Origin of the sequence: Aeromicrobium endophyticum (genome assembly GCF_003586285.1) — a bacterium.
Taxonomy (GTDB): Bacteria; Actinomycetota; Actinomycetes; order Propionibacteriales; family Nocardioidaceae; genus Aeromicrobium; species Aeromicrobium endophyticum.
Genome location: NZ_QUBR01000001.1, coordinates 1,244,541 through 1,301,110, shown reverse-complemented (window position 1 = coordinate 1,301,110; position 56,570 = coordinate 1,244,541). Strand labels below are relative to the sequence as shown.

The following is a 56,570-nucleotide window of genomic DNA, read 5'->3' as shown; positions in this document are numbered from 1 at the left end:
GCCGACCCCGGCACCGATCCGCGCACGCGCCTCGACGTCGTGCCGGCGATCGAGAACCGCAGCCGGCTCAGCATCTTCTTCCGCCTCTTCCTGCTGATCCCGCACGCGATCGTGTTCTACGTGCTGCTGATCGCGGTCTACGTCGTGATGTTCATCGGCTGGTTCGCCGTGATCATCCTCGGACGCTGGCCCGCCGGTCTCGAGTCGTTCATGGTCGGGTTCATCCGCTGGAGCACACGGTTCAATGCGTATGGCTACCTGCTGACCGACGACTTCCCGCCGTTCGGCTTCGAGTAGACCCGCACACCACGAGGCCCCCGTACCGCTGCTGCGGTGCGGGGGCCTCGTCGTGCGACGTCAGCTGAGCTGGCGCAGGCGCACCGTCTCGGGCAGGGCCGCGAGCTCCGTGAGCACGTCAGCGCCGATCTCGTCGGCGACGTCGGTCAGCACGTAGCCGAGCGCGCCGCGGGTCGACAGCGACTGCGCCTCGATGTTGACGGCGTGGTCGCCGAGCAGGCCGTTGATCGTGGCCAGCACGCCCGGGGCGTTGCGGTGCACGAGCGCCAGGCGGTGCTTGCTGGTGTCGGCCGGCAGGTTGATCCCGGGCATGTTGACGCTCAGCGACGTGCCGCCGAACGCGGCGTACGAGCGCAGCTTGGAGGCCACGAAGCGTCCGATGTCCTGCTGCGCCTCCTCGGTCGACCCACCCACGTGCGGGGTCAGGATGACGTTCTTGAGCCCGCGCAGGTCGGACTCGAAGGCATCGCCCTGCCGCTTGGGCTCGATCGGGAAGACGTCGACCGCGGCACCGGCGATGTGGCCCGACTCGAGGTGCTTGCGCAGGGCGGCGGTGTCGACGGCGATGCCGCGCGACAGGTTGAGCAGCAGCGAGCGCGGCTTCATCTGGCTCATCTCGTCGTCGCCGAACAGGCCGGCATTGCCCGGACGTCCGTCGACGTGCAGCGTCACGACGTCGGAGATCGCGAGCAGCTCCTCGAGCGTCGAGCAGCGCTTGGCGTTGCCGAGCGCGAGCTTGTCGTCGATATCGTAGAAGACGACCGACAGGCCCAGCGCCTCGGCGATGACCGACAGCTGGCTGCCGATGTTGCCGTAGCCGATGATGCCGAGCGTGCGGCCGCGGATCTCGTGGCTGCCGGCGGCCGACTTGTTCCAGACGCCGGCGTGCATGTCGGTCGACTTCTCGTGCAGGCGGCGCGCCAGCGAGATGATCTCGGCGATCGCGAGCTCGACGACGCTGCGGGTGTTGGAGTAGGGCGCGTTGAACACCGCGACGCCGCGCTGGGTCGCGGCGGCCAGGTCGATCTGGTTGGTGCCGATGCAGAACGCGCCGATCGCCAGCAGGTTGGGCGCGGCGTCGAGGACCTTCTCGGTGATGTAGGTCGTCGAGCGGATGCCCAGCAGGTGCACGCCCTGGATGGCCTCGATCAGCTCGTCCTCGCCGAGCGCACCGTCGCGCGTCTCGACCTGGTAGCCCTTGCCGCGCAAGAACTCGGCCCCGTCGGTGTGGATGTTCTCGAGCAGCAGGACGCGGACGTCGCCGTCGTCGAGCAGCTCGGTCGGACTCGATCCTTCAGGAAGGTGATCAGTCGTGGTCATGGTCATCATCATCTCTGGTGCCTCCAGTCAGCGGAACTCGGCTGACGTGGGGCCCAGGCGAACGGTCCCGATGTCGATGGATCGCAGCGCTCCCCGGTGGTACCCACCTCAACGCCAGTTGCGGCTGCTTGGCCTCAGTCTAGCGGCAGCCTCAGGGCTGCTTGTCCTTCCTCGCGAAAGCGGCCCACGCCTCGGGCGGGAGCTCACGGTCGAGGTTGGCCAGCCGTACCTGGCCCTGGGCCATCAGCCGCCCGTCCTGGTCGACGGAGTCGAGGTGCCACAGCTGCTGGCTGCGTCCCCGGTGGATGGGCGTCGCCGTGACGGTGATGACGTCGCCGACCTTGCCCTGCCGGAGGAAGTCGGTGGAGTTGTTGGTGCCGACCACGACGCCCTGGCCCGTCTCGTTGAGCCAGATCATGCCGCCCGTGCTCGCCGTCGACTCGTGCACCGCGCAGTAGACGCCGCCGTGCGGGATGCCGAAGGGCTGCAAGTGCGCCTCGCCGATGGTGAACCTGACGACGACCTTGTCGGGACCTGCCTCGAGGTGCTCGACGCCGAGCACGCCGTCGAGTCCGGGAATCTCGCTCATGAACACAGACTAGGCGGCGGCGCCCCATCCGAGATGAACCGCATACCCCCTAGGGGTATGCTGGGCGACATGAACAGGATCATGGCGATGCTGGCCGCCCTTCCGCTCGTGCTTGCAGCGGCCTGTAGCTCGTCCGGCGCCGACCACAACGACGCCGACGTCGCCTTCGCGCAGCAGATGGTGCCTCACCACCAGCAGGCCGTCGAAATGGCGGACCTTGCCAAGGGTGCCGACGCCTCGGCCGACGTCACGGCGCTCGCCGCGCAGATCCGAACGGCACAGGCCCCGGAGATCGCGATCATGAAGGAGTGGCTCGACGACTGGGACGCGTCTACCTCCCACGGCGGTCACGACATGGGCGACGGGATGATGAGCGATGCCGACATGACCGAGCTCGGCACACTCGCGGGAACGGCCTTCGACCGGGCCTGGCTGACCATGATGATCGCCCACCACGAGGGTGCGGTCACGATGGCCCGCACCGAGCTGGCAAACGGCAAGGACGCCGACGCCAAGAAGCTCGCCCAAGCGATCGTCGACTCGCAGGAGAAGGAGATCGCGACCATGAAAGGCCTCCTCGGATGACCGACCACCACACCACCCCCGGCTACAGCGACGACAAGACCGCCGTGCTCAAGAGACTCAAGCGCGTCGAGGGGCAGGTGCGCGGGCTGACCCGGATGGTCGAGGACGACACCTACTGCATCGACGTGCTGACCCAGGTCTCGGCGACGACCAAGGCGCTGGAGGCCGTCGCGCTCAAGCTGCTCGACGAGCACCTGAGCCACTGCGTCGTCGACGCCGCCCGCGCCGGTGGTGCCGAGTCCGACCAGAAGATCAAGGAAGCGTCCGACGCCATCGCGCGCCTGGTCCGTTCGTGAAGGAGACCGACATGACCACCCACACCTACCGCGTCACCGGCATGACCTGCGAGCACTGCGTGAAGGCCGTGACCGAAGAGCTCACCACCCTCGACGGGGTCACCGGGGTCACGATCGACCTGGCGGCCGGCGGCACGTCAGACGTGACGGTCGAGAGCCGCGATCCGCTGCCGCTCGACGACGTCACGCGGGCCGTCGACGAGGCGGGGTACGAGCTCGCATGAGCACCGTCCGGCTCGACATCGCCGGGATGACCTGCACGTCGTGCGCCGCCCGGGTCGAGAAGAAGCTCAACCGTCTCGACGGCGTCGAGGCGACGGTCAACTACGCCACCGAGAAGGCCACGGTGCAGCTCGGCGACGACGTCGAGGTGCAGTCGGTCATCGACGCGGTGGCGGCGACGGGCTACTCGGCGACTGTCCCTTCGACAGGCTCAGGGGGCACAGTCGGCTCTGAGGGCGAGCACGAGCAGGGTGGCCTGCACGGCGCGGCGGCGATGCTGCGGCGGCTGCGGGTGTCGGCCGCGCTGGCGCTGCCGGTCGTGCTGCTGTCGATGGTGCCGGCGTGGCAGTTCGATCACTGGCAGTGGCTCGCGCTGGCCCTCGCGACGCCGGTCGTCGTGTGGGGCGCCTACCCGTTCCACCGAGCCGCCTGGGTCAACATCCGCCACGGCGCGGTCACGATGGACACCCTCGTCAGCGTCGGCGTGGGCGCGGCCTGGCTCTGGTCGCTGTGGGCGCTGTTCTTCGGCGACGCGGGCATGACCGGCATGACGATGCACTTCTCGCTGCTGCCCACCGACACCGGGCACGACGAGATCTACCTCGAGGTCGCGGCCGCCGTCACGGTGTTCATCCTGGCCGGCCACTACCTCGAGGCCAGCGCCAAGACGCGCTCGAGCGCGGCCCTGCGCGCCCTCATGGATCTCGGCGTCCGCGACGTGACGGTGCTGCGCGACGGGCACGAGCACACGGTCGCCCTCGAGCAGATGCACGAGGGCGACCGGTTCGTGGTGCGTCCGGGCGAGAAGATCGCGACCGACGGCGTCGTCGACGACGGCACGTCGTCCGTCGACGAGTCGATGCTGACGGGCGAGTCCGTGCCGGTCGACGTCGGCCCGGGCACCGTCGTCACGGGGGCCACGGTCAACCACGACGGACGCTTGGTGGTGCGCGCGACCGCCGTCGGGTCCGAGACCCGCCTGGCCCAGATGGCGCGACTGGTCGAGCAGGCCCAGGAGGGCAAGGCCGAGGTGCAGCGCCTGGCCGACCGGGTGTCGTCGGTCTTCGTGCCCGCCGTCATCGGCCTCTCGCTGGTCACGCTCGCGGCGTGGGTCGTCACCGGCGCCACGTGGACGCAGGCGTTCACGGCCGCCGTCGCGGTGCTGATCATCGCCTGCCCGTGCGCGCTCGGCCTGGCCACGCCCACGGCGCTGATGGTCGGCACGGGCCGTGGCGCCCAGCTCGGCATCCTGATCAAGGGACCGCAGGTGCTGGAGTCGACGCGGGCGATCGACACCGTGCTGCTCGACAAGACCGGCACCGTCACCACGGGCGAGATGAGCGTCTCGTCGGTCGACCCCGTCCCCGGCGTCCACGACGACGAGCTGCGGCTGGTCGCGGCATCGCTCGAGCACGCGTCGGAGCACCCCGTCGCCCGCGCCGTCGCCCGTCTCGCCGATCCCGCTCCCGTGGAGTCGTTCGCCAACCACGCCGGCCTCGGGGTGAGCGGCGTCGTGGGCGGCCGCGACGCGATGATCGGCCGTCCGTCGTGGTTGCGCGACCGCGGCATCGCGGTGCCGGACGCAGCAGCACCGTCTGCGACCACCGTCGCCGTCGCCTGGGACGGCGAGCACCGCGGCACCGTCACGGTCGCCGACACCGTCAAGCCCACGTCGCGGCAGGCGGTGGCCGACCTGCGCTCGCTGGGCCTCGAGCCGATCCTGCTGACGGGTGACGCCCGCGCGGTGGCGGAGGCCGTCGCCGCGGACGTCGGCATCGACCGCGTCGTCGCCGACGTGACGCCCGCCGACAAGCTGCGCGTCGTCCACGACCTGCAGGCCGAGGGACGCGCCGTCGCGATGGTCGGCGACGGCGTCAACGACGCGGCTGCCCTCGCCGCGGCCGACCTCGGCATCGCGATGGGTACCGGCACCGACGTGGCCATCGAGGCGTCCGACCTGACGCTCGTCAAGGGCGACCTGGCCACCGCGGTCGACGCCGTCCGCCTGTCGCGGGCGACGCTGCGCACCATCAAGGGCAACCTGTTCTGGGCATTCGCCTACAACGTCGCGGCGATCCCGCTGGCTGCCTTCGGACTGCTCAACCCCCTGATCGCGGGGCTCGCCATGGCGTTCAGCAGCGTCTTCGTGGTCACCAACAGCCTGCGCCTGCGGCGGTTCAAGGCCTGAGGTCTGCCAGCAGCGCGAGCTCGTCCTCACGGCTCAGGCCGGCCCGGCGCGGTCGGTCGAGACCGCGCTGGCGCTCGTCGGCGAGGACGTCCGCCAGCGTCTCGGCGAGCGGACGCCGGCGCAGGCCGAGCTCGAGCGCGCGCGTGTCGTCCATCAGGCCCATGCCGTGGTGGGTCGGCGGCAGCCACAGCGGCAGCGACCGCGGCCCCATCCACTGCTGGACGTCGTGGTCGAGCAGCCAGCCCGGCGACGCCGGCGCCCGACGGCCCGTCGAGCCCGCGACAGCGGCCGACGCGTCGATGATCGCGCCGACGGTGGTCGGCTCGCCGGCGCCGTGGACGACACCGGTGGCTCGCTCCTCGGCCGCCCGCACGACCCACGCCGCGAGGTCACGCACGTCGACGACCTGCATGGGCTGCCTCGCGACGTCCGGCACCAGCACGTCGTCCGTGCCGGCGAGCGCGAGGCGGGAGACGTAGTAGCCGAGGCGGTCGGAGCGGTCACCGGGGCCGCCGATAAGCCCGGCCCGCACGATCAGGTGGTGGCGCAGCCGTGCGACCGCCCGCTCGCACGCCACCTTGGCCTCGCCGTACTTCTCGGGCGGAGCCTCGTCGCCCTCGAAGGCGTCGAGCGGCGGCGACGACTCGGTCAGCGGGACGCTCTGGTCGGCGTAGACCGACCCGGTCGAGACGAACGTCCAGTGCGAGGCGACACCGCCCAGGGCGTCGACCGCCGATCGCACGTGCCCAGGCTCGCGCGACAGGTCGACGACCAGGTCCCACCGGCGGTCGAGGACGTCGTCGTACGCACCGGGCTGCGACCGGTCGCTGCGGACGAAGGTGGCCCCCGCGGGCGCCTGCCCGGACTCACCGCGCGCCAGGCACGTGACGTCGTGGCCGCGGACCACCCCTTCGTGGGCGATGCGGCCGCCGAGCCACGAGGTTCCGCCGAGCACGAGCATCCGATACATGTCCCTCAGCCAAGCACTGCCCGGCCGTCGCCGACAGGGATGTTCGCTCCGCGCGGAATGTCCGGCGATGCCCCCGGGTTGCACGGGTCATGACGATCATCGCCCTGACCGGTTCGACCGGAGCCGTCGGCGGCACGGCCGCGCACCTGCTCGCCGACGCCGGCACGTCCGTGCGGCTGCTCGTGCGCGACCCCGCCCGCGCCCCCCATCTGGCGGGCGCCGACGTCCGCACCGCCTCGTACGGCGACGACGGCTGCGTCGATGCGCTCGAAGGGGTCGACACCGTCTTCATGGTGTCGGGCCACGAGGCCGCCGACCGTCTCGACCAGCACCGCTCCTTCGTCGATGCCGCGGTACGGGCCGGCGTGCGGCAGATCGTCTACCTGTCGTTCGTCGGTGCCTCCGCCACGTCAGGCTTCACGCTGGGCCGTGACCACGGCGCCACCGAGGACCACATCCGCGCGTCCGGCCTCGACTGGACGTTCGTCCGCGACAACTTCTACGCCGAGATCCTGCCCCAGTTCGCCGACGCCGACGGCGTCATCCGCGGCCCCGCCGGCCAGGGCAGGGTCGCGGCGGTGTCGCAGCGCGACGTCGGAGCCGTCGTCGCGCACGTGCTGCAGGACCCCCGCGACCACGTCGGCCGCACGTACGACCTGACCGGTCCCGAGGCGCTGACCTTCGACGACGTCGCGCAGATCACGAGCCGCATCACCGGACGTCCGTTCAGCTTCGTCGACGAGACCCTCGACGAGGCCCGGGCGAGCCGCGCCCACTACGGAGCGCCCGACTGGCAGGTCGACGCGTGGGTCAGCACGTACACCGCGATCCGCGACGGCGAGCTCGAGCACGTCAGCGGCGACGTCGAGCGCCTGCTCGGACGCCCCGCGACCTCGTACGACGAAGCCGTCGCCGAGGCGAACGTCTAGCGCACGCTCAGTCGTCCGAGCGGTGGTACAGCCGCCCCTCTTGCGCCTTGACCGTGGCGACGAGCACGAAGCTCATCGTCACGAGCAGCGCCCAGGCCCCGATCTTGGAGGCGTGCACCGACTGCCAGACGTCGATCTGGTCGGGATACCGCCACGCCCCGAGGTAGGTCGCCAGGTTCTCGGCGATCCACAGGAACAGCCCGATCAGGACGAACGACAGCGCGAGCGGCATGCGCAGGCGGGCACCGCCGACCGAGAAGTGCACGACGCTGCGGCGCAGCACGACGAGGCCGACGACGGCCAGCGGCACGCGCAGGTCGACGATCCAGTGGTGCGTGAAGAAGTTGGCGTAGATGGCCACCGCGACCAGCGTCGTCGGCACCGCCGGATAGCGGGTGACGCGCAGGTCGAAGCGGCGCCAGGCCTGGCAGATGTACGAGCCGACGGCGGCGTACATGAAGCCCGAGTACAGCGGGACGCCCGCGACCTTGGTCAGGCCGTCGCCCGGGTACGACCACGAGCCCACGCTGACCTTGAACAGCTCGAGCCCGAGCCCCAACAGGTGGAAGGCGACGATCACCGCGACCTCGCGCCACGTCTCGAGCCCCAGTGCCTTGAACGCCAGGGTCACCGCGACGCACCACAGCAGCATCGCGTCGTAGGCCGCGATCGGCAGCGGCACGACGTGCGTGACCAGCAGCCCGGCGAACACCGCGATCGCGAACATGCACGACTGGAGCTCGAGCCATGCGAACTGCACAAGACGTCTCACGGCCACGGGCATAGCCTGTCACCATGGCATCCGAGCTCCTGACCGTCACCGGCACCGTCGACATCCGCGAGAGCGTCTCGCTCCCGCCCGGCGCGATCGCCACGATCAAGCTCGTCGACGGAGAGGGCGAGGTGCTCGCGGGCACGGCGATCGAGTCGGACGCCCTGCCGACCGCGTTCACGCTCGTCGCCGACCCGGCCTTCGCGCCCGACCCCGACTCGCTGTTCCTGTGGGCGGCCCTGCGCGGCGAGGCCGGCGTGTGGGGCACGACCGACCTCGTCCCCGTCACCGACGACGCTCCTGCGGTGCTGCTGACCAAGATCGAGGACTGACCGCGTGGCGCGAGGCGACAGCGGGCCTACCGTCACGCACCTGAGCCAGAGCGAGGTCGAGGCCGGCGGCCCGCCGATCCTGGGCCGTATCGCCGCGATGCTGCGCCCGTACCGCACCAAGATGGCGTTCGTGGCCGTCGCCGTCGTCACCGCGGCGGCCCTGACCTCGATCGTCCCGTTCCTGACCAAGGCGATCTTCGACAAGGCGCTGTTCCCGCCGGACGGTGACGTCCGCACGCACCTGCTGGCCTGGCTCGTGGCCGGCATGTGCGTCATCCCGATCGTCACGGCGCTGATCGGCATCGGCCAGAACTGGCTGACGTCCACGATCGGCAACTCCGCGATGGCCGACCTGCGCAGCGACCTGTTCGCCCACCTGCAGAAGATGGAGCTGGCGTTCTTCACCGCCACCAAGACCGGCGCCATCCAGTCGCGCCTGGCCAACGACGTCGCCGGCGTCCGCACCGTGCTGACCGACACCGCCACGTCGATCCTGCAGAACAGCGTCACGGTCGTCGCGGCGTTCGTGTCGATGGTCATCCTGTCGTGGCAGCTGACCGTGCTGACGCTCGTGCTGATGCCGCTGTTCGTCTACATCCAGCTGCAGGTCGGCAAGCGTCGCCAGCGGCTGGCCCGCCGCACGCAGGAGTCGCTGTCGGAGATGACCGCGATCACCGAGGAGGCGCTCAGCGTCTCGGGCATCCTGCTGTCGAAGGTGTTCAACCGGGCCGACTCCGAGGTCGACCGCTACCGGCAGGCCAACCGCGAGCAGACCCGCCTGCAGGTCGACCAGGCCATGACGGGGCGCGCCTTCTTCGCGACGGTGCAGACGTTCTTCGCGATCACTCCCGCCCTGATCTACCTGGTCGCGGGCACGATGCTGCAGGGCAGCAGCGCCCTCACCGCAGGCACCCTGGTGGCGTTCACGACGTTGCAGGCCCGGCTGCAGATGCCACTGCTGCAGCTCATGCGCGTCTCGCTCGACGTGCAGACGTCGCTGGCGCTGTTCCGCCGGCTGTTCGAGTACCTCGACCTGGAGCCGGCGATCACCGAGCGGCCCGGCGCCGTGGCCCTCGACCCGAAGGACCTGCGCGGCGAGATCGAGTTCCGTGACGTCTTCTTCCGCTATCCCGAGCCGCGCAGCCTCAGCGGCACGGTCTCGCGCGACCGCTTCGGCGACACCGGCGTGCGCATCGACCGCACCGAGCCGGCCCCCGAGCAGGGCTGGGCGCTCGACGGCATCTCGCTGACGGTCGAGCCCGGCCAGCTCGCCGCGATCGTCGGGCCGTCCGGATCGGGCAAGACCACCATGACGTACCTCGTGCCGCGGTTCTACGACGTCGTCGAGGGCGCCGTGCTGATCGACGGCACCGACGTCCGTGACCTGACGATGGGCTCGGTCGCCGAGGCCGTCGGCATGGTGACGCAGGAGCCGTACCTCTTCCACGGCTCGATCCGCGACAACATCGCCTATGCCAAGCCCGACGCCAGCGCCGACGAGATCGAGCAGGCTGCCCGCGACGCCAACATCCACGACCGCATCCTGTCGTTCGCCGACGGTTACGAGACCATCACGGGCGAGCGCGGCTACCGGCTCAGCGGTGGCGAGAAGCAGCGCCTGGCGATCGCGCGGGTGCTCCTGATGGACCCGCGCATCCTGATCCTCGACGAGGCGACATCGGCCCTCGACACCGAGACCGAGCGGCTCGTGCAGGACGCGCTCGAGCGGGCGACCCACAACCGCACCACCATCGCGATCGCCCACCGCCTGTCGACCATCCACAACGCCGACGTCATCTTCGGCCTCGAGGACGGGCACCTCGTCGAGCAGGGCACCCACGACGAGCTGCTCGCGCTCGGCGGCCTCTACTCGCGGCTGTACGTCGAGCAGTTCGGCTCGGGGCAGATCGAGGCGCGCTTCACCGACGGCGTCCGCTACAGCGATGGCACGATGCACTGCGACCGTGCCGATCGCGACGGTCGCCGCGCCGACGTGTCGCTGTAGCGGCGGCTACTGCGCAGCGGCGTAGCGCTTCTGCGCCCGCTCGAGGATCGTGGTGACGGTCTTGTCGATCGCGGCTGTCTCCTTGAGGCCCGGGATCGAGTAGAGCACCGAGGTGAGCTCGCCGTCGTCGCAGCCCTGGGCCGAGATGCCCGACTCGGTCTCGGTGATCGGGATCGACGTGACGGTCGTCGTGGTGCCCTTCGGATCGCCGTCGAGCTCGGCCAGCGTCGTGAAGGCCTGGCACGCCTGCTCGTCGGTGAAGCTCGCCGCACCCGACAGCAGCTTCTTGGCCGTCTCGAGGTCCTTCTTGTCGGCCGGGGAGGCGCTCGCGCTCGACGACTCCAGGTTCTTGACCACGTCGGGCAGCGACTTGGCCCACTCCTTGGCCGGCAGGGTCGTCACCTGGATGACGGCGGCGTCGGCCTGCCACCGGCACTGGCTGCCGCCGTCGGTGCCCGAGGCGGCGACGACCTCGTCGACGGCCGTGCCGGCCAGGGCCGTGCGGTCGGACGCCGTGAGCATCGAGCACGCGACCTGCGAGGCGTCGACCGGCGGGACGCTGGGGGTGGCGCTGGCGGTGGGCGTGGCGCTTGGCTTCGTCGCGGGCTCTGAGTCGTCCGAGCCGCTGCAGCCCGACAGCAGGACGAGGGCCGCAGCCGCAGCGGGCACCAGGCGCCGGATCACCGAAGAAGTCACCCGGTCACTGTAGGTCGGGCCCCCACACGGGCGGACGGATCAGGCGGCGCGGCGACGCACGCGGATCTTGTAGACCACGAACCACGCGAGCAGCACCAGCACAGCAGCGACCAGCACGTACTTGAGCACGTTGCCGTACTTCTCGACCGACTCCCAGTTCTCGCCGAGCTGGTAGCCGGAGACGATCCAGATGACGTTCCAGATCAGGCTTCCGGCGGTGGTGTAGATCAAGAAACGCTTGATCGACATCCGCTCGACCCCCGCGGGGATGGAGATCAGGCTGCGGATGCCGGGCACCATGCGACCCCAGAACACCGCCATCGCGTCGTTGCGAGCGAACCACGCGACGCCCTTGTCGATGTCGTGCTCGGTGACGAACGGGACCTTCGACAGCACGGCGCGGGTGCGCTCGAGGCCGAACTTGAGCGAGATCCAGTAGAGCACCAAGGCACCGCCGACCGAGCCGACCGTCGCCGCGGCGATGACGGGCACCAGCCCGAAGTCGCCGCGATTGGCGCTGAAACCGGCCAGCGGGAGGGCGACCTCACTGGGCAGGAACGGCAGGATCGTCTCGACGGCGAGGATGAGACCGACGCCCAGCAGGCCCACCGATCCCATGACGTCGGCGACGAATCCAGCCAGACCCGTGTCGGGAACTCCCGAGGTGGACGCTGTGAGGGTGGTCAGTAGGGTCACGGGCATGAGCGTATCTTCCAGGCTCAATCGGGTGACCGTCGTCTGCTGCGCGGTGGCGGTAGGTCTCGTGGCCACCGCCCTGATCGTCGACCAGCAGCCCTTCGCCGGCTCGTCGCCGGCCGCCGAGGTGGTCGAGGCGTCCTCGGCGCAGGCCCGCGTGCCCGGCAAGGCGCTCGACGTGATCGCCCCGGCCTCGGGCGCCTCGACGTCCGTCGAGGTCTCCCGCCGGCTGTTCACGTCCTCACCGGTCGCGGTGCTCGCCGACCCCGCCGACGCCGAGGCCCAGCGCGTCGCCGTCGCCACGGCCACGGGTCTCGGGGCGCCGGTGCTGCTCGACGGACCGGACGCACCGGCCGAGCTGGCGCGGCTGAAGGCGTCGACCGTGCTGACCTTCGGCTCGACGCAGAAGGTGCTTCACGCGCGGGCCGTGCCCGTCGACGACACGCGGGCCGCGGCCGAGGTCACCCGGTTGCGCGGCGACGTCGACCCGTCGCCGGAGGATCTCGGCGTCATCGTGCTGAGCACCTCGGCGCAGGCCGACGCCGCAGCCGTCGCCACGGCCCGCTCCGCCGGCGCGCACGTGCTCGAGGCGGCCGGCGCCGATCCGCGCACCAGCCCGGAGGCCGCCGCCTACATCGCCGAGCATCCCGGCGACCCGGTCCTCGCCCTCGGAACGCCGTTCGCCGAGGTGTCGTACCCGCTCGAGGCCGTCCGCAAGGGCCTGAAGCAGCCCTCGGGCGGCTACCTCGCCCTCGGCGACCGGCTCTACACCGCGATGTACGGCCACCCCGGGGCGCCACAGCTCGGGGTGCTCGGCGAGCAGGGCGTGCGGGCGTCCGTCCGACGCGTCGAGCGGCTCGCGCGCAAGTACCGACGCGTCACCGACCGCACGGTCGTGCCGACCTTCGAGATCATCGCAACGGTCGCGTCCTCGTCGCCCGGCAAGGACAAGGACTACTCGACCGAGACGTCGATCGCGAAGCTCGAGCCGATGATCGACGCCGCCCAGAAGGCCGGCGTCTACGTCGTCCTCGACCTGCAGCCCGGGCGCACCGACTTCCTCACCCAGGCCAAGCGGTACCGCTCGCTGCTCGAGCGCCCTAACGTCGGCCTGGCGCTCGACCCGGAGTGGCGGCTCAAGCGCAAGCAGAAGCACCTGGCGCAGATCGGCTCCGTCTCGGTCGCCGAGGTCAATCGCACCAGCGCCTGGCTGGCCGACCTGACGCGCGAGAAGGCGCTGCCGCAGAAGCTGTTCGTGCTACACCAGTTCTCGCTCGCGATGATCAAGGACCGCAGCCGCCTCAACACGTCCCACCCCGAGCTGGCGACCGTCATCCACGTGGACGGGTCAGGGCCGCAAGGTGCCAAGCAGGGCACCTGGAAGACCCTGCGTCGCGGTGCCCCCGCCGACGTCGGGTGGGGTTGGAAGAACTTCATCGACGAGGACTCGCCGATGCTGAACGTGCCCCAGACGTGGCGGAAGGTGCGACCGCATCCCGACCTGGTGACGTATCAGTAGCCTGCGGGCTGCGCTGGCCGTGACGTGCCGTCGGCCAAGGTGACGGTGTAGGTCCACACCCCACCGGCACCCTGCTTGGCGCCGTTCGCCGGCCACCACGCGCTGAAACGACCCTGGCTGACGGTGGCTGTGACATCAGGACCCATCGGCGGGTGCAGCGAGATGCCAACGACATCCCCGCCCACGTACCCACTGACCCAGCTGAGCCATCCGTCCGTGGTGGTGAACGGAAGCCGACCCCGGAGGGGGATGGAGCCCTGCATGCTCTCGGTCTCCACGAAGCCGTCGGGGGGCGGCGTCGGCGCCGAAGGGGGATCCGCGTCGAAGGTCCCGAGGAATCCCCTCTTGCTGGCCGTGTCGCCGGGCGTGCCGACGAGGTCGTTGGACATCAGGCATGCACCTTCTCCGGTTGGGCCGCCGACGAGAACGTACGTCCATCCGCCTCGCTTCTCACCGATGACTGGTCGGGCATCTCGACCGCCGATGCCGAGAGCTGACTGGCACGTGGTGGCGGCCGCCGAGACATCCGAGCGTGACAGCGGCTGCGGGGTCGCGGTCCACGACGCGAAGGCCGTGGCCCCGCCGATGGCGGTCGGCACCGCGACAGCCGCGGTCGCGGCGGCGGCCACCGCAACGAGTGCACGGCGTCGACGGCGGACCTGACGATCGGGCGCGATCCGCACGTGCTCGGCACTGGGTGTCGAGAGGATCAGATCGCGCGTCGTCACAGCGCGTTCACGTTCGTCGTCGGTCAATACGCGCGGCGCCGGGTCCATGTCTCGCAGGACGCTCTCGAGCTGGGCAAAGGTGTGCTTGGTCATTGCGGACTCCTTGCGTAGGTGGTGCCACCCGGAATCGGGCCATCGCCGTTCCCCGACTCGATGAGCCTGGCCAGCGCTCTCCTGGCACGAGAGAGCCGGAGCCGGAAGGCTGTCGGTGAGATGTCCAGCGTGAGGGCGGCCTCGGGCGCGCTGAGTCCCTCGAAGACCCGAAGAGCGAGTGCCTCCTGGTGGATAGGACTCAGTGCTTCCCACGCTCTCGCGATGTCGACTTGCGTGGCGACCAGATCAGCCGATTGACCGCCGTGCGTCACCGGGGGAACGGCCTCGGCGAGACGAACCGGGAGCGCCTGCTCCTTGTGCTCGCGCCGTCCCGTGTTCAGGAGGATGTGACGTGCCACGCCGAACAACCAGGCGCGCGCCGAGGACAGCTCGATGGGCACGTCGTCCAGGCGCCGCCACGCCACGAGCATCGCCTCGCTGACGACGTCCTCGGCGTGCCGCGGATGGACTCGGCGGAGCACGAAGCGCAGCAGATCACCATGAACGTCGTCATACAACGTCCGGAAGCGCTGCTCCCGATGCTGCGCCGCAACGGTTGAGTCCATGTCTCCTCTTGTCGAGAGTCGCACGAGTGTGTCGCAAGGACCGGCAAGCTATCTGCTTCTTCGCTGTGCTGAGCTCAGCTGTCCCCAACACGATGACAGGCACATTCGGCGGGACTTGCGCGTCGAGCTCTGTCGCCTTCCCCGAGCTGTCGTATGCCGTCACCGTCTTCACGGTCGTGTCGTCCACACCTTGCGGCATGAAGGCGACCACAGGCGTGTACGTAGCGGGGTCCCACGCATCGAAGTTGGCAGGCACCGCGATCTGGAGGCGGGGGATGCTGCTCGCGAGGCGATCCACCGCCACCAGAGCATCGCGAGAAGACACGGACTTGCCCTTGCTGTAGCTGGCGCTCAGACCGCTTCGGACGCCCGGCTCGCTCGCCAGCGTCTTCCAAAGAACGTTCGTGTCGCCATCGAAGCGCTCGGCGACAGCGTCGTGGATGGACTCGCGCACCTCCAGGTCACTCACGGTGCTTGCGAAGGTCTTCGCCAGGGCGTCCAACGAACGATTGATCTCGGCGTCCGAGCTCTCTGCCGCCACCGAATCGGACTCGGCAAAGGCTGCAGTCCCTGGGACCGAGGCGCCCACGAGCGCGAGTGCTGCTGCACCAGCTCCCAATGTCAGTCTTCCTCGCTGACCGCGACGCCGCGCATTTCAACTGATGAACTTCATGGACCATTGGCTCACTGAGACCTCCGACGGATAGATGGACGTGGAAATTTCGCCACGTCAGGCGACGAATGTGCCAGCATGCACGTGACGACTTTCCGATGGGTGGCTGCAACCGTGGTCTGTCGCCGGTGGCCGTCGCGGTCAGCGGGAATACGAATCAGTTGGCGGGGTTCGTTCCTGGCGCCGGCATGCCCCTGACGCCAGTTCGCCATGCTGTACCGGGTCTTGGCTCGTCGAGCCTGCCTGCACGGACCCATGCCGGCTCGATCGCCATCCATCGTGAGTCTGTAGCTGAACCCGGCCATCGCGTGAGGTCCGGCTAACGTCTTGCAGGCAGTCTGCCTGGAATCAGGCCCCTACCGTCCGCTCGGCCGTCTCGCGACGCGATATTCATTTCCCGTCGCAGAAGAACCGCGAAGCAGGCAGAGCGGTCCTGATCTCAGCCGAAGAAGTCGCCGGCGGCGACGGCCGGCGGCTCGGCGTCGCGCGCCATGGGCGTGAACCGCGAGTAGTGGCCCTGGAAGCTGACGGCGATCTTGTTGGTCGGGCCCGAACGGTTCTTGGCGATGATGATGTCGGCCTCGCCCGGGCGGTCGGACTCGCCGGCGCCCTGGGCGTCGGGACGGTTGAGCAGCAGCACGATGTCGGCGTCCTGCTCGATCGAGCCCGACTCGCGCAGGTCGGAGATCTGCGGGGTCTTGTCGGTGCGCTGCTCGGAGCCACGGTTGAGCTGGCTGATGGCCACCACGGGGCACTCGAGCTCCTTGGCGAGCAGCTTGATGTTGCGCGAGAACTCCGAGACCTCGACCTGACGGTTCTCGACCCGCTTGCCCGACGTCATCAGCTGGAGGTAGTCGATGACGATGAAGCCGAGACCGTGCTGCTTCTTGATGCGGCGGGCCTTGGACCGGATCTCGGGCATCGTCATGTTGGGGCTGTCGTCGACAATGATCGGAGCGGAGTTGACCCGCGGCATGGCCTTGGTGATGGCGTCCCAGTCGCGCTGGTGCATGCCGCCACCGCGCATGTGCCCGATGCTGACCCGGGCTTCGGCCGAGAGCATGCGCATCGCGATCTCGGCGCCCGTCATCTCGAGCGAGAAGATGGCGCACGGGATCTGGTGGCGGATCGCCGCCGAGCGGACGAAGTCGAGGCCCAGCGTCGACTTGCCGACACCCGGACGGGCGGCCACGACGATCATCTGACCCGACCGGAAGCCGGTGGTGAACTTGTCGAGGTCGGGGAAGCCCGAGGGGACGCCGGTGAGCGTGCCGTCGCGGCCCTGGATCTCCTCGATCTCGTCGATCGTCAGGGGCATCAGCTCGGAGACCAGCCGGTAGTCCTCGGCCTGGCTCGTGCCGTCGACGTCGAGCACCTCGGCCTGCGCCCGGTCGACGATCTCGGAGAGCTCGCCCTCCTGCGCCTGACCCATCTGGGCGATGCGCTGACCGACCTGCACGAGGCGCCGGAGCACGGCCTTCTCGCGGACGATGTGGGCGTAGAAGTCGACGTTGGACGCGATCGGCACGGCCTGGACCAGGTCGTGGAGGTAGGGCGCGCCGCCGATGCGTCCGACCTCCCCGCGGCGCTGCAGCTCGGCGGCCACCGTGATGGCGTCGGCCGGCTCGCCGCGGTTGGCGAGGTCGACGATGATGTCGAAGATCAGCTCGTGCGCAGGACGGTAGAAGTCGCGTCCCTGCAGGATGTCGGCGGCCGGGTCGATCGCGTTCTTGCTGATGAGCATCGCGCCGAGGACGCTCTGCTCGGCGGCGATGTCTTGAGGAGGAACGCGTCCCGAGGAGGGATCTTCGCCGGGCCCCGGGCCCGCCTCGTAGAGGTCCGCCACACTCACCGCTGAGACCGCCTTTTCTTTCATCCCGACCGACGCCGACAACTCTCGCTGCCGCCACCGACAAACACCGACCCGTCACAGTAGGCCCGTCGCTCCCGGGCTCCAAGGCAGCGCCGCACAGCGGGTGTGCGTAACTACGCGCATGCTGTGGAAAACGCCGTGCGGCCATGTGCACAGCCGGTGGACGAACATGTGGACAACGAATGATTTTTTGATCCTCCACCCTCACTGACCTGCGAAGATGGAATTTGTGGTGTGTGGAGGCAAAATAGTTCGCGGCCGTCGGTCATCCACCGGTGCCTGTTCATAGACTTGTCGACAAACCCCGTCACTTTGGTCCCACGTCACCCGTTGGTCACCTTCGAGAGGCCCGCATGCACCTGCGCCGCGACGCCGATCGACAGATCGTCGCGATCGCCGTCCCGGCCTTCTTCGCGCTCGTCACCGAACCCCTGATGCTGCTCGCCGACACCGCGATCATCGGCCACCTCGGAACCCCCGAGCTGGGCGGGCTGGCAGCGGCCTCGGTCGTCCTCGGCACCGTCGTCGGCCTGTGCGTGTTCCTCGCCTACGGAAGCACCGCGAGCGTCGCCCGCCACCACGGCGCTGGCGACGAGCGGACGGCGTTCGGCCTGGCCGTCAGCTCGCTGTGGCTCGCCGCGGCCCTCGGGATCGTGCTCGGGACGCTGGTCGCCGTCAGCAGCGGCGTGCTGGCGGGCGCGATGTCCAGCTCGGTCGAGGTCGCGCTGCACGCCCGGCACTACCTGCTCGTGTCGGCGCTCGGCATCCCGGCCATGCTGCTGATCCTGGCGGCGACAGGTGCCCTGCGTGGGGTGCTCGACCTGCGGACACCGCTGCTGGCCACGATCGTGGCCAACCTCGTCAACGTCGGTCTGAACGTCACGTTCGTGTACGGCGTCGGGCTCGGCGTGCGCGGCGCCGCGGCCGGCACCGTCATCGCTCAATGGCTGGCAGCAGCCTGGCTCGTGACGGTCGTGGTGCGGCGCGCGCGGCCCGCCCGCGCCGCCATCCGTCCGCGGGTGCGCGAGATCCTCGACGCCGCGGCCCAGGGCGTGCCACTGGTCGTCCGGACGATGACCCTTCGCGTGGCCGTGGTGCTGGCGGCTCTCGTCGCCGCGGGCCTCGGCGACGTCCAGCTCGCAGCACACCAGGTCGCCGCGACCCTGGTCTCGCTGCTGGCCTTCGCGCTCGACGCCGTCGCCATCGCTGGCCAGACGCTGACCGGGCGCACCTTGGGCGCCGGCGACGCACCCGGCACCCGCGCCCTGACCCGCCGCATGATCGGCTGGGGCATCGGCACGGGTCTGATCGCGGCCGCGGCGCTGGCCGCACTGGCGCCCTGGCTGCCTCGGCTGTTCTCGTCAGACCCGCAGGTGCAGGACGCGCTCGTGCCGGCTCTGCTGGTCGTCGCCGCGATCCAGCCCCTCTCGGGGGTGGTGTTCGTGCTCGACGGCGTGCTGATCGGAGCAGGCGACGGCGTCTACCTCGCCCTGGCGGGCCTGGCGACCCTCGCGGTCTACACGCCGCTCGTGCTGCTCGTGGGCCTGACCGACGCCGGCTTCACGTGGTTGTGGGTCGCATACGGCGGCTTCATCGCGGCCCGCCTCGTCACGCTGTGGCTGCGCCAGCGCGGCGACACCTGGATGGTCCTCGGCGCGACTCGTTCGGCAGACTGAGTCGGTGACCGATCGCGAGCACGCCCCCGGGCGCAGGATGCTGGTGAGGGGAGCACCCGACCTCGGCATCGTGCTGCTGTGGCACGGCCGCGGCGTCGACAGTGCCGACTGGATGCTGCCGCTCGCCGAGCGGGTCGCCGCCGGAGGTGCCCTCGCCCTGGCACCCGACTGGAGCAGCGAGACGCCCGACGGCGGTCGCACCGATCTGCTGACATCGGTCCGGCACGCGCGCGACCGGGCCACGGACGCGGGTCTCGATCCCGATCGCATCGTCGTGGCGGGCTGGTCGCTGGGTGGCACGGCAGCGGCGAGCCTGGCCGTGCACGCCAAGCGGCTGGGCATCGGGCTGGGCCGTGCCGTGCTGATCGCGCCGGCCGACGGACCGGGTGTCGTCGACGGCATCTCGGGCGGCCCCCTGCCGCGCACCCTGCCTCCCGGCGACGGGCGCTGCGGCGTCGACGTCCTCTACGGCGAGCGCGACACCAGCACCCCGCCCGACCAGGTCAGCGGGCTCGAGCTGCGCCTGCGCGCTGCCGGCTGGTCGACCACCTTGCAGGCCGTCGATGCCGATCACGGCGAGATCGTCGGCTGCCGGTACGACGCCCGGCGGGAGGTCTACCGGCCGTCGACGCAGCCGCAGGCCCTGGCGGGTGCCGATGTCGTCGCCGGCGTGATCACCGAGGCGGTCAGTCGCGCTTCGACGTCTTCTTGACGAAGCCCACGCTCGTCCAGTCGGGCTGCTCGAACTGCGCCGCGCCGTAGTTGACGAGCCCCTTGCGGACCCCGAGGACGACAGGTGTCACGGCCAGCGGGACGACCGACGAGTCGTCGAAGAGCCACTCGTCGAGCTTGGCCACCCGCGTGAGGCGCAGGTCGTCGTCGAGCGTGCCCAGGACGGTGTCGAAGCCCGTGCCGAGACGCGGCGTCGCGAGCCCGGTGTAGTTCTGCGCCGAGTCGAGCGGGAAGAACTGGGGCTTGGCCGCGGTGAGCGGGAACGGCGAGGCGCGGCGCACGAAGGTGACCAGGTCGAAGTCGAGCGGGATGACGACGTCGTCGAAGAAGGTCGCCGCCGGCACGGGTCGCAGCGTCACCGCGATGCCGACGGCGCGCAGGTCGCCCGCGATGGCCGTGGCCCGAGCCTTGTTGGGCGGAGTGTCCTCCGGCACGGGCAGGGTCAGCTCGAGGGGCTTGCCGTCCTTGGCGACCATGCCGTCGGCGCCCTTGGCGTACCCCGCCTCGGCGAGCAGCTTCTCGGCCTGGTCGGGTGCATAGGCGATGGGGGCCGACGAGTCGCGGTAGCCCTTCTGGCCGGGCACCAGCAGCAGGCTGCCGAGAGGAGCTGCCGGGGCACCGAGGGCCTTGGCGGCCGTCGACGCGATGGGCCCGCGATCGATGGCGTGGGCGACAGCCTGCCGCACCTTCGGGTCGCGCAGCGGACCGCGTCCGCCGTTGAGCGTCACCTGCGACCACTCGACCCCCGCCGACCGCTGGATCGTGCCGGTGCCGCGGGCGGCACGGTACGTCGCAGCCTGCACGTCGACGGCGTCGAGCTCGTCATTGGCGTAGGCCTCGGCCTGCAGCTCGGGGTCGCCGAGGTTCCAGGTGATCTCGTCGAGCTTGGGCTTGGCGCCCCACCACCGCGGATTGGGTTTCTGGACGATCGTGCCGGCGTCGGCGTCGATCGAGGACACGATGAACGGGCCGTTGGACGAGATCGCCCGCGTGCTGAACGCCTCGTTGAACAGCTGGGGCGAGGCCGAGACGTTGGACGGCAGCCGCGGGTAGACGTAGGCGGGCCACTCGGCGGTGGGGCGCGAGAAGGTCACGCGGTACGCGAACTTGTCGTCGCCCTGCTCGACCGACGAGATGGCGTCGTACCCGGCCGTCGACGCGACCTCGTAGGCGTCGTCGGAGCCGTTCTGCGCCTTCCAGAAGGCGATCATGTCCTTGGCCGTGATGGAGGTGCCGCCCTGCCAGACCGCGGCGGGGTTGAGCTTCACCTCGACCGTCAGCGGGTCGTCCGAGGTCACCTCGACCGACGTGGCGTAGTCGGGGTCGACCTGCCAGCCGCCGTCGGCCGTGATGCGGACGGCTGCACCGGTCGTCGGCGCCAGGATCTTCGCGGCGTCGGAGTCGGCCGCGTCTGACTGCAGGGGGTTGAAGTTGGCGGGCATCGCCGAGGCTGCCAGCCGCAGCGTGCCGCCCTGCGCGACCTTGGCGACGGGGGCTTCGGCCCACGCCGTGCTGGGCAGCTCGGTGACCGCAGCCGGCGCTGCGCTGCTCTTCTTCGGCCGCGGCTCGTCGCCGCCCCCGGACACGATCGAGCAGCCGGAGAGCAACAGGCTCCCGGCCAGCAGCGAGGACGCGAAGGCGACGACGGAGGGACGCATGGCGGAGGTGCCACCGACAACGGGCCGACACCGCCGAGCCGGTGGCTCAGCAGGGTCGACCCGTCGGGTGGACTACTTGGAGGCGACCACGTTGAGCTTGACCTGTGCGCTGACCTCGGGGTGCACCCGCACCGAGACCGAGTGTGCGCCCAGCGACTTGATCGGGTTGCCGACCTCGATACGACGCTTGTCGACCTTGGCACCGGCCTCGCCGAGAGCCTCGGCGATGTCGGCGACCGTCACGGCGCCGAACAGGCGTCCGCCCGCACCGGCGCGAACCGGCACGTTGATCGGGTTCGACTCGAGGTTGCCCTTGATGCTCTTGGCCTCTTCGAGGTCGTGGACGGCGTGCGCGTCACGCGCAGCCTTGATCGAGTCGACCTGCTTGGCAGCGCCCTTGCTCCACCGGATGGCGAAGTTGCGCGGCAGCAGGAAGTTGCGGCCGTAGCCGTCCTTGACCTCGACGATGTCGCCGGGGGCTCCGAGGTTCGTGACCTCGTGCGTGAGGATGAGCTTCATCTCGAATACCCCTTAACGGCCGGTGGTCGTGTAGGGAAGCAGGGCCATCTCGCGGGCATTCTTGATGGCCTTGGCGATGAGACGCTGCTCCTGGACGGTGACACCCGTGACGCGGCGCGCGCGGATCTTGCCGCGGTCCGAGATGAACTTGCGCAGCAGCGCGGTGTCCTTGTAGTTGATGTCGGTGACCTTGGCCGCGGCGAGCGGGTTGCTCTTCTTCTTCGGCTTGCGGACGACTGGCTTAGCCATGTTGCTCCTGTGATTCGTGAATGACGTGAGTGGTTAGAAGGGGGGCTCTTCGGACGCGCCGGAGCTTCCACCCCAGGAACCAGACCCACCCTGCGCCGGCTGCGACGACCAGGGGTCGTTCGCGGGTGCCGGTGCACCTCCGCCGGAGTTGCCTCCGCCGTAGCCACCACCTGAGTTGTTGCCCCCGCCGCCGTTGCCGCCGCCGAAGCCACCTCCGCCGCCACCGCCGGAGCGGTTGGCGCGGGTGACCTTGGCGGTCGCGAAGCGCAGCGAGGGACCGATCTCGTTGACCGTCATCTCGACGCTCGTGCCACGGGATCCGTCCTGACGCTCGTAGTTGCGGACGCTCAGCGGGCCCTGGACGATGACCTGCTGACCCTTCTGCAACGACTCGGCGACGTTCTCGGCGAGCTGGCGCCATGCGGCACAGCGGATGAACAGAGCCTCGCCGTCCTTCCACTCGTTCGTCTGACGGTCGAGGGTTCGAGGCGTCGAGGCGACGGTGAAGTTGGCAACTGCGGCGCCCGAAGGAGTGAACTTGAGCTCCGGGTCGTCGGTCAGGTTGCCGATGACGGTGATGATCGTTTCGCCTGCCATGGGGCGCAGCCTTTCAGGTGTGTGGGTGTCTGGCTCGAGTGTTCCTCAGCGGGCGCGAGAGCGACAGCGCTCGTCCACACCGGGAACCGGTCAGGCCTACTTCACGTCGGGACGTGTGACCTTGGTACGCACGACGGACTCGTTGAGTCCGAGCTGGCGATCGAGCTCCTTGACCGTGGCGGGCTCGGCCTTGAGCTGGACGACGGCGTAGATGCCCTCGTTCTTCTTGTTGATCTCGTAGGCAAGACGGCGCTTGCCCCACACGTCGACCTCGTCGACGGAGCCGCCGTCCTGGCGCACGACGTTGAGGTACGTGTCCAGGCTGGGGGCGACGGTACGTTCTTCGAGATCAGGATCGAGGATGATCATGACTTCGTACGGGCGCAGTGACATTCAGTCTCCTTCGGACTAAACGGCTACGGGTTCTCCGTAGCAGGAGTGGTTGCCGAACAGCAACCGCACAAGACTACGGGACCGCCGCCGTCCGAGGGAAATCGTCCTCTGTCTCCGCCGCCGATCCGCGAGTGGTGCGGAGTGGACGTTCTGGGACGGCGTGTCCGTCCGAAGCGCACCACTCGTGACCGCAAACGCACCACTCGAGCTCACCCGGCACGACGGCGCACCACTCGCTGGGACGTGGTGCGGGTCATCCGGTCGAGCCGGCGTGCCAGAGCGACACGTCCCTTGAGGGTGAGGCTGGCGAGCGCGGCCTCGGCCAACCACGTGTCGGCGCGCGAATCGACGTGCGGGCGCCCGGTCGCGAGCTCGGCGTCGCGGACGATCTGCCTGGCACCGAGGACGATCTCCGTGGCGATGTAGCCGTACCGCTCGAGACCCTCCCGCTGCAGCGCCTTCTCCCGCCGCAGGTCGTCCTGGTGCTGCTGCCGGTCGCGGTGGTCCGATCCGTCGTACTCGGCGACTCGCGACGTGCCCCGGATGCGCAGGTCGACGCGGGCGATCTCGACCCCGCCCCGGTTGAGGATGCGCTCCTGCGCGTCGACCTCGAACCCCGAGAGGACGTGCACGAGACGCAGCATCGTCTCCCACCACGACTCGCTGCGGGCGTCGCACAGGTCGAGCGCGCGGCGGAGCACCCGGACGCCCCGCCTGCCGCGACGCATCGTCGCGCGGATCGCGTCGACCGTCGTGTGGCCGAGGTGGAGGGCGGAGTCGATGAGGGCGACGAGGTCGAGCAGGGCCAGGTGCTCCGACAGCTCGACGATCGTCCACTCCGGCGACGCCACCGCGATGTCGCCCAGGCGCTGACGGTGCCCGGGCGGCACGTCGCACCGGCGGACGCACACGCCGCGACGGTCGTGATGGGTCGTCTCGCCGTCCGTGCACGCCACGAGGGGGAAGGCGTCCGCCATCGGCATCCACCACCCGTGGAGCAGTGCGCTCGTGACGTGGGTGAAGACGGTGCCCTCGGGCAGCACCCGGGCGACCGCTCGGCACGTGGACGCCAGGTCGTCCGAGCTCGACGCGAGCTGCGCCACCCCATGGACGGGGTGGACGAAGGACGGTGATCGCCGCAGCGAGCGGGACGTGAAGCCGTGCGACTCTGCGTGACGGTGGAGGATCGGGTCCATCCGTCGACGATCGGACGCCGGTGAGGCTCGCGGCCAGCGCTGGTCGCAGGCCTGTGGACATGCGGGCGTCGTCCCCAGGACGCGGCGAGTGGTGCGTTCCAGGGCCCGAGTGGTGCGTTCCGGACAGACACGCCGTCCCAGAATGTCCAGACCGCACCACTCGCGGGAAGGGGGTGGGGTGGGCGATCTAGGGTGGCGGGATGGAGCTCGAGATCGCGATCACGCACCTGGTGGTCTCGCCGGTGCGTCGCATGGACGGACGCCCCCGCGACGGGACGACGCCGTACGACGGCGACGAGACGCCGCCGTCGGTGCGGGTGCGGGCGCACAAGGGCCTGGTCGGCGACCGCTACTTCAACACCCGGTTCACGTACGCATCGGTCACGATGATCGCGGGCGAGCAGATCGAGGCGCTCGAGGCCCAGATCGCCGGCGACGGGCTCTTCCCGGCCGCCAACACCCCGTTCGACCCGGTCCTCGCCCGCCGCAACGTCGTGACGCGCGGGCTCGACGTCGATGCGCTGGTGCGGTGCACCTTCACGCTCGACGCAGGCCACGGCCCCATCCGCTTCCGCTCGATCACGCCGGCCAATCCGTGCGCATGGATGAACGAGGTGTTCGCCCCCGGCGCGCACCAGGCGATGCGCGGCCACGGCGGCATCCGCTGCGAGCCCCTCGACGACGGGGAGCTCTCGGTCGGCCCCGCTCGCGTCACCGACGTCGTGCCCATCCCGCAGGACGAGCTGACCCGCCAGGTGCGCCGAGCCCCCGTGTCGTAACCGCTAGGCGTCGGACGTGGGGTCCTCGGGCCAGGCGTGCTTCGGGTACCGACCGCGCAGCTCCGACCTGACCTGCCGGTACGGCCCGGCCCAGAACGACTCGAGATCGGCCGTCACGGCCGCTGGCCGACGCGCCGGCGTCAGCAGGTGCAGCAGCAGCGGTACCCGTCCGTCGGCGAGCCTGGGGGTCGCCGACCAGCCGAAGGCGTCCTGCAGCTTGAGCGACAGCACGGGCTGCTCGGTGCCGGTGGGCCCGTACTCGACCCGCACGGCCGGCCCCTTCGGGACGGCCACCCGCTCGGGGGCCAGCTCGTCGAGGCGGCCCGCCGCCGGCCACGGCAGCAGTCGGCGCAGCGCACTCAGCACGTCGATGCGCGCGAGGTCGGCGCCCAGCCAGGCATCGATGCCGGCGAGCAGCGCCTCGTCGGCGACATCGGGCCACGGGTCGCCGAGCGCGTGGTGCAAGAACGCCATGCGCCGGCGCAGCGCGGTGGCCGCCTCCGTCCAGGGCAGCAGGTCGAGACCTTCGCGCGCCAACGCATCGGCCACCGCTGCCCTGACGGCCTCGGGCGACGGATCGGCCAGCCGGACGGCCGACAGCTCGATGGCACCCAGGCGCGTCACGCGGCGTGCGGCGACCCGGCCGCGCGCCCAGGTCACCTCGTCGACCTCGTGCCACGCCCCCGACGCCGCGGCGAGCGCGATGTCCTCGTCGATGGGTGCGGCCGAGCGGATCGTCGCGTCGGGTGCGCCCGGACGTCGTTCGGCGTCGGCGATCGCGATCCACGGCACGCCGGCGAGGGCGGGGTCGGCCGAGCGGAACGACGCGCCCGTGCCCGAGACCATCAGGTACGACCCGCCGCCCGGACGTCGACGGGCGATGCGGCCCGGATGCGCGAGGGCCACGACGGTGCCGACGGCGAGATCGTCCGTCAGGTCGGTGCGCGGCGCCGTCGACGGCAGCAGGTTCTCGAGCCGCGACACGGCGTCGGACCACGAGCGGTGAGCCGGCCCGCCGCGCCGAGCCGCGCGCAGAGCCGCGACGAGATCGCCACCCGGCGCGCGGACATCGTCGTCGAGCAGCGCAACCACCTCGGCAGCGCGGCGCGCCCCGACGGCCTCGGCCCCGTCGAGCAGGGCCCTGGCCAGACGCGGGTCGGCAGGTACCTGGGCGATGGCCCGTCCCCGCGCCGTGATGGCACCCGTCGCGTCGATCGCGCCGAGCGCGGTCAGCGTGTCGTGGGCCGACTCGAGCGCAGCGGGCGGCGGCGGATCGAGCAGGGCGAGGCCCTCCCCGTCGGGCGCACCCCACGCCGCGAGCTCGAGGCAGAAGCCGGTCAGGTCGGCGACCGCCACCTCGGGCGCCGGATGGGCCGTGAGGTGGCCGTGATCGGCCCGCGACCAGCACCGGTGCACCGCACCGGGGCCCTCGCGGCCCGCCCGGCCGGCCCGCTGCTCGGCGGCCGATCGGCTCACCCGGACCGTGACGAGAGCCGGCAGCCCGCGCACCTGGTCGGTCCGCGGCTCCCGGGAGAGGCCGGCGTCGACCACGATGCGCACGCCCGGCACCGTCAGCGACGACTCCGCGACGGCGGTCGACACGACGACCCGTCGTCGCGGCCCCCGGGCCAGTGCGAGGTCCTGCTCGCGAGGCGGCAGGCGTCCGTGCAGCGCGAGCACGTCGGTGTCGGGCAGGCCCGACAGCCGACGCACGACGCCGTCGACCTCACCCACGCCCGGCACGAACACCAGGGCGTCGCCGTCGTCGATGGCCAACGCCTGACGCACCGTCGCGGCGACGTGATCGAGGAAGCGCGGTGGCACCCCCCGCTCGTCCGTCGGCAGCACCCCGGGAGGCGGTGGCGCCCAGTGCTGCGTCACGGGGTGGAGCGCCCCCGGCACGTCGACGACCGGCACGTCACCCAGCACGGCGGCCGTGCGGCCGGCCTCGACCGTCGCCGACATCGCCACCAGCAGCAGGTCGTCGCGCAGGGTCGACCGGACGTCGGCGAGGAAGGCCAGCGTCAGGTCGGCGTCGAGCTGACGCTCGTGCACCTCGTCGAGCACGACGGCCGAGACCCCGGGCAGCTCCGGATCGCGCTGCAGCCGACGCAGCAGGACGCCGGTCGTCACGAACTCGATGCGCGTGCCGGCACCGACCACCCGGTCGCCGCGGACCGTGTGGCCCACGGTCTCGCCGACGCGCTCGCCGAGCAGACCGGCCAGACGGCGCGCCGCTGCGCGGGCCGCGATGCGCCTCGGCTGCGTCACGACCACCCGGCCGGACACCATCGCTGCGACCGCCGGGGGCACCAGCGTGGTCTTGCCCGTGCCGGGCGGGGCCTGCACGACCGCGGCGCCCCGCCGCCCGAGCGCCGCGGTCAGCGCCGACAGCCCGCCCAGGACCGGCAGGTCGGGCGGGTTGTCGAGCAGGCGCTGGATCGCGGTCGTCGCAGGCACGGTCGTCAGAGCTCGGCCGACACCTTCCAGAGGTCGACGCCCTCGGCGTCGCCGGCGAACTCGTCGATCGCGGCGAGCTCGTCGTCGGTGAAATCGGTCTGCTTCGCCGCGGCGAGGTTCTCGTTGAGCTGCTCGACCGACGACGCCCCGATCAGTGCCGAGGTGACGCCGCCGGGACGCAGGATCCAGGAGATCGCCATCTGCGCCAGTGACTGACCGCGCTTCTCGGCGATGCCGGCCAGACCGCGCAGCCGGTCGAGGTTCTCCTTGGTCAGCACCGACTCGTCGAAGCTGCTGCGGTCGCCCTCTCGCTGGACGGCGTCCTTGCCGAGGTACTTGTCGGTCAGCAGGCCCTGCGCGAGCGGCGAGAACCCGATCGCGCCGAGGCCGTGCTCGTCGAGCACGGTCAGGAGCCCGCCCTCGACCCAGCGGTTGAGCATCGAGTACGAGGGCTGGTGGATGATCAGCGGCGTGCCGAGGTCGCGGGCGATCGCGACGGCCTCGGCCGTCTTCTGCGGGGAGTACGACGAGATGCCCGCGTAGAGGGCCTTGCCCTGGCCCACCGCGGTGTCGAGCGCCGTGATGGTCTCCTCCAGCGGCGTGTGCGGATCGACGCGGTGCGAGTAGAAGATGTCGACGTAGTCGACGCTCATCCGCTCGAGCGAGGCGTCAAGGCTCGACAGCAGGTACTTGCGCGAGCCGAGCTTGCCGTACGGGCCGGGCCACATGTCCCACCCGGCCTTGCTCGACAGGATCAGCTCGTCGCGGTACGGCTTGAAGTCGGTGCGCATCATGCGACCGAAGTTCTCCTCGGCCGAGCCGTACGGCGGGCCGTAGTTGTTGGCCAGGTCGAAGTGCGTGATGCCGCTGTCGAAGGCGTGGCGCAGCACCTCGCGCTGGGTGTCGAACGGGCGGTTGTCGCCGAAGTTCCACCACAGACCGAGCGAGATGGGGGGCAGCAGCAGGCCCGAGCTGCCGACGCGGCGGTAGTCGAGCTGCTGGTAGCGGTCGTCGGCCGCGACGTACGGGCGGTGGAGATCGGGCACGGGATCGGCGTAGTAGCGCTCTTCGGTCATGTGGTTCACGCTAGCCGGGCGCCCAGATCAGCGCGCGGCGGCGAGCAGCACCGAGCCGTCGCGGCCGTCCCAGGTGCCCGTGAGCGTCTCTCCGCCCATGGACCACGAGTCGCCCACGACGCGCAGCACCTCGAGCTCGGCCACCGACGTCACCACCAGCGTCGAGCCGTCGAGGTCGCGGACGTCGACCAGCCCGACCGACCCGACGTCGGTCGACGAGCCGCTGCCGATGACGCGCATCGAGGGCTCGACCGGGGCGCGCTCGCCGTCGGTGTCGCGCTCGAGAGCCGCCTCGGACCCGCCGCCCAGGATGGTGGTCGCGAGGGCGGCGGCGTAGACGGGGTCGCCGCACGCGTCGTAGACCCAGCGATCGCCCAGCACGGTGTGCTCCATCGTCGTGATGAGCCACTCGTCGGCGCCGGCAAGGGGGGCGCCGCGATAGGTCAGGGGGATCTGCAACACGGGCCCGTCGCCCGACCGCACCAGGATCGTCTCGATGCCGACCTCGCCGTCGGGGTCGTCGAAGCGGTAGGCCGCGACCTGCTCGAGCCCGAGGTCGTCGCCGACGAACCACGGCTGGTCGGGTGCCCAGCCGCGGATCAGCTCGATCTTGCTCGGACGGATCTCGGCTGCGTGGAGGAGGGCCATGTGCTCATCCTGCGCCCATCGCGCGAGTGCTGCGTACCCGGCCTCGAGTGGTGCGGACTGGACGGACACGCCGTCCCAGAACGTCCGGTCCGCACCACTCGCGGGGACGGGGGTGGGGGCGGGCTAGCGGAGGCGGGTGATCTCGACGCCGACGAACAGCTCGGAGCCGCCCGCCGTCGAGAAGATGCCCCGCAGCGGGGGGCTGTCGCCGTAGTCGCGTCCCTTGGCCACCACGACGTGGCGCGGGCCGGGGGCGACCGCGTTGGTCGGGTCCCAGGCGACCCACTCGCCGTCCCACCACTCGATCCACGCGTGCGACTCGCCCTCGACCGTCTCGCCGACGACCGGGTCGCGCGACGGGTGCAGATAGCCCGAGACGTAGCGCGCCGGCACGCCCGCGTGGCGCAGGGCGCCGAGGCTGAGGTGCGCGAAGTCCTGGCACACGCCGGTCTGCGCCGCCCAGGCGTCGGCCGCCGTCGTGGTCACTTCGGTGCTGCCCGGCACGTAGGCGATGCGTGAGTGCAGGAGGTCGACGGCGGCCCGCGCGTAGTCGCCCGGACGCTCGGCCGTCGCCCGCAGCTCGTCGAGCAGCCCGCGGAGGTCGTCGGCCGGGGCGACCCAGTCGGACAGCACGAGGTACTCGCACCACTCGTCCGTGACGTCGTCGGTGAGGTCGTCCCAGCCGATGGCGTGCGGCTTGGCCGGCACCTCCTGCGTGTCGACGATCGACGTCGCGACGACCGTCAGGTCGGAGTGCGGGTCGTGCACCTCGAACGAGGTGACGGTCGTGCCCCAGTAGTCGCGGTACTCGTACGACCACGGGGTAGGCGTGATCTCGAGGCGCGAGCGCAGGACGTACTGCTCCGACGTCGTCATGGGCGTCATGCGGGCCTCGTTGAACGACGCCATCGCGCCCTTCTCGTAGTGATAGCCCGTCGTGTGCTTGATGCGCAGCTGATAGGTCATCGGGGCCCCCGGCGGAGTGTGAGCGCAGCGAACAGTTCGATGGGGTAATTCATACGATCACTCCTCCGCGCCAGGTGTGGACCTCGGACTCGGCGAAGTAGCGTGCCGAGACGGCGTCGCTGGCCGCCGCGCAGCTGCGCTGCAGCCGCTCCATCTCGACCGGCAGGTCGAAGACGATGTCCGCCAGGGGCCGGTACTCCAGCTCGGTGCGGGCACGACCCAGCAGGCGCTGGGCCTCGTCGCTGAAGCCCGACCGCTGGCCCGACGCCGCCAGGTTGCCCAGGGCGCGCTCGGCCTCGGCCAGGGACGACACGATCGACCGCGGGAACCACCGGTCGAGCAGCAGGAACTCGGCGGCCTGGCGATCGGCCTCGATGCCGCGGTACGCGCGGATGAAGCTCTCGTAGGCGCCGCAGGCACGCAACGTCGTCGGCCAGGCGACCTGCGGGCCCGACGCCAGCGCCGCGGTCGACAGCAGCCGCGCCGTCATGTCGACGCGCTCGATGCTGCGGCCCAGCATGTAGAAGTGCCAGCCGTCGTCGCGCGACATGGTCGAGTCGGCGATGCCCGAGATCATCGCGGTGCGGTTGCGCACCCAGCTGAACATGTCCGGCGGCCGCATGGCCCGGGCGGTGCTGAGGCCCCGCCACGTCGTGTTGATCGCGGCCCAGATGTCGGTCGACAGCGTCTCGCGGGCCCGGCGCGAGCTCTCGCGCGCGGCGCCGATGGCGGCCGCGATCGAGACCGGCGACTCGGGGTTGTGGGCGAGCAGGTCGAGCATCATCCAGCGGTTGGGGTTGCCGCTGTAGTCCTCGACGCCCATGACCGACAGCAGCTGCTCGCACGACGTGCGCTCGTCCATGCCCGGGTCCTCGATCAGCACCTGCATCTGCACGTCGAGGATGCGGGCGGTGTCGTCGGCCCTCTCGAGGTAGCGGCCGATCCAGAACAGCGACTCCGCGATACGGCTCAGCACGTGGCATCGCTCCTTGAGCCTGTCGAAAGGACCTGTTGCTGCTGCTGTTCCTGCTCCTGCACGTGGACGTCCCCGGTGTCGATCTCGAGGGCCGGCCCGGCGGACTGCGCGATGCCCGAGACCGGCGACGCGCTGGGAGCGACCTCGCCCTCGTCGTCAGGGTCGCTGGGACGGGCGAGCACCCAGGTGTCCTTGGATCCGCCGCCGCGGCTGGAGTTGACGATCAGCTCGCCCTCCGGCAGCGCCACGCGGGTGAGGCCGCCGGGCAGCACGAAGACGTCGTCGCCGTCGTGCACCGCGAACGGCCGCAGGTCGACGTGGCGCGGACGGATGCCGTCCTCGACCAGGGTCGGGACGGTCGACAGCGAGACGACGGGCTGGGCGATCCACGCCCGCGGGTCGAGCAGGATCTTGCCGCGCAGCTCGTCGAGCTCGCCCTTGGTGGCGGCGGGGCCGATCACGATGCCCTTGCCGCCGGAGCCGTCGACCGGCTTGAGCACGAGCTCGTCGAGCCGGTCGAGCACCTCCTCGCGCTGATCGGCCTCGCCCATGCGCCACGTGTCGACGTTGCGCAGGATCGGCTCCTCCGAGAGGTAGTAGCGGATGAGGTCGGGCACGTACGTGTAGAGCAGCTTGTCGTCGGCGACGCCGTTGCCGACCGCGTTGGCGATCGTCACGTGGCCGGCGCGGGCGGCATTGATGATGCCGGGCACGCCGAGCGCCGAGTCGGGGCGGAACTGCACCGGGTCGAGGAACTCGTCGTCGATGCGGCGGTAGATGACGTGCACGGGCTCGAGGCCCTGCGTGGTGCGCATCATGACGCGGCCCGAGCGACACACCAGGTCGCGTCCCTCGACGAGCTCGACGCCCATCGTCCGCGCCAACAGGGTGTGCTCGAAGTAGGCCGAGTTGTAGACGCCGGGCGTCAGCACCACGACGGTCGGATCGCTGACACCGGCGGGAGCGGCCTTGCGCAGCGCGGCCAGCAGCTGCTGCGAGTAGTGGGCGACCGGGCGGATGCGGTGGTCGGCGAACACCTCGGGCAGCGCGGCCGACAGCGCGCGGCGGTTGGTCATGACGTACGAGACGCCCGACGGCACGCGCACGTTGTCCTCGAGCACCCGGAAGTCGCCGTTGCCGTCGCGGATCAGGTCGACGCCCGCGACGTGCACGCGCACGCCGTTGGCGGGCTCGAGGCCGGCGACGACCCGGTGGTAGTGCGGCGAGGTGACGACGGTGTCGCGCGGCACGACGCCGTCGGCGAACAGCTCGCCGGGGCCGTAGGCGTCGGCGAGGAACTTCTCGAGTGCCAGCACCCGCTGCCGCACGCCCTGCTCGACGTGGTCCCAGTCGTCGGCCTCGATGAGGCGCGGCGCGATGTCGAGCGGGAAGGGACGCTCCTCGCCCTCGACGCCGAAGGTCACGCCCTGCTCGAGGTACGACGACGCGAGGGAGTCGGCGCGCAGGCGGACCTCGTCGGCGCCCATCGTCTCGAAGGACGTATGCACCTGTCCGTAGCTGGGCCGCACCTCCGTGCCCTCGAACATCTCGTCAAATCCGGCAACGGGGCCGTAGCCGTCGAAGAGCTCAGAGGTGTCCACGTGTTCACCGTAGGACAGATTTGCTAACGGCGTGTTTCCGCGACGTCCACCCGGGGGCACGTGCCGAAGTGTTCATCCTGTCGTTGCAGCCCGGATCGTGGCCCGGGCGACTACGCTCTGCCTAGGTTCTTCCGTCGGGAGGCGGTCCGGGATGTCCGATGCTCACGTGCTCGTGCTGAACGCGAGCTACGAGCCGCTGCAGCGCGTCTCCATGCGCCATGCCATCAAGATGCTCGTGCGCGAGGTCGCCGTCGTCGAGGAGGCCGCGGCGGGCCGCTTCGGCCCGTTCCCGGTGCCCAAGGTGCTGCGGCTCGTCCGCTACGTCGTGACCCAGTGGATGCACCGGCGCTCGAACCTGTGCACCAAGTCGGCCATCAAGGCCCGCGACAAGATGTGCGCCTACTGCGGCGGCAAGGCCGAGACCGTCGACCACATCGTCCCGCGCAGCCGGGGTGGGGCGCTGACGTGGGAGAACGCCGTCGCGGCATGCCTGCGATGCAACCACCGCAAGGCCGACCGCACACCGTCCGAGGCGGGCATGACGCTGCTCGTCACCCCGCAGCAGCCCCAGTACGCCGTCCTGATCTAGCTTCTCGCGGCGGCCCTGAACCATCCACTCACCGTCCGCCAGGGAGCGCAGCGACCGTGAGGCCGAACGCCGAGGCGAACCCCACCGCTGACGTCAGTGCCCCTTCGCTTCGCTCACGGTCGGCCGCAAGCGGCCTCCCTAGGGGTCGCCGTTCGCCAGGGAGCGCAGCGACCGTGAGGCCGAAGGCCTAGGCGAACCCTGTGGACGGCGATCTTGCCCAGCGTCCGCCCCAGGCCCGAACATGCCGCATGCCTTTCACCTACGTCCTTCTCTGTGCTGACAGGACCTACTACACCGGCAGCACCTGGGATCTTCTCCACCGACTCGAGCAACACCGCTCTGGCGAGGGCGCCGAGTACACGAAGCGCCGGCTACCGGTGAGACTCGTGTACTTCGAGGAGTACGAACGGATCGTCGAGGCCTACTACCGGGAGAAGAAGATCCACGGGTGGACCCACGGCAAGAAGCGCATGCTCATCAGGGACGGGCCCGGCGTGCGGGTGGATGACGACAGTCAGCCCTTCGAGGGACGCTGAGAGGTTCCCCTCGCTCCGCTCACGGTCGGCCGCGAGCGGCCTCCCTAGGGGCCGCCGTTCGCCACGGAGCGCAGCGACCGTGAGGCCGATGGCCGAGGCGCATCCTTGCGTCGGTGCCCCTTCGCTTCGCTCACGGTCGGCCGCAAGCGGCCTCCCTAGGGGCCGCCGTTCGCCAGGGAGCGCAGCGACCGCGAGGCCGAAGGCCAAGGCGCATCCTTGCGTCGGTGCCCCTTCGCTTCGCTCACGGTCGGCCGCGGGCGGCCTCCCTGGGGAACGACGGTGGGGGCTAGAGGCCGACGGACTCGTAGATGTCGTCGAGGGCGTCGAGGTAGGCGCCCTGGTCGTCGCCGATCTCCCGCTGCACCGCGGCCGACTTCTTCTCGACGACCTCGGCGACCTCCTCGTAGCGCGCGTTCCACTTCTCGGCCTCGATCTGCCAGTAGCCGCACGTGTAGAAGTCGGACTGCGGCCAGCCGAGCTCGCGGCGCAGGTGGCGCCGGACGGCACGGCTCGCGCGAGCCTCGCCCGCGAGCCAGACGTAGCGGTCCGACGTCGGCAGCTCGCGCGACGTGACGGCGTCGGCGAGCGCCTCGCAGATGTCGGTGTCCTTGGCCACGACCTGCCAGGTGAGGTCGACGTCGGCCGGGCTCGGCAGCGCGATCTCGTCGGCGGGGTCGGTCAGCACGACGTGCACGACGGCCTTCTGCTGGGGCGACAGGCCGCGCAGGATGCGTGCCACCGCCGGCAGCCCGGTGATGTCGGCGACCAACAGCTGCCACGGGACGTCGGCCGGCGCGGCGTACAGACCGTGCGGCTCGATGAGGCCCACCTGGTCGCCGCGGCGGCAGCGGCGCACCCAGTCGGAGCCGACGCCCTGGTCGTGCAGGGCGATGTCGAGGTCGATCTCGGTGCGGCCCTCGACGACACGGTGGTCGGAGATCGTGTACACCCGGAAGTCGGGCTCGATCGCGCCCTCGGCGTACGTGATGTTCCACTTCTCGTCGATCTGGGGCAGGGCGAGCTCGGCACCCACGGGCGGGATCAGCACGCGGATGTACTCGTCGGGGATGCCCGTGGTCGCGTAGTCGTCGAGGTCACCCAAGGTCACGGTGGCCAGGTGGGCCGACAGCTGTCGCCGGCCCAGCACGGTCGCGGTGTACGTCTTCACAGCCAGGTCTTCCTGATGGGGTGCAGAGTAAGGCAAGCCTAACTCATCGGCGCCCCGGCTCGGTCGGCCGCGGTTGGTAGCGTGGTGCGGTGACGACAGCCTCCCCGCACGGCCCCCTCGACGTCCGGCCCATCAGCGCCGACGAGCACCTCGCCTTCGTGCGCAGCCGGTCGTCGGTCAGCTTCCTGCAGACGCCCGCGTGGGCCGCGGTCAAGAACGAGTGGCGCGGCGAGTCGATCGGCTGGTTCGATGCCGCTCGTCCCGCCGGCGAACAGCTCGTCGGCGCGGCGCTGGTGCTCTACCGCCAGCTGCCGCGGGTCAAGCGCTACCTCGCGTACCTGCCCGAGGGTCCCGACGTCGACTGGACCGACCTCGACCTCGCGCGCTGGCTGACGCCGATGGCCGCGCACCTCAAGGGCCAGGGCGCCTTCGGCATCCGCATGGGGCCGCCGGTCGTCACCCGTCGGTGGCACGCGGGCACGATCAAGCAGGCGATCGCCGACCCCGTGCTCGCCACGTTGTCCGACGTGCCCGCCGACGTCCTCGACGACGAGGCGATCGGCGTCGCATCGGCGCTGGCGGCTCTGGGCTGGAAGGAGATCCCCACCGAGGGCGGCTTCTCGGCCGGTCAGCCCAAGTTCAACTTCCAGCTGCCGCTCGAGGGACGCGACGAGGACGCCGTGCTCGCCGGCATGAACCAGCTGTGGCGCCGCAACATCAAGAAGGCGGCCAAGGCCGGTGTCGAGGTCACCCGCGGAGGACGCGACGACCTCGCGGCCTTCCACGAGGTCTACGCCGAGACCGCCGAGCGCGACCACTTCACCCCGCGCCCGCTGTCGTACTTCGAGCGCATGTGGGACGCGATGACGTCCGAGGAGGCCGACCGCCTCGTGCTCTACCTGGCCCGCCACGAGGGCGACCTGGTCGCCGCCACCACGATGGTGCGCGTCGGTGGGCACGCCTGGTACTCCTACGGCGCCTCGACCACCGAGAAGCGCGACGTCCGCGGGTCCAACGCGATCCAGTGGCAGATGATCCGCGACGCGATGGCCGCCGGCGCCACGACGTACGACATGCGCGGCATCACCGAGACCCTCGACACCGACGACTCCCACGTCGGTCTCATCCAGTTCAAGGTGGGCACGGGCGGCGAGGCCGTCGAGTACCTCGGCGAGTGGGACCTCCCCCTCAACCGCGCCCTCCACGCCGGCTTCACGGCCTACATGCGGAGGCGCTGACCATGGCATTCGATCTCGACGTCGACGCGGCCCGCTGGCGCCGCCACCTGGCCACCGTCTCGGAGGCCCACCCCGGCATGGTGCCGGTCATCAAGGGCAACGGCTACGGCCTGGGGCGCAGCCTCTTGGCGATGGAGGCCGCCGCGCTCGGCCTCGACACGATCGCCGTGGGCACGTACGCCGAGGTGCCCGGCGCGCTGGCGTCGTTCGCCGGCGACGTCATGGTGATGACGCCGTGGCGGCCGTTCTTCACCGACGTCGTGCTCGACGACCGGGTCATCCACACGCTCGGCCGCGTCAGCGACATCGCCGACCTGGCCGCGTCGGCTCCCGACGCACGCATCCTGCTCGAGGGCGAGACGTCGATGGCGCGTCACGGCCTCGACCGCCACGAGCTCGCGGCCGCCGTCGCGGCGCTGGGCAGCCTGCGCGTCGAGGGCTTCGCGATCCACCTGCCGCTGCGCTCGATGGCCGGCGGCAACGCCGCCGAGGCACAGGGCTGGGCCGCCGTGCTCGAGACGTCCCAGGTCGACACGACCACGCTCTACGTCTCCCACCTGACGCCGGGCGAGACCGCCGCCCTGGCGGCCAGCCGCCCGCAGCTGCGCGTCCGTCCCCGCGTCGGCACGTCGCTGTGGCTGGGCGACCTGGGGGCGCTCTCGGTGCGGGCGACGGTGCTCGACTCGCACCTCGTGGCCCGCGGCGAGCACATCGGCTACCGCCAGCGGGCGATGCCGCGCGACGGGACGCTGCTGATCATCTCCGGCGGCACGAGCCACGGCATCGGCCTGGAGGCGCCCAAGGCGTCGTCCGGCGTGGTCGGACGCGGCAAGACGCTGGCCAAGGGCGGGCTCGAGGCGGCCGGGCTCTCGCTCTCGCCGTTCACGATCGCCGGCAAGCAGCGCTGGTTCGCCGAGCCCCCGCACATGCAGGCGAGCATGATCTTCGTGCCGTCGAGCGTCACCGCTCCCGAGGTCGGCGACAGCGTCGACGTCGCGGTGCGCTTCACCACCGCGACGTTCGACGCCATCAACCTGCGCTAGGACACCGTCGGGGGCGACTGGGTCGGAGGAGTCGGTGTGGTCGGCGTCGCCGGCGGCACCACCGGCGGCGGCTCCACCGGCGGCGGGGTCGTCGGTGCCGGGGTCGTCGGCTGGGGCTCCTGCGTCTTTCGCGTCTTCTCCGGCTTGGGCTTCTTGGTCGGCTTGGGCTTGGGCGCGACGTACGTCGTGCCCTTGTCGGCCCTGATGTTGGCCGGCGGCGGGAACGTGCCGCACTCGGTGCCCTGCAGCGCCGCGTTCATGTAGGTGCGGAACGTGCGGGCCGGGGTCTGGCCACCGAAGAAGGTCGGCAGCATGTAGCCCTCGAGGTTCTCGTTGCCCTTGCCCCGGTTGTACATCACGGCGGTCGCCAGCTTGGGCGTGATGCCCGCGAACCACGACGACGAGACGTGCTGGTCCTTGTCGTTTCCGTCGGTGGCGGCGGTCGCCGTGCCGGTCTTGCCGGCCGTCGTGCACACCGATGCCGCCTGCGTGCCGCTGCCCGACGTCACGACGCCTCGCATCGCCGCGATGGTGTCGGCCACGACGTCCTCGGGGATCGTCCGCTTGGTCTTGACCTCGTGCTCGTGAAGCACGCTGCCCTGGAAGTCGGTGACCTTTTGCACCATGTACCAGTCGGCGCGCTTGCCGCCGGCCGCCAGCGTCGCGTAGGCGTTGGCGAGGTCGACCGGTGCGACCTGGTTGGCGCCCAGCGAGATGTTGGCGGTCTTCTCCCACGTGTCGGTGACCGACTTGGGGATGCCCGCGTCGTTAGCGGCCTTGAGCACCTTGTCGGCACCCTGGGCCCAGTCGCTGTTCATGCCGCCCGCCATCTGGATCGTCAGGTCGACGAAGGCGGCGTTGACCGACTTGGCGGTCGCCAGCGACAACGGGATGTTGCCGTACGAGGCTCCGCCGCTGTCACCCTGGTTCTCGGTGAGGATGTTGCCCTTGGTGTCGCGCAGCGGCGAGTTGCCGTTGAGGGTCGTCTTGAGGCTGTAGCCGTCCTCGAGCGCGGCGATGACGGCGAAGACCTTGAACGTCGAGCCGGGCTGCGTGCCGAGCATGGCCCAGTTGAGCGGGCTCTTCAAGAAGTCGGGGCCGCCGTACATCGCGCGGACGGCTCCGGTGCCCGGCTGCACCGACACGAGCGCCGGGTGCAGCTCCGGCGCACCGGACGGGCGGTTGGCCTTGATCGCCTCGACGGCGTCCTTCTGGTCGTTGTAGTCGAAGGTCGTGACGATGCGCAGACCGCCGCCGTCGATCTGGCTCTGGTCGAACTTGAGCTTGTTCAGCATCTGCGTCTTGACCGCGTCGAGGAGGAACCCCTTGGTGCCGCCGAAGCGATCGACGCTCTTGAGCGGCTTGACCTCGGGGATGCGGTCGCGGAAGGCCGCGGCCTCCTCGGCGGTGATCGCCTTGGACTTGACCATGCCGTCGAGCACGTAGTTGAAGCGCGGCTGGATGCGCGCCTGCGCCCCCTCGGCGTACGGGTCGTAGTAGCTGGGGCTGTTGACGATCGTGGCGAGCAGCGCCGACTGCGCGTAGTTCAGCTCGGAGGCCGGCTTGCCGAAGTAGGTCTGCGAGGCGACCTGGACGCCGTACGCACGGTTGCCGAAGTAGATCGTGTTGAGGTACCCCTCGAGGATCTGCTTCTTGCTGAGCTGGTTGTGGATCTTGATCGAGAGGATGGCTTCCTTGACCTTGCGCGTGTACGACCGCTCCTGCGTCAGGTAGAGGATCTTGACGTACTGCTGCGTGATGGTCGAGCCACCGGCCTGCACCGATCCGCTGGTCGTGTTGTCGCGCGCGGCCCGGATGATGCCCTTGAGGTCGATGCCGCGGTTGGTGTAGAACGACCGGTCCTCGGCCGCGATCGCCGCGGCCTGCATCGAGGCGGGGATCTCGTCGATCGACACGCTCTCGCGATCCTGCTGCGCGAACTCGCCGATCTTGTGCTTGCCGTCGGAGTAGAACACCTGGGTCGTCTGCGTCTGGAACGCGGCGTTGGCGTCGGGGATCGAGATGGCGCGGTAGAGGATGAAGAACGTCAGGGCGCAGGCCAGCAGGCCGGCGACCGCGAGGAAGGCGAACCACCGCAGCGTCTTGACGTACCAGGGTCCGCGACCGCCGATCGTGCGGCCCACGGCTCCGAGGGGTCCGCCCTTGCGCGCCGTCTTGGACGATGTGCCGGCAGCCGCTCCGCGCTTGCTGCGCGCGGTGCTGCTCGACGTCGACGGTCGCTTTCGCTGCGTTGCCAAGGCTCTGTCTACCTCCGTACGGGACCCGTGGTCCGGGTCCGCCATCGAGCAAGTGTGCCGAACGTACCTGAGAGATGACCAATCGCGTCCCGATGCCGTGGCGTGGGTCACCGGGGGTGGCGGCTAGGCGGACGTGCCGTGTCGATGTATCGTCTCGATATAACAAACGAACGACTATGTCAGGGACGGGCGATGACACGACGCGGCGCGGCGCTGGAGGTGGCGGTCCTCGGGCTGCTCCACGACGCCCCGATGCACGGCTACGAGCTGCGCAAGCAGGTCAACGCCCTGCTCGGCTGGGGCCGCATCCTGTCGTACGGGACGCTCTACCCGGCCCTGAAGGCACTGGGCCGCGCCGGCTACATCGTCGCCGACGAGACCGTCGACCCCGACGGACGCGGCAAGGGCAAGCGCCCCCGCATCGTCTACAAGCTCACCGCGGAGGGCAAGGAGCACTTCGCCCAGGCCCTCGAGGACTCCGGTCCATCGACGTGGGACGACGAGGCCTTCGGCGTCCGCTTCGCCTTCTTCTCGCGCACCGACGCGGCCTCACGGGTGCGCATCCTCGAGGGGCGACGCAGCCGGCTCGAGGAGCGGCTCGACAGCGTCCGCAAGGCGGGGCAGCGCAAGCGCGACCGCGTCGACTCCTACACCTTGGAGCTGCAGCGGCACGGCCTCGAGTCCGTCGAGCGCGAGGTGAAGTGGCTGACCGAGCTCATCGACCGTGAACGGTCCGGCGGCTACCCCGACCATCCCGACCAGATCACACCGACCAACACCACCGAGAAGTGACAACCATCAACAAAGGAGAACCCATGGGTTCGATTCGCGTAGCAATCGTGGGAGTGGGCAACTGCGCCACGTCGCTCATCCAGGGCGTCGAGTACTACAAGGACGCCGACCCCGACGGCAACGTCCCCGGGCTCATGCACGTCAAGTTCGGCGAGTACCACGTCAACGACATCGAGTTCGTCGCCGCGTTCGACGTCGACGCCAAGAAGGTCGGCTTCGACCTGTCCGAGGCCACCCAGGCCAGCGAGAACAACACGATCAAGATCGTCGACGTTCCGCCGACCGGCGTCATCGTCCAGAAGGGCAACACGCTCGACGGGCTCGGCAAGTACTACCGCGAGACCATCGAGGAGTCCGACGCCCAGACCGTCGACGTCGTCCAGGTGCTCAAGGACACGCAGGCCGACGTGCTCGTCTCCTACCTGCCCGTCGGCTCGGAGCAGGCCGACAAGTTCTACGCGCAGTGCGCGATCGACGCGAAGGTCGCCTTCGTCAACGCCCTGCCGGTCTTCATCGCCTCGGACCCCGAGTGGGCCCGCAAGTTCGAGGACGCCGGCGTCGCGATCATCGGCGACGACATCAAGAGCCAGGTCGGCGCGACCATCACGCACCGCGTCATGGCCAAGCTGTTCGAGGACCGCGGCGTCGTGCTCGACCGCACCTACCAGCTCAACGTCGGCGGCAACATGGACTTCAAGAACATGCTCGAGCGTGAGCGCCTGGAGTCCAAGAAGGTCTCCAAGACGCAGGCCGTCACCTCCAACCTGACGGGCCCGCTCGCCGGCCTGAAGGACAGCCGCAACGTCCACATCGGCCCCTCGGACTACGTGGCCTGGCTCGACGACCGCAAGTGGGCGTACGTCCGCCTCGAGGGTCGCGCGTTCGGCGACGTCCCCCTCAACCTGGAGTACAAGCTCGAGGTCTGGGACTCGCCCAACTCGGCCGGCATCATCATCGACGCGATCCGCGCGGCCAAGATCGCCAAGGACCGCGGCATCGGCGGCGCCCTGCTGTCGGCGTCGTCCTACCTGATGAAGTCGCCCCCGGAGCAGCGTCCGGACGACCTCGGGCGCGACATGCTCGAGAAGTACATCGCGGGCGAGGTCGAGCGCTAGATCCCGATGACACACGAAGGCCCGGACCCCTGGGGGTCCGGGCCTTCGTCACGTCGTCCGCCGGGCCGCGTGCGTGACAGCTACCGGGTCACGGCCGGCGTGTAGTAGCGACCCTTGGTCGCTGTCGTGAGGGCTACGTGGATGATCGGTCCGACGAACATCGCGATGAACGATGCGTAGTACGTCGGGTAGACCTCGAAGATCCCGAGCGCTCCGATGCCGACCGCGACGGCGAGCGAGGTCAGCCCGCACGGGTTCCACTCACGGACCTCGCCCTCGCGGAACTCGATGTCCTCGGATCTGCCGAGGCCCAGCCAGCGACGGCAGACGAAGTAGTCGGCCAGCAGGATCAGCACCCACGTGTTGGTGAGCACGCCCGTGATGGCCAAGAACGTGCCGAGGTGATTGATCACGTTCGTCGCGTAGAAGATGACCCCGAACAGCCAGATCGCGAACATCCACCACGGCCGTCCCGGCCGGTAGCCGGACACGGCATCGACCCCGCTGGCCAAGGTGATCGACCCGCCGTAGAGGTTCATGACGTTGATGCGGATCTGCGTGATGACCACGAAGGCCACTCCGGCCAGCCCCATCAGGTGCACGAACACGAACCCGGGGTCCTGGGCCTTCTCGGCGCCGAACTCACCGATCAGCGTCGAACCGAGCATGGCGCCGAGGAAGATGATCGTGAACATCGGTACGAGCTCGAGGAACATGATCGTCCCCGTGCCCCGGTAGCGGATGTGGCGGCTGGCGAAACGCCCGTAGTCGGTGGCCATCAGGCCCTGGAAGATCATCTGTCCGTTCGCGAAGCTCATCGCGGTCATGAGTGCCGCGCCGCCCGACAGCCCGGTCGCCTCCCATGCTCCTGGTCCGGCGACGTCATGCTTGGAGCCGAGCGAGATCAGGGCCCAGACCATCAGCCCGACGAAGAGCGGGAAGCCCCATGTCTGCAGAGCCGACATCGCGTACATGCCTCGCCACACGAACGCGATCGTCACCAGGCCGATGAGGGCGAAGATGCCGATTCCGGCGATCGAGTCGATCGGTATGTCGAAGTAGTAGGCCAGAGCGTGGGACACGATCGTGCCCTCGAAGAGGAAGTAGTAGATGAAGTTGAGCGCGTAGATGAACGACGCGATGGCCGCACCACGACTGCCGAACCCGAGACCGCGGGAGATCAGACCCTGCGAGAGCCCCTCGCGGCTGGTCATCCTCATGGTGAGCGCGCCGATGACGATGGCTCCGATGAAGAAGTACCCGATGGGGATCAGCATCTTCGGCCAGCCGACCAGGAAGGTCTGCTGAGCGCCGAAGGAGAAGAAGAACATGGCCGTGGCATTGCCCAGCAGCACCAGGCTGATGGCCGGGATCGGCCACCGCTTGTCGTCGGGAACTCGCTCGACGGAGTAGCTCTCGATCTGTTCGTCGAGCGAGGCCTCGGGACCTCGGAAGGCGGAACGTCTGGACATGGGTTTCTCCTTGGGTGAACGGTGGTGCCGTGCCGGTCGGCGCGACATCAGGTGGGGGACGTGGCCCACCGCGGGTCGAGCGGTGCGTCGAGGTCGGCGCCGAGCTCGTGCAGCACGGCGAGGGCTGCCGTTCGGGCCTGGGCGACGCACCTCGCCGAGAATCCGGCGAGATCATCCGGATCGACCGTGACCCGCGTCCACTCGTCCTCGAGGCGGTCGAACGCCTCGCGCAGGATGGCGGCACGTCCGGTGAAGTCTCGGGTGACGGGATCCTTGGCTGCGTCGAGTAACAGCTGCCACTGCCACCACAGCGACTCCGGATCGTGCACGGGTTGCGTGTGGTCGCGAGGGTCCGCCGAGCCCGACCGGGCGGGGAGAAGCGTGCTCGGCGGCAGCTCGGCACCGACGTACACCGGAAGGTAGACACCGGTGCACGGCGTGACGGGGGACCACCAGATCGTCACAGGCCGGTCCGGATCGTCGTGCAGCTCGACGATCATCGATGCCGCCGTGTTGCCCCAGGTGAACCCCGACGGGTGCTCGTGCATGCACAAGGTGTGGAAGTCCGGCCGGGAGGCGTCCCGGCTCGGTCCCCCGAGGAATGAACCCTCCAGGTGGTCGCGCAGCACCATCTTGGCGTCGTCGACCGAGACACCACCGCGCTCGGCTGCGTCCGTGAGGAGCTGGTGCGACCTCCTTCGTCTGATGTGGGAGACCTGCAGCGGCGTCTGTGGGTCGGTGAGAGCCTCGGCGACGTCCAGACCGCCCCACCCCTCGTCCCAGCCGGCCGATTGCAGCGCGAGGTCGAGCAGCCCGTCGCTCACGAGGTCGGCGTCCTGTCGGATCGTGAGCTCGTTGCTGATCGACTCGACCCCCGACGTCAGCCGGCGGGCCGCCCACTCGCGTCCGGCGGTCTCCACGATCCAGGCCTCGTGGGGGTCGGCGACGATGAACGAGTTGTCGTAGGAGCCGTCGGCATGGGACGCCCCCACCATGGCCGCTCCCCACTGCCCGTGGCGAGCCAGCAGATCGGTCATCACGTCGACGGCGGCGCGGGCAGAACGGCCGCGCTCGAGGCCCAGTCGCACGAGCTCCATCCCGAGCAGCCCCGGTACGGGGCCCATCTCCTTCTTCTCGGCGGCGACGGCGTCTGCCCATGGTCGGGTGAAGACCGCCTCGTTACCGATCGCGACGCGGTGCTCGTTGACACCGATCTCGTACCCCCAGCACCAGAACGGCGCCGATCCGACATGGGCGTAGGCAGGCGCGTCGTCGATCGTGACGTAGGCCAGCTGAAGAGGTCCTCCCGCATCGCGGGCCGGTTCGCTGCGTAGCGGCTGCGTCTCCCCCGCCGGACGGTCGCTGTTCTTGCCGAACAGCACCGAGCCGGAGGCGGTCGAGTCAGTCATGGCCACGAAGGTGTCGCAGCTCCAGGGTCGGTGGACCGTCATCGATGATCTCCTGTTGTCGTCAGGGTGGGTAGGTGGTTCGCCAGCACGTCAGCCATGACCTTCTCGAGCAGCACGCGCGTGAGCGAAGGGTCGCTGGCGCAGGCGGGGTCGATCCGGTCGAGGGCGATGACACGCGCGAAGGGGTGGTCCGCCGACTCCGGCAACCGGTTGCTGCCGACGATGGCGATCGCCGGCACGTCCAACCCCGCCGCCAGGCGCGCTACCGCCACGGGTGCCTTGCCGCGCAGGCTCTGCTCGTCGAGGCAGCCTTCCCCCGTGACGACCAGGGTCGCGCCGCCGATGACCCGCTCGGCGTCGAGGAGATCGAGGAACACCTCGCTGCCCGGCCGGATCGTCCCGCCGATGACGAGGCCCGCCCAGGCCAGGCCTCCGGCGGCCCCGGATCCGGGCACCGTGCTGGCCCCCTCATGTCCGGCCGCGGGCTCGATCACCGAAGCGAGCTGCGCGAGCGCTGCCGACAAGACCTGCACCGTGTCGTCGTCGGCACCCTTCTGCCGGGCGAACATCTCGGCCGATCCGTCGACGCCGACCATGGGCGTGTCGACGTCACAGGCCAACCTCAGCTCCAGCCCATCGACCGCGGCCAGGGCACCTGACAGGTCGACGGCGCGGCAGTCGAGCAGCCCGTCCGGTCCGTCGCCGATCGGGTCACCCCGGCCGTCGAGCATCACGGCGCCCAGTGCACGGAGCATGCCCGCGCCCCCGTCGGTCGTGGCGCTTCCCCCGAGCGCCAGTGTCACATCGTGGAAGCCGTGTTCCACCAGCGTGCTCAACACGACACCCACCCCGCGGGTGCTCGCTCCGGCCGCCTCGCCCGCGGAGGGACGGCGCGCGCCGAGACCGCAGATGGTCGCGACCTCGACGATGGCGCGACCCTCGTGGACGGCGATCCGCGCACTGACAGGGCCACCCCACGCATCGGTGGCAGGCACGACCAGCTCGTCCCAACCCCGCGACAGCGCGGCGTCGACGCTGCCGTCCCCGCCGTCGGCGAGTCCCATGGGATCGACGACGATGCCGTCCACCGCGTGACATGCCTGCGCCATGGAGTCGATGACCTCCAGCGCCGTCACCGACCCCTTGAACTTGTCCGGGGCCAGCACGATCCTCTTGGCTGTTCTTCCCACCGTGTCCTCCATCACGCAGATTGTTCGTCAAGTTATCACGACAAGCGACCGTCTTGTCTGATTGTCGTCGGATATCGTGGGTCGCCCGAGCACATCAGCACGAGAGGACACGACCTGTGCCAATCCCCCTCGTGACACAGTCGGTCGGCGACGCACTCGCAGAGTCGCTGCGCGAACGCGTCCTGACCGAAGACATCAAGGCTGGCGTTCCCGTCACCGAGGCGTCCGTCGCCAACGACTATCAAGTCGCCCGGCAGACCGCGAAGGCCGCGATCGAGCGGCTCGTCGGAGAAGGCCTGCTCGAGCGCACGGCGCACCGCAGTGCGCGCGTGCCCGTGCTCGACACGTCCCAGGTCAAGGACTTGTACTTCGCCCGCGGCGTGATCGAGTCACGCTGCTACGAGCTGCTCGCCGCCGAGCGTCGCGTTGCTCCGGCCGCGGAGACGGCTCACGCGGCCTTCGCCACCGCCGCTGCCGGCATGGACGTCGCACCCATCGTCGATGCCGACATCGAGTTCCACCGTGCTCTGGTCCTCAGCCTGGGAAGCGCTCGCCTCGCCCGATCCCACGCGCTCATCATCAACGAGATGCGCCTCTGTCTTGCCCAGGTGCAGAGCCGCCACCTGCTCGACGCGACCGAGATCGCGTCCGAGCACGAGACGATCCTTCGCGCCATCCGCTCCGGGGACGCGGCGCGCGCCGGCAGCGCCGGTCTCGATCACCTGGCGCACGCCGAGGAAAAGCTGCTGGAGCACATGAGCGCACCCAGGACCTAGTCCTGGGTGCGACAGCGCACGATCATCACCCTCGACACCGCGCAAGCGTCGAGCCGAGCTGGTCGTTCCGGTCCTGGCGAGAAGCACCAGGGTCGACCGGGTCAGTGCTTGGCGGTCCTGCGGGGGACGAGGTGCATGATCGCCACGACGATCGCGCCGACCACGACGCCGATGACCGCCGAGCACGCGGTGTTGACGATCCACCCGACCGTGCCGCCGCCGGCGTCCTTCTCCCAGTGGTGCACCGTCTCGTAGGGCCAGTGCCAGCCGAGCTCGTCGGCATTGACCAGCAGGATGTGGCCGCCGACCCACAGCATCGCGACGATGCCGACGCTGGCCAGCACCTGCAGGAAGATCGGCATGCCGACGACGAGCCCCCGTCCGACCTTCTGGGCGACGGCCGACGACTTCTTGGCCAGGTGCAGCCCGATGTCGTCCATCTTGACGATCAGCCCGACCGCGCCGTAGACGAGCGCCGTGATGGCGACCGCGACGACCGCCAGGATCAGCGCCCGCGACACGAAGGGCTCGTCGGTGACCTCCTTGAGGGCGATGACCATGATCTCGGCCGACAGGATGAAGTCGGTGCGGATCGCGCTGCTGACCATGGTCTTCTCGTGGTCGGCGCCCCCGTCGGCCGCGACCGGCTCGGCGGCAGCGTGGTGCTCGCCGGGACCGAACTTCTCCCACAGCTTCTCGGCTCCCTCGAAGGCGAGGTACGTGCCGCCGAGCATCAGGATCGGCGCCAGCAGCCACTCCGCGTACTGGCTCAGCAGCAGCGCCGCCGGCAGGATGAACACGATCTTGTTGCGCAACGACCCCACGGCGATCTTGCGGATGACCGTCAGCTCGCGTGACGGGTCGAAGCCCTGGACGTAGCGCGGCGTCACGGCGGCGTCGTCGACGACGACCCCGGCAGCCTTGGTGCTGGCACGGCCGGCGGCGGCGCCGATGTCGTCGACCGAGGCCGCGGCCAGCTTGGCCAGGGCCGCGACGTCGTCGAGCAGGGCCATGAGTCCGCCGGCCATCAGGCGCCGGTCCGCAGGAGATCCATGGTGCAGAGCCTAGGTCACCCGGGCTGGGGCCGCGCCGCCCAGAAGGCCTTCAGCGCCTCGGTCGCGTCGGCCTCGCCGAGCGGCCCGCGGTCCATGCGCAGGTCGAGCAGGAACCGGTAGGCCTCGCCGACCTCGGGGCCCGGCGGGATGCCGAGGATCGACATGATCTGGCCCCCGTCGAGGTCAGGACGGATCGACCCGAGCTCCTCGGCCTCGGCCAGCACCGCGATGCGACGCTCGAGCTCGTCGTACGTGCGCTGCAGCCGCTGCGCCTTGCGCTGGTTGCGCGTCGTGCAGTCGGCACGGGTGAGGATGTGCAGGCGCTCGAGCTGGTCACCGGCGTCGCGGACGTAGCGACGGACCGCCGAGTCGGTCCACTCGCCCGAGCCGTAGCCGTGGAAGCGCAGGTGCAGCTCGATCAGCAGCGTGACCTGGTCGATGGTGTCGTTGCTGTAGCGCAGGGCCTTCATCCGCTTGCGGGCCAGCTTGGCGCCCACGACGTCGTGGTGGTGGAACGTGACGGTGCCGCCGTCGGCGAACCGGCGGGTCTTGGGCTTGCCGATGTCGTGCAGCAGCGCCGCGAGCCGGATCACGAGGTCGGGCGCCGCGTCGAGACGGTCCTCGAGGGCGATGGCCTGCTCGAGCACCGTCAGCGAGTGCTCGTAGACGTCCTTGTGACGGTGGTGCTCGTCGCGCTCGAGGATCAGCGCCGGCAGCTCGGGCAGCATCTGCTCGGCCAGACCGGTCTCGACCAGCAGGCGCAGCCCGGCGACGGGGTGGTCACTGGTGATCAGCTTGTCGAGCTCGTCGCGGATGCGCTCGGCCGAGACGATCTCGAGCCGTCCGGCCATCGCCGTCATCGCGGCGACCACCTCGGGCGCCGCGCCGAAGCCCAGCTGGGCCACGAACCGGGCGGCGCGCATCATGCGCAGCGGATCGTCGCTGAACGACTGCTCGGGGGTGACGGGCGTGCGCAGCAGCTGGGCGTCGATGTCGTCGAGACCACCGAACAGGTCGACGAACTCGCGCGACGGCAGGCGGATCGCCATGGCGTTGACCGCGAAGTCGCGGCGCGACAGGTCGCCGTCGAGCGAGTCTCCGAACTGCACGTCGGGCTTGCGAGAGCCCTCGTCGTACGCGTCGGTGCGGTACGTCGTGATCTCGAGCTGGTGGTCGCGCTTGCGCAGCCCGATCGTGCCGAAGTCGCGACCCACGTCCCAGATCGCGTCGGCCCACCCAGCGGCGATGCGCTCGATGTCGTCGGGACGTGCCGAGGTGGCGAAGTCCCAGTCGTTGCCGGGCCGTCCCAGCACGGCGTCGCGCACCGGACCGCCGACGATCGCGAGCTCGTGGCCGGCCGCCTCGAACAGGGCGCCGAGCTCGGCCAGGAACGGGTGGGCCTCGAGCTCGGCATCGATCCGGGCCCGGCGGTCGGCGGTCAGTGAGGGCATGGGCACGGGGAGACACTCTACCGTCGAGCCGCAGCTGCTTGGGCCTGTCGGCGGGTGCCGTACGTCTAACATGTGCGGGTGAGCAGCCGCCGGTGCACAATCCTCGTCGCGCTGCTCCTGACCGTGATCGCAACGCTCGGTCTCGGCCCCGGACAGGCCATCGCCGCCGATGACGACGAGCCAGGCCTCAGCGTCGCGATCGGGACGCTCGAGCCGACGCTGCTGGCACCGGGTCGCGACGTCACGCTGACCGGCACCGTCAGCAACCGCGACGACCACGCCTGGACCAAGGTGCAGGCCTACTTCGTGATCCCGGCGTCGCCGTTCACGACGCGTCGCCAGATCGACCAGGCCACCTCGGACGGCAAGGCGTACACCGGCGTCCGCATCATCGAGGCCGGGACCTTCGACGAGGTCGGCGACCTGGCCCCCGGCCAGACCGTCCCGTTCCGCATCGACGTCCCCTACGACCAGCTCGGCATCACGGGTGCCGAGGGCGTCTACCCCGCCGGGGTGCAGATCCTGGCCACCGACGACCAGGGCAACCGCAGCCCCGTCGCGGTCGCCCGGGCGACCACGTTCCTCCCGCTCGTCTCGTCGCCGGAGGGCACCGTGCCGGCGTCGATCGTGTGGCCGTTCCTCATGCCCGACCGGCGCGGCGCCGACGGCGACTACACCGACCCCCAGAGCCTGCTGGAGGCCGTCGCGCCCGGCGGGCGCCTGCGCAACCTGCTCGACCTGGCTGCCAGCACCCCGGCGGGCGGCGCGACCGTGGTGCTCGACCCGGCCCTGCTGGTCGGGGTGGACGACCTGGCCAACGACCGCCACGTGCCCGACGACGTCGAGGTCTCGTCCGAGCAGGAGGCCGCCGCGTCGACGTTCCTCAACGACCTGCTCGAGTTCGCCCGGGTCAGGAGCCCGTGGATCCTCGACTACGACCGCACCGACGTGCTCGCCCTGTCGGAGCATCCCGACCTGCGGTCGTCGCTGCGCTCGGCGGTCGAGCGGGCCACCCAGGACGCCCTGTCCACGTACCAGCTCAGCGGACGCCGTGTCTCGTGGCCGACGCGCGACGGGGTGAGCCGCACCCTGTTGTCCGAGGTGCGTGGCGACGGCGACGCACCCGTCATCGTCACACCCGACTCGGTGCCCGACTGGTCACGCCGGATGGGCTCGGTCGTCAAGTACGCGTCCACGAGCGGTCCGGTGCCGCTGCTCGTCGACGACGTCAAGGACGGCGACACCCCGGGTGACGAGTCGGCCACGACGCTGCGACAGCGGCTGCTGAGCGAAGCGGCCCTCGCAGTGCTCGAACGGACGATCGACCCCTCCTCGCGGGCCGACGCCGTGGTGCTCGTCGACCCTCAGTGGGATCCCGGCACCGACTGGGCGTCGGGCCAGCTCGCCACTGCGTTCTCGGCGCCGTTCGTGCAGCCCACGAGCCTCGACGCCGTCCTGACCAGCTCGGTACCCAGCTACGACGGGCGCGTGCCCTCGCGCGCGAAGGCCCGCCCGCTCTCTCGTGCCCAGCTCGACGCGGCTGCCACGATGGTGTCGAAGGGCCGTACGCTCAGCTCGATCATCGCCCAGAACGACGGCTTCGACGCCGCTCTGGCGCGCGACGTCGCCGAGCTGCTGGCCGTCCGCTGGCGTCTCGACCGGTCGGAGGGCCTGTCGCTCGCGACCGCGCGAGCCCGCCGGGCAGGCGCGGCCCTCGACAAGATCACGATCGAGGCGCCTCCGTCGGTGACGCTGTCGAGCTCGAAGGGCGGCTTCCCGCTCACGATCCGCAACGACACGGGCGAGGCCGTCCGCGTGGGCGTCGACCTCGACTCCAGCAATCCCGCGCTGACCATCCCGACCGTCAAGTCGGTGGCCATCGCGGCCGGCGAGCGACGCACCGTGACGGTGCAGATCGATCTCGGCGGCCAACGGACCACGTTCCTGACTCCCCACCTGGTCACCGACGGCGGCCAGAGGCTCGGCGCGTCCACCCCGTTCAAGGTGCAGTCGAGCAGCATCAGCACGGTGCTGTGGGTCGCGATGGGTGCCGCCGGTGTGCTCGTGCTCCTGGCGCTGGTGCGCCGGTTCCACCGGCGGCGCAGGGGCGAGAACCGCGTCGTGGCCGCCGACGCGGGCAGCACCGCTCCCGCAGGCGATGACGACGATGACTGACCGCACCGTCGCCCGCGCCAGCGCATGGATGGCCCTCGGCACGATCGTCTCCCGTGTCACGGGATTCCTGCGGACAGGTCTGCTCGCCGTCGTCATCGGCACCGCGCTCAACGGCGACCTGTTCGACATCGCCAACACGATCCCCAACACGCTGTACATCCTGCTGGCCGGCGGCGTCTTCAACGTCGTCCTCGTGCCGCAGCTCGTCCGCGCCATGAAGAACGACGACGACGGCGGCGATGCCTACGCCAACCGGATCATCACCCTGGGCGTCCTGGTCCTGGCCGCCGGCACCGCCGTGCTGATGGTGCTCGTCCCCGTGCTGATGCGCATCGTCTTCGACGACGACCTCTTCGCGGCCAAGTTCACCGAGCAGCGCGAGTCCGCCCAGTTCCTGATGCTGCTGTGCCTTCCGCAGGTGTTCTTCTACGGCGTGTTCGTCCTGGCTGGTCAGGTCCTCAACGCGCGCGGCCGCTTCGGCCCCATGATGTGGGCACCGATCGTCAACAACGTCGTCGCCTGCTCGGTCGTGATCGTCTACGCGTTCGTCTTCGGCACCAGCCAGGGGGTCGGCGGGTTCACGACGAACGAGGGTCTCGTGCTCGGCCTGGGGTCGACCGCCGCGATCGCGCTCCAGGCGCTCGTCCTCGTGCCGTACCTTCGCCGGGCGGGATTCCGGTACCGCCCACGGTTCGACTTCCGCGGCGTCGGCCTGCGGCACACGGCACGGCTGGCTGGCTGGACGCTGATGTTCATCGTGGTCAACCAGGTCGCCTTCCTCGTCATCGCGCGCCTGGCCACGTCGGCCACCATCAAGGGTGCCGCGAACGGCGAGAAGGGAGCGGGCTCGACGGTCTACAGCCTCGGCTTCCTCATCAGCCAGCTGCCCCACGGCGTCATCACGGTCTCGCTCGCCACCGCGATCATCCCGACCCTCGCCGCGCTCGCCGCCGACCGGAACTACGACCGGTTCCGGCTCGAGCTCGGCCGCACGGTCCGTGTCGCCCTGGTCATCGTCGCGCCCCTCGCGGTCGCCCTGGCGTGTCTGGGGCAGTCGGCGGCCGCCATCGCAGGGGGCCTCGGAGCGCTCGGCGGCAGCACGCTCGCGATCGGGTACACGATCCAGGCCTTCTCCCTGGCCACCGTCGCGTTCACCGTGCACTACCTGATGCTGCGCGGCTTCTACGCCAACGAGGACAACCGCACGCCCTTCTTCATCCAGCTGGTCATCGGCATCGTCAACGTCGGTGTCGCGATCGTGCTCGTGCACCTGGTCGACTCCAACCGCGTCGCGATGATGCTCGCCCTCTCGTACGGGATCGCGTACCTCGTCGGCTCGGTGCTGTCGGTCAAGCTGCTCTCGCGCTCCATCGGGCCGATGATCGACCGCGAGATGCGCTTCTTCATCCGCCGCATGGTCGTGGCCCTGGTGCTCACCGCCTTCGTGACGCTCGGTGTCGCAGCGGGTCTCGACGCCGCCGGCGTCGAGCCGCTGCGCGCCGTCGGCGGTCTGGTGACGACGACGGTGGCGGGGCTGGCGGGGCTCCTGACGTTCGTGTCGGCCGCGAAGGTCGTCGGCCTGAGCGAGCTGGGCTACCTCATGACGTCGTTGCGCCGCAGGGGCTGAACCCCCGGACGAGTACCTCCGCCCGACTAGCATGGTGATCGGGCACCGAGCGCGACGGGCGAAGAAGAGGTGAGGGCATGACCGATCGGCGGTCACTGGCCTCCGGCGACATCCTGGCCCGCCGCTACGAGCTGCACGACCTGGTCAACGAGCGTCACGGCTCGACCACGTGGCGCGCGCACGACAAGATCCTCAACCGCAACGTGGGGCTCGAGCTGATCTCGAGCGCCGATCCTCGGGCCGACCACTTCCTGCAGGCGGCGCGCGAGTCGACGTCCGTGACGGATCCTCGCTTCCTGCGGGTGCTCGACCTGATCGAGGACGAGCAGCGTCACCACCTCGTCGTGCGTGAGTGGGCCCGTGCCTTCCCGCTCGACCAGCTGCTCGCGCAGTCGCCGCTGCCCAACCGGCGCGCCGCCACGGTCGTGGCCGAGGTGGCCGAGGCGATGGCGCACGCCCACGAGCGCGGTGTCTACCACCGGCGTCTGACCCCCCACCAGGTGCTGCTCAAGCAGTCCGGTGCCGTGCGGGTCGTCGGCCTGGGCGTGGCGACCGCCCTGGCACCCGTCGGACACCAGGACACGCTCTCCGACCTCCAGGCGTACGAGCAGCTCGACGTCCAGGCGCTGGGCAAGCTGCTCTACGCCTGCGTGACCAGCCGGTGGCCCGGTGCCCACATCGACGGCCTGCTGGCGGCGCCCACCGAGCACGGGCGGCTGCTGCGACCCCGCCAGGTGCGCGCCGGGGTGTCGCGCGACATCGACACGATCGCCGACCGCATCCTCGGCACCCCGCCCCGCCATCACGAGACCCCGCTGCGCAAGGCCGCCGACATCGCGCACACGCTGCGGCTCTCGGGCGAGGACGACGACGTGCACGACGACCAGCCCAGCCTGGCCGGCGCCTCGTCGCCCGACCTGCTGCGGCTCGACCCCGTGATCGTCCCTGGTGGCCCGCCGCCCGGGCTCGAGCCCCCTCGCCGGCGTCCGAAGGCCTTCGAGCCCGCTCCGCCGACGACCTTCGAGCGCGGCAAGCAGAAGGCACGCCGGGCTGCCAAGGGCGACCGCGGTCTCGTGCTGCTGGGGGTCGCGGGTGCCCTGGTGATCCTCTCGCTCCTCGGCTTCCTGGTCAGCCGGTCGGGCAATCACGCGGCCGACCCGATCGACCAGGCGTCCCCCGTCCGGGTGCTGCCGGTGCAGCGCGCCACCGACCTCGATCCGCAGGGCGACGACGGACGCGAGAACCGCGCCCAGACCCCGCTGGCGATCGACGGCCTGCCCGACACCGGCTGGCAGACCTCGACGTACCTGGGATCGGCCGATCTCGGGGGCATCAAGGACGGCGTGGGGCTCGTGCTCGACCTCGGTGGCCTGCGCGAGGTCGACTCGCTGCGGCTCAGGCTCGAGGGCGCCCCCACGAGCCTGGTCGTCTACGCGGCCGACCAGGACGTCGATCGCACGCCCCGGTCACGACGCGACCTGACGAGCGTCGCGTCCGTCGAGGCTGCCGGCTCCGACGCCAGCATCTCGCTGAAGTCAGGTGTCGTCACGCGGTACGTCGTGGTGTGGCTGACGTCGCTGCCCGAGGTCGAGCCGGGCACGTTCAGGGGCGAGATCAAGGATGTCGTGGTGCGCGGACGTTCCTGACAGCCCGCTGGTCGGGCGATGGAATGCCGGACGCCTAGAATTCGTTGAGATCAGGACACACGTCTAGGCAGCAAAGGGAAATGCATGAGCGACGACGTTCGCAACCTCATCATCATCGGCTCCGGGCCCTCGGGCTACACCGCTGCCATCTACGCGGCTCGCGCGAACCTCGAGCCCCTCGTGTTCGAAGGCTCGGTGACCGCCGGCGGCGCGCTGATGACCACGACGGACGTCGAGAACTTTCCGGGCTACCCCGACGGCATCATGGGTCCCGAGCTCATGGACAAGCTGCGGGCGCAGGCCGAGCGCTTCGGTGCTGAGCTGGTCACCGACGACGTCACGTCGGTCGACCTCACGGGCGACGTCAAGACCGTCACCCTCGACGACGGAACCACCTACCGCGCTCGCGCGGTCGTGCTGGCCATGGGTTCGGGCTACCGCAAGCTGGGCGTCGAGGGCGAGGACCGCCTGTCGGGCCACGGCGTCTCGTGGTGCGCGACGTGTGACGGCTTCTTCTTCCGCGAGCAGAACATCATCGTCGTCGGCGGTGGCGACTCCGCGCTCGAGGAGGCCACCTTCCTGACGCGCTTCGCCTCGAAGGTGACCATGGTGGTCCGTCGTGACGAGCTCCGCGGCTCCAAGATCATGCAGGATCGTGCGCTGGCGAACGAGAAGATCCACATCGAGTGGAACTCCGCGGTCAGCGAGATCATCGGCGATGACAAGCTCGAGGCCGTCACGCTGACCGACACCGTCAGCGGCGAGACGCGCCGGCTCGACGCCACGGGCCTGTTCATCGCGATCGGCCACGACCCGCGCTCCGAGCTGCTGACCGGTCAGGTCGACCTCGACGACGAGGGCTACGTGCTGGTTGCGGCCGGTTCGACCGCGACCAACCTCACCGGCGTGTTCGCCGCCGGCGACCTGGTCGACCACACCTACCGTCAGGCCATCACCGCGGCCGGCACCGGCTGCGCCGCCGCGCTCGACGCAGAGCGCTACCTGGCCGACATCGACTCGGCCGGCGAGCCCGCGACCGACGTCGCGATGGCTCAGTGGGCGGAATAACTCCGCCTCCCCCACGTTCAACAGATCACAGACCCTGAAGGAGCACCCCATGGCAGATTCCACCCTCGCCGCCGTCACCGATGCCAACTTCGACGAGCTCGTCCTCAAGGCCGACGGCCCCGTGCTCGTCGACTTCTGGGCCAGCTGGTGCGGCCCGTGCCGTCAGCTCGCCCCGATCCTCGAGGAGATCGCCACCGAGAAGGGCGACAAGCTCACGATCCTCAAGATGGACGCCGACGCCAACCCCGTCACGCCCGCGCAGTACCGCGTCACCGGCCTGCCGACCATGAACCTCTACTACAAGGGTGAGGTCGTCAAGTCGATCGTGGGCGTGCGTCCCAAGAGCGCGATCCTCAACGACCTGAACGAGTACACCAGCTGACTCGACCCTCAGGCACGAAGAAGCCCGGCACCCCCTCGGGTGCCGGGCTTTTTCACGTGTGTCGTCAAGTCAATATCTATACTTGTCGACAAAGTGACTTATTGATTTAGCGCTATGGCTTCTTCGGATCCATCATCTCGACGATGCGCTCGAGGTCGTCGATCGTGGCGAACTCGACCGTGATGCGACCCTTCGACCGACCGAGGTCGACCTTGACCCGCGTGTCGTACCGCTCGGAGAGGCGTGCGGCGAGATCGGCCAGCCGCGGGGCCGATGCCTTCGCCGACTGCCGGGCGGCGGGACGCTTGGCAGCGTCGGGGCCGACCGTGACGATCTCCTCGAGGGCACGGACCGACAGGCCCTCGGCCACCACCCGCGTGGCCAGCCGGTCCTGGATCTCGGGGTTGGCGACGCTCACCAGCGCCCGGGCGTGACCGGCCGACAGCACACCGGCAGCGATACGGCGCTGCACCGTCGGCGTCAGCTTGAGCAGCCGCAGCGTGTTGCTGATCTGCGGGCGGGAACGACCGATGCGGTCGGCCAGCTCCTCGTGCGTGCAACCGAAGTCCTCCAGCAGCTGCTGGTAGGCCGATGCTTCTTCCAGCGGGTTGAGCTGCGAGCGGTGCAGGTTCTCCAGCAGCGCGTCGCGCAGGAGGTCCTCGTCGGACGTCTCGCGCACGATGGCGCCGATGGTGTCGAGGCCGG

At 70.2% G+C, this 56,570-nt stretch carries 54 protein-coding genes and 1 riboswitch (2 of these 55 cut by a window edge); of the genes, 24 read left to right on the top strand and 30 right to left on the bottom strand.

The annotated features are described in order from the left end of the window. Window positions 1-297, top strand: the end of a protein-coding gene (locus DX116_RS06345; RefSeq protein WP_119703298.1) for a DUF4389 domain-containing protein. Its footprint begins 459 nt before the window's first position; 297 of the gene's 756 nt are visible here — the last part of the coding sequence; its start codon lies off the left edge, out of view; it ends in the stop codon at window positions 295-297. Window positions 298-357: 60 nt separating this feature from the next. On the opposite strand, the gene serA is transcribed toward DX116_RS06345, so the two are convergent. Together serA and DX116_RS06335 are read right to left on the bottom strand one after the other, a co-directional pair. After that, window positions 358-1,617, bottom strand: a complete 1,260-nt coding sequence (serA, locus tag DX116_RS06340; RefSeq protein WP_233556583.1) for a phosphoglycerate dehydrogenase — start codon at window positions 1,615-1,617, stop codon at window positions 358-360. A gap of 44 nt (window positions 1,618-1,661) precedes the next feature. Beyond that, a riboswitch (ZMP/ZTP riboswitch) is annotated at window positions 1,662-1,749 on the bottom strand. Window positions 1,750-1,768: 19 nt separating this feature from the next. Further along, window positions 1,769-2,206, bottom strand: coding sequence for a PaaI family thioesterase (locus DX116_RS06335; RefSeq protein ID WP_119704158.1), 438 nt, complete (start codon window positions 2,204-2,206; stop codon window positions 1,769-1,771). Between the two features lie 69 nt (window positions 2,207-2,275). Here DX116_RS06335 and DX116_RS06330 point away from each other — a divergent pair, with 69 nt between their 5' ends. From DX116_RS06330 to DX116_RS06315, 4 genes are read left to right on the top strand one after another with little or no spacing between them, the layout of a single operon-like run. Beyond that, window positions 2,276-2,791, top strand: coding sequence for a DUF305 domain-containing protein (locus DX116_RS06330; protein WP_119704157.1), 516 nt, complete (start codon window positions 2,276-2,278; stop codon window positions 2,789-2,791). Beyond that, window positions 2,788-3,087 carry a metal-sensitive transcriptional regulator gene (locus DX116_RS06325; protein ID WP_119703296.1) on the top strand — a complete coding sequence of 100 codons (300 nt, stop codon included), beginning with the start codon at window positions 2,788-2,790 and terminating at the stop codon, window positions 3,085-3,087. The genes DX116_RS06330 and DX116_RS06325 overlap by 4 nt, the downstream gene beginning before the upstream one ends. An 11-nt stretch (window positions 3,088-3,098) precedes the next feature. Beyond that, on the top strand, window positions 3,099-3,311 hold the full coding sequence (locus DX116_RS06320) for a heavy-metal-associated domain-containing protein (protein ID WP_119704156.1): 213 nt from the start codon (window positions 3,099-3,101) through the stop codon (window positions 3,309-3,311). Then, window positions 3,308-5,497, top strand: coding sequence for a heavy metal translocating P-type ATPase (locus DX116_RS06315; RefSeq protein ID WP_119703295.1), 2,190 nt, complete (start codon window positions 3,308-3,310; stop codon window positions 5,495-5,497). The genes DX116_RS06320 and DX116_RS06315 overlap by 4 nt, the downstream gene beginning before the upstream one ends. Here the strand turns inward: DX116_RS06315 and DX116_RS06310 are convergent. Continuing rightward, window positions 5,487-6,467, bottom strand: a complete 981-nt coding sequence (locus DX116_RS06310) for an NAD-dependent epimerase/dehydratase family protein (protein WP_119703294.1) — start codon at window positions 6,465-6,467, stop codon at window positions 5,487-5,489. The two genes, DX116_RS06315 and DX116_RS06310, sit on opposite strands and share 11 nt — an antisense overlap. Window positions 6,468-6,556: 89 nt before the next feature. Between DX116_RS06310 and DX116_RS06305 the strand changes: the two genes are divergently transcribed. Continuing rightward, window positions 6,557-7,396 carry an SDR family oxidoreductase gene (locus DX116_RS06305; protein ID WP_119703293.1) on the top strand — a complete coding sequence of 280 codons (840 nt, stop codon included), beginning with the start codon at window positions 6,557-6,559 and terminating at the stop codon, window positions 7,394-7,396. A gap of 7 nt (window positions 7,397-7,403) precedes the next feature. Here the strand turns inward: DX116_RS06305 and DX116_RS06300 are convergent, their stop codons facing one another. Next, window positions 7,404-8,168 carry a DUF817 domain-containing protein gene (locus DX116_RS06300; protein WP_233556582.1) on the bottom strand — a complete coding sequence of 255 codons (765 nt, stop codon included), beginning with the start codon at window positions 8,166-8,168 and terminating at the stop codon, window positions 7,404-7,406. A 23-nt stretch (window positions 8,169-8,191) separates the two neighbouring features. Between DX116_RS06300 and DX116_RS06295 the strand changes: the two genes are divergently transcribed. Continuing rightward, window positions 8,192-8,500, top strand: a complete 309-nt coding sequence (locus DX116_RS06295; RefSeq protein ID WP_119703291.1) for a YbaY family lipoprotein — start codon at window positions 8,192-8,194, stop codon at window positions 8,498-8,500. A 4-nt stretch (window positions 8,501-8,504) separates the two neighbouring features. After that, window positions 8,505-10,505 (top strand): ABC transporter ATP-binding protein, encoded by a 2,001-nt coding sequence (locus DX116_RS06290; RefSeq protein WP_199715941.1) that lies wholly within the window; start codon window positions 8,505-8,507, stop codon window positions 10,503-10,505. Window positions 10,506-10,511: 6 nt separating this feature from the next. On the opposite strand, the gene DX116_RS06285 is transcribed toward DX116_RS06290, so the two are convergent. Then, window positions 10,512-11,201, bottom strand: a complete 690-nt coding sequence (locus DX116_RS06285; protein ID WP_147393602.1) for a DUF3558 domain-containing protein — start codon at window positions 11,199-11,201, stop codon at window positions 10,512-10,514. A 39-nt stretch (window positions 11,202-11,240) separates the two neighbouring features. Beyond that, window positions 11,241-11,897: a DedA family protein gene (locus DX116_RS06275; protein WP_199715940.1), complete on the bottom strand. Its 657-nt coding sequence runs from the start codon at window positions 11,895-11,897 to the stop codon at window positions 11,241-11,243. A 4-nt stretch (window positions 11,898-11,901) separates the two neighbouring features. Between DX116_RS06275 and DX116_RS19865 the strand changes: the two genes are divergently transcribed. Further along, window positions 11,902-13,416, top strand: a complete 1,515-nt coding sequence (locus DX116_RS19865) for a hypothetical protein (RefSeq protein ID WP_158591917.1) — start codon at window positions 11,902-11,904, stop codon at window positions 13,414-13,416. Here DX116_RS19865 and DX116_RS06265 read toward each other — a convergent pair. The 4 genes from DX116_RS06265 to dnaB all read right to left on the bottom strand — a co-directional run bounded on the left by DX116_RS06265 (window position 13,410) and on the right by dnaB (window position 17,328). Next, window positions 13,410-14,237, bottom strand: a complete 828-nt coding sequence (locus DX116_RS06265) for a DUF2029 domain-containing protein (protein WP_119703287.1) — start codon at window positions 14,235-14,237, stop codon at window positions 13,410-13,412. The two genes, DX116_RS19865 and DX116_RS06265, sit on opposite strands and share 7 nt — an antisense overlap. After that, entirely contained in the window at window positions 14,234-14,803 is a 570-nt protein-coding gene (locus DX116_RS06260; RefSeq protein WP_119703286.1) for an RNA polymerase sigma factor, read from the bottom strand. The genes DX116_RS06265 and DX116_RS06260 overlap by 4 nt, the downstream gene beginning before the upstream one ends. Then, the gene (locus tag DX116_RS06255; protein WP_158591916.1) at window positions 14,748-15,344 is read right to left on the bottom strand and encodes a DUF3103 family protein; all 597 of its coding nucleotides are present in this window, start codon (window positions 15,342-15,344) and stop codon (window positions 14,748-14,750) included. The genes DX116_RS06260 and DX116_RS06255 overlap by 56 nt, the downstream gene beginning before the upstream one ends. Window positions 15,345-15,915: 571 nt before the next feature. Further along, window positions 15,916-17,328, bottom strand: a complete 1,413-nt coding sequence (dnaB, locus tag DX116_RS06250; RefSeq protein ID WP_233556581.1) for a replicative DNA helicase — start codon at window positions 17,326-17,328, stop codon at window positions 15,916-15,918. 374 nt (window positions 17,329-17,702) lie between these two features. Between dnaB and DX116_RS06245 the strand changes: the two genes are divergently transcribed. Together DX116_RS06245 and DX116_RS06240 are read left to right on the top strand one after the other, a co-directional pair. Next, a complete protein-coding gene (locus DX116_RS06245) occupies window positions 17,703-19,025 on the top strand; it encodes an MATE family efflux transporter (RefSeq protein WP_119703283.1) in 1,323 nt (440 codons plus the stop codon). A 4-nt stretch (window positions 19,026-19,029) separates the two neighbouring features. Beyond that, a complete protein-coding gene (locus DX116_RS06240; protein WP_119703282.1) occupies window positions 19,030-19,737 on the top strand; it encodes an alpha/beta fold hydrolase in 708 nt (235 codons plus the stop codon). Here DX116_RS06240 and DX116_RS06235 read toward each other — a convergent pair. The 6 genes from DX116_RS06235 to DX116_RS06210 form a co-directional block, all read right to left on the bottom strand. After that, window positions 19,712-21,415 (bottom strand): ABC transporter family substrate-binding protein, encoded by a 1,704-nt coding sequence (locus DX116_RS06235; RefSeq protein WP_119703281.1) that lies wholly within the window; start codon window positions 21,413-21,415, stop codon window positions 19,712-19,714. The two genes, DX116_RS06240 and DX116_RS06235, sit on opposite strands and share 26 nt — an antisense overlap. Window positions 21,416-21,487: 72 nt before the next feature. Further along, the gene (gene rplI, locus DX116_RS06230; protein WP_119703280.1) at window positions 21,488-21,934 is read right to left on the bottom strand and encodes a 50S ribosomal protein L9; all 447 of its coding nucleotides are present in this window, start codon (window positions 21,932-21,934) and stop codon (window positions 21,488-21,490) included. 12 nt (window positions 21,935-21,946) lie between these two features. Further along, window positions 21,947-22,183 (bottom strand): 30S ribosomal protein S18, encoded by a 237-nt coding sequence (gene rpsR / locus DX116_RS06225; RefSeq protein WP_056604045.1) that lies wholly within the window; start codon window positions 22,181-22,183, stop codon window positions 21,947-21,949. Between the two features lie 33 nt (window positions 22,184-22,216). Continuing rightward, entirely contained in the window at window positions 22,217-22,780 is a 564-nt protein-coding gene (locus DX116_RS06220) for a single-stranded DNA-binding protein (RefSeq protein ID WP_119703279.1), read from the bottom strand. 96 nt (window positions 22,781-22,876) lie between these two features. Continuing rightward, the gene (gene rpsF / locus DX116_RS06215; protein ID WP_119704154.1) at window positions 22,877-23,167 is read right to left on the bottom strand and encodes a 30S ribosomal protein S6; all 291 of its coding nucleotides are present in this window, start codon (window positions 23,165-23,167) and stop codon (window positions 22,877-22,879) included. 215 nt (window positions 23,168-23,382) lie between these two features. Beyond that, complete coding sequence (locus DX116_RS06210; protein ID WP_119703278.1) at window positions 23,383-24,369, bottom strand: hypothetical protein; 987 nt, start codon at window positions 24,367-24,369, stop codon at window positions 23,383-23,385. A 200-nt stretch (window positions 24,370-24,569) separates the two neighbouring features. Between DX116_RS06210 and DX116_RS06205 the strand changes: the two genes are divergently transcribed. Next, window positions 24,570-25,148: a molybdenum cofactor biosysynthesis protein gene (locus DX116_RS06205; RefSeq protein ID WP_199715939.1), complete on the top strand. Its 579-nt coding sequence runs from the start codon at window positions 24,570-24,572 to the stop codon at window positions 25,146-25,148. Window positions 25,149-25,151: 3 nt separating this feature from the next. Here the strand turns inward: DX116_RS06205 and hrpB are convergent, their stop codons facing one another. From hrpB to DX116_RS06175, 6 genes are all read right to left on the bottom strand, one after another. After that, window positions 25,152-27,608, bottom strand: a complete 2,457-nt coding sequence (hrpB, locus tag DX116_RS06200) for an ATP-dependent helicase HrpB (protein WP_119703277.1) — start codon at window positions 27,606-27,608, stop codon at window positions 25,152-25,154. Between the two features lie 5 nt (window positions 27,609-27,613). Then, window positions 27,614-28,684, bottom strand: coding sequence for an L-glyceraldehyde 3-phosphate reductase (gene mgrA, locus DX116_RS06195; protein WP_119703276.1), 1,071 nt, complete (start codon window positions 28,682-28,684; stop codon window positions 27,614-27,616). A gap of 27 nt (window positions 28,685-28,711) precedes the next feature. After that, window positions 28,712-29,332, bottom strand: coding sequence for a CG0192-related protein (locus DX116_RS06190; protein WP_119703275.1), 621 nt, complete (start codon window positions 29,330-29,332; stop codon window positions 28,712-28,714). A 123-nt stretch (window positions 29,333-29,455) separates the two neighbouring features. After that, the gene (locus DX116_RS06185) at window positions 29,456-30,298 is read right to left on the bottom strand and encodes a transglutaminase family protein (RefSeq protein WP_119703274.1); all 843 of its coding nucleotides are present in this window, start codon (window positions 30,296-30,298) and stop codon (window positions 29,456-29,458) included. A gap of 49 nt (window positions 30,299-30,347) precedes the next feature. Beyond that, a complete protein-coding gene (locus DX116_RS06180; protein ID WP_119703273.1) occupies window positions 30,348-31,274 on the bottom strand; it encodes an alpha-E domain-containing protein in 927 nt (308 codons plus the stop codon). Further along, window positions 31,268-32,875 carry a circularly permuted type 2 ATP-grasp protein gene (locus DX116_RS06175; protein ID WP_233556580.1) on the bottom strand — a complete coding sequence of 536 codons (1,608 nt, stop codon included), beginning with the start codon at window positions 32,873-32,875 and terminating at the stop codon, window positions 31,268-31,270. The genes DX116_RS06180 and DX116_RS06175 overlap by 7 nt, the downstream gene beginning before the upstream one ends. A gap of 151 nt (window positions 32,876-33,026) precedes the next feature. On the opposite strand from DX116_RS06175, the gene DX116_RS06170 reads away from it, so the two are divergent. Continuing rightward, a complete protein-coding gene (locus DX116_RS06170; RefSeq protein ID WP_119703271.1) occupies window positions 33,027-33,464 on the top strand; it encodes an HNH endonuclease in 438 nt (145 codons plus the stop codon). 248 nt (window positions 33,465-33,712) lie between these two features. Continuing rightward, window positions 33,713-34,000 carry a GIY-YIG nuclease family protein gene (locus DX116_RS06165; RefSeq protein WP_119703270.1) on the top strand — a complete coding sequence of 96 codons (288 nt, stop codon included), beginning with the start codon at window positions 33,713-33,715 and terminating at the stop codon, window positions 33,998-34,000. A 286-nt stretch (window positions 34,001-34,286) separates the two neighbouring features. On the opposite strand, the gene DX116_RS06160 is transcribed toward DX116_RS06165, so the two are convergent. Continuing rightward, a complete protein-coding gene (locus DX116_RS06160) occupies window positions 34,287-35,168 on the bottom strand; it encodes a siderophore-interacting protein (protein ID WP_147393601.1) in 882 nt (293 codons plus the stop codon). Window positions 35,169-35,257: 89 nt separating this feature from the next. Here DX116_RS06160 and DX116_RS06155 point away from each other — a divergent pair, with 89 nt between their 5' ends. Then, window positions 35,258-36,406: a lipid II:glycine glycyltransferase FemX gene (locus DX116_RS06155; RefSeq protein ID WP_119703268.1), complete on the top strand. Its 1,149-nt coding sequence runs from the start codon at window positions 35,258-35,260 to the stop codon at window positions 36,404-36,406. Window positions 36,407-36,408: 2 nt separating this feature from the next. Next, complete coding sequence (locus DX116_RS06150; protein ID WP_119703267.1) at window positions 36,409-37,449, top strand: alanine racemase; 1,041 nt, start codon at window positions 36,409-36,411, stop codon at window positions 37,447-37,449. Here DX116_RS06150 and DX116_RS06145 read toward each other — a convergent pair. Further along, window positions 37,446-39,707: a transglycosylase domain-containing protein gene (locus DX116_RS06145; RefSeq protein ID WP_158591915.1), complete on the bottom strand. Its 2,262-nt coding sequence runs from the start codon at window positions 39,705-39,707 to the stop codon at window positions 37,446-37,448. The two genes, DX116_RS06150 and DX116_RS06145, sit on opposite strands and share 4 nt — an antisense overlap. A 192-nt stretch (window positions 39,708-39,899) precedes the next feature. On the opposite strand from DX116_RS06145, the gene DX116_RS06140 reads away from it, so the two are divergent. Beyond that, window positions 39,900-40,499, top strand: a complete 600-nt coding sequence (locus DX116_RS06140) for a PadR family transcriptional regulator (protein WP_119703265.1) — start codon at window positions 39,900-39,902, stop codon at window positions 40,497-40,499. Window positions 40,500-40,522: 23 nt separating this feature from the next. Next, window positions 40,523-41,614, top strand: a complete 1,092-nt coding sequence (locus tag DX116_RS06135) for an inositol-3-phosphate synthase (protein ID WP_119703264.1) — start codon at window positions 40,523-40,525, stop codon at window positions 41,612-41,614. A gap of 80 nt (window positions 41,615-41,694) precedes the next feature. Here the strand turns inward: DX116_RS06135 and DX116_RS06130 are convergent, their stop codons facing one another. The 3 genes from DX116_RS06130 to DX116_RS06120 are packed head-to-tail and all read right to left on the bottom strand — an operon-like array spanning window position 41,695 to window position 45,697. After that, a complete protein-coding gene (locus tag DX116_RS06130; RefSeq protein ID WP_119703263.1) occupies window positions 41,695-43,086 on the bottom strand; it encodes a purine-cytosine permease family protein in 1,392 nt (463 codons plus the stop codon). A gap of 47 nt (window positions 43,087-43,133) precedes the next feature. After that, on the bottom strand, window positions 43,134-44,495 hold the full coding sequence (locus DX116_RS06125; RefSeq protein ID WP_119704153.1) for a C69 family dipeptidase: 1,362 nt from the start codon (window positions 44,493-44,495) through the stop codon (window positions 43,134-43,136). A gap of 38 nt (window positions 44,496-44,533) precedes the next feature. Further along, window positions 44,534-45,697, bottom strand: a complete 1,164-nt coding sequence (locus DX116_RS06120; RefSeq protein ID WP_119703262.1) for a glycerate kinase — start codon at window positions 45,695-45,697, stop codon at window positions 44,534-44,536. A gap of 119 nt (window positions 45,698-45,816) precedes the next feature. On the opposite strand from DX116_RS06120, the gene DX116_RS06115 reads away from it, so the two are divergent. Beyond that, window positions 45,817-46,461, top strand: a complete 645-nt coding sequence (locus DX116_RS06115; protein ID WP_147393600.1) for a GntR family transcriptional regulator — start codon at window positions 45,817-45,819, stop codon at window positions 46,459-46,461. A 101-nt stretch (window positions 46,462-46,562) separates the two neighbouring features. Here the strand turns inward: DX116_RS06115 and DX116_RS06110 are convergent, their stop codons facing one another. Together DX116_RS06110 and DX116_RS06105 are read right to left on the bottom strand one after the other, a co-directional pair. Beyond that, entirely contained in the window at window positions 46,563-47,489 is a 927-nt protein-coding gene (locus DX116_RS06110) for a DUF808 domain-containing protein (RefSeq protein WP_119703260.1), read from the bottom strand. Window positions 47,490-47,530: 41 nt separating this feature from the next. Beyond that, entirely contained in the window at window positions 47,531-48,967 is a 1,437-nt protein-coding gene (locus tag DX116_RS06105; RefSeq protein ID WP_119703259.1) for a CCA tRNA nucleotidyltransferase, read from the bottom strand. 78 nt (window positions 48,968-49,045) lie between these two features. Between DX116_RS06105 and DX116_RS06100 the strand changes: the two genes are divergently transcribed. The 5 genes from DX116_RS06100 (at window position 49,046) to trxA (ending at window position 55,865) form a co-directional block, all read left to right on the top strand. Further along, window positions 49,046-51,142 (top strand): DUF6049 family protein, encoded by a 2,097-nt coding sequence (locus DX116_RS06100; protein ID WP_119703258.1) that lies wholly within the window; start codon window positions 49,046-49,048, stop codon window positions 51,140-51,142. Next, a complete protein-coding gene (murJ, locus tag DX116_RS06095) occupies window positions 51,135-52,769 on the top strand; it encodes a murein biosynthesis integral membrane protein MurJ (RefSeq protein WP_158591914.1) in 1,635 nt (544 codons plus the stop codon). The genes DX116_RS06100 and murJ overlap by 8 nt, the downstream gene beginning before the upstream one ends. Before the next feature lie 77 nt (window positions 52,770-52,846). Then, on the top strand, window positions 52,847-54,415 hold the full coding sequence (locus DX116_RS06090) for a protein kinase family protein (protein ID WP_119703256.1): 1,569 nt from the start codon (window positions 52,847-52,849) through the stop codon (window positions 54,413-54,415). 84 nt (window positions 54,416-54,499) lie between these two features. Then, window positions 54,500-55,483, top strand: a complete 984-nt coding sequence (gene trxB, locus DX116_RS06085) for a thioredoxin-disulfide reductase (RefSeq protein WP_119703255.1) — start codon at window positions 54,500-54,502, stop codon at window positions 55,481-55,483. 49 nt (window positions 55,484-55,532) lie between these two features. Continuing rightward, the gene (gene trxA, locus DX116_RS06080) at window positions 55,533-55,865 is read left to right on the top strand and encodes a thioredoxin (RefSeq protein ID WP_119703254.1); all 333 of its coding nucleotides are present in this window, start codon (window positions 55,533-55,535) and stop codon (window positions 55,863-55,865) included. Window positions 55,866-55,977: 112 nt separating this feature from the next. On the opposite strand, the gene DX116_RS06075 is transcribed toward trxA, so the two are convergent. Further along, window positions 55,978-56,570, bottom strand: the 3' portion of a protein-coding gene (locus DX116_RS06075) for a ParB/RepB/Spo0J family partition protein (RefSeq protein WP_119703253.1). 298 nt of this gene lie beyond the right edge of the window; only the last 593 of its 891 coding nucleotides appear in the window; its start codon lies beyond the right edge, outside the window; its stop codon occupies window positions 55,978-55,980.

Bases quoted from the DNA above. Each gene is read 5' to 3' on its own strand.
- DX116_RS06125 (WP_119704153.1), bottom strand. From the start codon at position 44,495: ATGACTGACTCGACCGCCTCCGGCTCGGTGCTGTTCGGCAAGAACAGC.
- DX116_RS06335 (WP_119704158.1), bottom strand. From the start codon at position 2,206: ATGAGCGAGATTCCCGGACTCGACGGCGTGCTCGGCGTCGAGCACCTC.
- DX116_RS06245 (WP_119703283.1), top strand. From the start codon at position 17,703: ATGCACCTGCGCCGCGACGCCGATCGACAGATCGTCGCGATCGCCGTC.
- DX116_RS06220 (WP_119703279.1), bottom strand. From the start codon at position 22,780: ATGGCAGGCGAAACGATCATCACCGTCATCGGCAACCTGACCGACGAC.
- DX116_RS06185 (WP_119703274.1), bottom strand. From the start codon at position 30,298: ATGACCTATCAGCTGCGCATCAAGCACACGACGGGCTATCACTACGAG.
- DX116_RS06305 (WP_119703293.1), top strand. From the start codon at position 6,557: ATGACGATCATCGCCCTGACCGGTTCGACCGGAGCCGTCGGCGGCACG.
- DX116_RS06150 (WP_119703267.1), top strand. From the start codon at position 36,409: ATGGCATTCGATCTCGACGTCGACGCGGCCCGCTGGCGCCGCCACCTG.
- serA (WP_233556583.1), bottom strand. From the start codon at position 1,617: ATGACCACGACTGATCACCTTCCTGAAGGATCGAGTCCGACCGAGCTG.
- DX116_RS06140 (WP_119703265.1), top strand. From the start codon at position 39,900: ATGACACGACGCGGCGCGGCGCTGGAGGTGGCGGTCCTCGGGCTGCTC.
- DX116_RS19865 (WP_158591917.1), top strand. From the start codon at position 11,902: ATGAGCGTATCTTCCAGGCTCAATCGGGTGACCGTCGTCTGCTGCGCG.
- DX116_RS06130 (WP_119703263.1), bottom strand. From the start codon at position 43,086: ATGTCCAGACGTTCCGCCTTCCGAGGTCCCGAGGCCTCGCTCGACGAA.
- DX116_RS06170 (WP_119703271.1), top strand. From the start codon at position 33,027: ATGTCCGATGCTCACGTGCTCGTGCTGAACGCGAGCTACGAGCCGCTG.
- DX116_RS06110 (WP_119703260.1), bottom strand. From the start codon at position 47,489: ATGGCCGGCGGACTCATGGCCCTGCTCGACGACGTCGCGGCCCTGGCC.
- DX116_RS06330 (WP_119704157.1), top strand. From the start codon at position 2,276: ATGAACAGGATCATGGCGATGCTGGCCGCCCTTCCGCTCGTGCTTGCA.
- DX116_RS06260 (WP_119703286.1), bottom strand. From the start codon at position 14,803: ATGGACTCAACCGTTGCGGCGCAGCATCGGGAGCAGCGCTTCCGGACG.
- rpsR (WP_056604045.1), bottom strand. From the start codon at position 22,183: ATGGCTAAGCCAGTCGTCCGCAAGCCGAAGAAGAAGAGCAACCCGCTC.
- DX116_RS06320 (WP_119704156.1), top strand. From the start codon at position 3,099: ATGACCACCCACACCTACCGCGTCACCGGCATGACCTGCGAGCACTGC.
- mgrA (WP_119703276.1), bottom strand. From the start codon at position 28,684: ATGACCGAAGAGCGCTACTACGCCGATCCCGTGCCCGATCTCCACCGC.
- DX116_RS06090 (WP_119703256.1), top strand. From the start codon at position 52,847: ATGACCGATCGGCGGTCACTGGCCTCCGGCGACATCCTGGCCCGCCGC.
- DX116_RS06265 (WP_119703287.1), bottom strand. From the start codon at position 14,237: ATGACCAAGCACACCTTTGCCCAGCTCGAGAGCGTCCTGCGAGACATG.
- DX116_RS06235 (WP_119703281.1), bottom strand. From the start codon at position 21,415: ATGCGTCCCTCCGTCGTCGCCTTCGCGTCCTCGCTGCTGGCCGGGAGC.
- DX116_RS06310 (WP_119703294.1), bottom strand. From the start codon at position 6,467: ATGTATCGGATGCTCGTGCTCGGCGGAACCTCGTGGCTCGGCGGCCGC.
- trxA (WP_119703254.1), top strand. From the start codon at position 55,533: ATGGCAGATTCCACCCTCGCCGCCGTCACCGATGCCAACTTCGACGAG.
- DX116_RS06315 (WP_119703295.1), top strand. From the start codon at position 3,308: ATGAGCACCGTCCGGCTCGACATCGCCGGGATGACCTGCACGTCGTGC.
- DX116_RS06190 (WP_119703275.1), bottom strand. From the start codon at position 29,332: ATGGCCCTCCTCCACGCAGCCGAGATCCGTCCGAGCAAGATCGAGCTG.
- DX116_RS06165 (WP_119703270.1), top strand. From the start codon at position 33,713: ATGCCTTTCACCTACGTCCTTCTCTGTGCTGACAGGACCTACTACACC.
- trxB (WP_119703255.1), top strand. From the start codon at position 54,500: ATGAGCGACGACGTTCGCAACCTCATCATCATCGGCTCCGGGCCCTCG.
- DX116_RS06210 (WP_119703278.1), bottom strand. From the start codon at position 24,369: ATGGACCCGATCCTCCACCGTCACGCAGAGTCGCACGGCTTCACGTCC.
- DX116_RS06325 (WP_119703296.1), top strand. From the start codon at position 2,788: ATGACCGACCACCACACCACCCCCGGCTACAGCGACGACAAGACCGCC.
- DX116_RS06205 (WP_199715939.1), top strand. From the start codon at position 24,570: ATGGAGCTCGAGATCGCGATCACGCACCTGGTGGTCTCGCCGGTGCGT.
- murJ (WP_158591914.1), top strand. From the start codon at position 51,135: ATGACTGACCGCACCGTCGCCCGCGCCAGCGCATGGATGGCCCTCGGC.
- DX116_RS06295 (WP_119703291.1), top strand. From the start codon at position 8,192: ATGGCATCCGAGCTCCTGACCGTCACCGGCACCGTCGACATCCGCGAG.
- DX116_RS06105 (WP_119703259.1), bottom strand. From the start codon at position 48,967: ATGCCCTCACTGACCGCCGACCGCCGGGCCCGGATCGATGCCGAGCTC.
- DX116_RS06135 (WP_119703264.1), top strand. From the start codon at position 40,523: ATGGGTTCGATTCGCGTAGCAATCGTGGGAGTGGGCAACTGCGCCACG.
- rplI (WP_119703280.1), bottom strand. From the start codon at position 21,934: ATGAAGCTCATCCTCACGCACGAGGTCACGAACCTCGGAGCCCCCGGC.
- DX116_RS06120 (WP_119703262.1), bottom strand. From the start codon at position 45,697: ATGGAGGACACGGTGGGAAGAACAGCCAAGAGGATCGTGCTGGCCCCG.